Annotated in this window: 52 protein-coding genes, 1 tRNA gene and 1 pseudogene (1 of these 54 cut by a window edge); 22 read left to right on the top strand and 32 right to left on the bottom strand. The window is 38.2% G+C overall.

Features of this window, described 5'->3' with window-relative positions; genetic code table 11:
* Positions 1–823 carry the 5' portion of an RnfABCDGE type electron transport complex subunit D gene (locus tag EZY12_20140; protein ID QSX70750.1) on the bottom strand. The gene continues 17 nt to the left of window position 1, outside the view, so 823 of the gene's 840 nt are visible here — the first part of the coding sequence; its start codon is at positions 821–823; its stop codon lies off the left edge, out of view.
* Positions 824–1,094: 271 nt separating this feature from the next.
* On the opposite strand from EZY12_20140, the gene EZY12_20145 reads away from it, so the two are divergent.
* A complete protein-coding gene (locus tag EZY12_20145) occupies positions 1,095–1,754 on the top strand; it encodes a polysaccharide deacetylase family protein (protein ID QSX67037.1) in 660 nt (219 codons plus the stop codon).
* Here the strand turns inward: EZY12_20145 and EZY12_20150 are convergent.
* Positions 1,710–2,528: an MltA domain-containing protein gene (locus EZY12_20150; protein ID QSX67038.1), complete on the bottom strand. Its 819-nt coding sequence runs from the start codon at positions 2,526–2,528 to the stop codon at positions 1,710–1,712. The genes EZY12_20145 and EZY12_20150 overlap by 45 nt on opposite strands.
* A complete protein-coding gene (gene pxcA / locus EZY12_20155; GenBank protein ID QSX67039.1) occupies positions 2,521–3,834 on the bottom strand; it encodes a proton extrusion protein PcxA in 1,314 nt (437 codons plus the stop codon). The genes EZY12_20150 and pxcA overlap by 8 nt, the downstream gene beginning before the upstream one ends.
* A gap of 58 nt (positions 3,835–3,892) precedes the next feature.
* Here pxcA and EZY12_20160 point away from each other — a divergent pair, with 58 nt between their 5' ends.
* Positions 3,893–6,061 carry a recombinase family protein gene (locus EZY12_20160; protein ID QSX67040.1) on the top strand — a complete coding sequence of 723 codons (2,169 nt, stop codon included), beginning with the start codon at positions 3,893–3,895 and terminating at the stop codon, positions 6,059–6,061.
* A 71-nt stretch (positions 6,062–6,132) separates the two neighbouring features.
* Here the strand turns inward: EZY12_20160 and EZY12_20165 are convergent, their stop codons facing one another.
* The 3 genes from EZY12_20165 to psbQ all read right to left on the bottom strand — a co-directional run bounded on the left by EZY12_20165 (position 6,133) and on the right by psbQ (position 8,634).
* A complete protein-coding gene (locus EZY12_20165; protein ID QSX67041.1) occupies positions 6,133–6,531 on the bottom strand; it encodes a hypothetical protein in 399 nt (132 codons plus the stop codon).
* 314 nt (positions 6,532–6,845) lie between these two features.
* Complete coding sequence (locus tag EZY12_20170) at positions 6,846–8,015, bottom strand: FAD-binding oxidoreductase (protein ID QSX67042.1); 1,170 nt, start codon at positions 8,013–8,015, stop codon at positions 6,846–6,848.
* A 166-nt stretch (positions 8,016–8,181) separates the two neighbouring features.
* Positions 8,182–8,634, bottom strand: coding sequence for a photosystem II protein PsbQ (psbQ, locus tag EZY12_20175; GenBank protein ID QSX67043.1), 453 nt, complete (start codon positions 8,632–8,634; stop codon positions 8,182–8,184).
* 138 nt (positions 8,635–8,772) lie between these two features.
* Between psbQ and EZY12_20180 the strand changes: the two genes are divergently transcribed.
* On the top strand, positions 8,773–9,201 hold the full coding sequence (locus EZY12_20180; GenBank protein QSX67044.1) for a hypothetical protein: 429 nt from the start codon (positions 8,773–8,775) through the stop codon (positions 9,199–9,201).
* Between the two features lie 47 nt (positions 9,202–9,248).
* On the opposite strand, the gene EZY12_20185 is transcribed toward EZY12_20180, so the two are convergent.
* Complete coding sequence (locus EZY12_20185; GenBank protein QSX67045.1) at positions 9,249–9,659, bottom strand: DUF393 domain-containing protein; 411 nt, start codon at positions 9,657–9,659, stop codon at positions 9,249–9,251.
* 157 nt (positions 9,660–9,816) lie between these two features.
* On the opposite strand from EZY12_20185, the gene EZY12_20190 reads away from it, so the two are divergent.
* Positions 9,817–10,533, top strand: a complete 717-nt coding sequence (locus EZY12_20190) for a pirin family protein (GenBank protein QSX67046.1) — start codon at positions 9,817–9,819, stop codon at positions 10,531–10,533.
* Positions 10,534–10,682: 149 nt separating this feature from the next.
* Here the strand turns inward: EZY12_20190 and ureC are convergent, their stop codons facing one another.
* The 6 genes from ureC to EZY12_20220 form a co-directional block, all read right to left on the bottom strand.
* Positions 10,683–12,389 carry an urease subunit alpha gene (gene ureC, locus EZY12_20195; GenBank protein QSX67047.1) on the bottom strand — a complete coding sequence of 569 codons (1,707 nt, stop codon included), beginning with the start codon at positions 12,387–12,389 and terminating at the stop codon, positions 10,683–10,685.
* Positions 12,390–12,790: 401 nt separating this feature from the next.
* Complete coding sequence (locus EZY12_20200; GenBank protein QSX67048.1) at positions 12,791–13,096, bottom strand: urease subunit beta; 306 nt, start codon at positions 13,094–13,096, stop codon at positions 12,791–12,793.
* 14 nt (positions 13,097–13,110) lie between these two features.
* On the bottom strand, positions 13,111–13,344 hold the full coding sequence (locus EZY12_20205; GenBank protein QSX67049.1) for a hypothetical protein: 234 nt from the start codon (positions 13,342–13,344) through the stop codon (positions 13,111–13,113).
* Positions 13,341–14,543 carry an AAA family ATPase gene (locus tag EZY12_20210; protein QSX67050.1) on the bottom strand — a complete coding sequence of 401 codons (1,203 nt, stop codon included), beginning with the start codon at positions 14,541–14,543 and terminating at the stop codon, positions 13,341–13,343. The genes EZY12_20205 and EZY12_20210 overlap by 4 nt, the downstream gene beginning before the upstream one ends.
* A gap of 44 nt (positions 14,544–14,587) precedes the next feature.
* Complete coding sequence (ureA, locus tag EZY12_20215; GenBank protein QSX67051.1) at positions 14,588–14,890, bottom strand: urease subunit gamma; 303 nt, start codon at positions 14,888–14,890, stop codon at positions 14,588–14,590.
* A gap of 31 nt (positions 14,891–14,921) precedes the next feature.
* Positions 14,922–15,761 (bottom strand): urease accessory protein UreD, encoded by an 840-nt coding sequence (locus EZY12_20220; protein ID QSX67052.1) that lies wholly within the window; start codon positions 15,759–15,761, stop codon positions 14,922–14,924.
* 63 nt (positions 15,762–15,824) lie between these two features.
* On the opposite strand from EZY12_20220, the gene EZY12_20225 reads away from it, so the two are divergent.
* On the top strand, positions 15,825–16,565 hold the full coding sequence (locus EZY12_20225; protein ID QSX67053.1) for a sulfite exporter TauE/SafE family protein: 741 nt from the start codon (positions 15,825–15,827) through the stop codon (positions 16,563–16,565).
* Positions 16,566–17,023: 458 nt separating this feature from the next.
* Here EZY12_20225 and crtD read toward each other — a convergent pair whose 3' ends face one another.
* From crtD to EZY12_20240, 3 genes are all read right to left on the bottom strand, one after another.
* Positions 17,024–18,538, bottom strand: coding sequence for a C-3',4' desaturase CrtD (crtD, locus tag EZY12_20230; GenBank protein ID QSX67054.1), 1,515 nt, complete (start codon positions 18,536–18,538; stop codon positions 17,024–17,026).
* A 278-nt stretch (positions 18,539–18,816) separates the two neighbouring features.
* Positions 18,817–19,461: a hypothetical protein gene (locus EZY12_20235; GenBank protein ID QSX67055.1), complete on the bottom strand. Its 645-nt coding sequence runs from the start codon at positions 19,459–19,461 to the stop codon at positions 18,817–18,819.
* 319 nt (positions 19,462–19,780) lie between these two features.
* Positions 19,781–20,266, bottom strand: coding sequence for an allophycocyanin (locus EZY12_20240; protein ID QSX67056.1), 486 nt, complete (start codon positions 20,264–20,266; stop codon positions 19,781–19,783).
* A gap of 161 nt (positions 20,267–20,427) precedes the next feature.
* Here EZY12_20240 and rlmD point away from each other — a divergent pair, with 161 nt between their 5' ends.
* Positions 20,428–21,801 (top strand): 23S rRNA (uracil(1939)-C(5))-methyltransferase RlmD, encoded by a 1,374-nt coding sequence (rlmD, locus tag EZY12_20245; GenBank protein ID QSX67057.1) that lies wholly within the window; start codon positions 20,428–20,430, stop codon positions 21,799–21,801.
* Between the two features lie 205 nt (positions 21,802–22,006).
* Here rlmD and EZY12_20250 read toward each other — a convergent pair whose 3' ends face one another.
* On the bottom strand, positions 22,007–23,182 hold the full coding sequence (locus tag EZY12_20250) for an ISH3 family transposase (protein QSX67058.1): 1,176 nt from the start codon (positions 23,180–23,182) through the stop codon (positions 22,007–22,009).
* Between the two features lie 101 nt (positions 23,183–23,283).
* Between EZY12_20250 and EZY12_20255 the strand changes: the two genes are divergently transcribed.
* Both EZY12_20255 and EZY12_20260 read left to right on the top strand, forming a co-directional pair.
* Entirely contained in the window at positions 23,284–23,454 is a 171-nt protein-coding gene (locus EZY12_20255; GenBank protein ID QSX67059.1) for a hypothetical protein, read from the top strand.
* 300 nt (positions 23,455–23,754) lie between these two features.
* Entirely contained in the window at positions 23,755–24,204 is a 450-nt protein-coding gene (locus EZY12_20260; protein QSX67060.1) for an anti-sigma regulatory factor, read from the top strand.
* Between the two features lie 36 nt (positions 24,205–24,240).
* Here EZY12_20260 and EZY12_20265 read toward each other — a convergent pair whose 3' ends face one another.
* Positions 24,241–24,501, bottom strand: a complete 261-nt coding sequence (locus EZY12_20265; protein ID QSX67061.1) for a hypothetical protein — start codon at positions 24,499–24,501, stop codon at positions 24,241–24,243.
* A gap of 66 nt (positions 24,502–24,567) precedes the next feature.
* Between EZY12_20265 and EZY12_20270 the strand changes: the two genes are divergently transcribed.
* Positions 24,568–24,912, top strand: coding sequence for a hypothetical protein (locus tag EZY12_20270; protein QSX67062.1), 345 nt, complete (start codon positions 24,568–24,570; stop codon positions 24,910–24,912).
* An 85-nt stretch (positions 24,913–24,997) separates the two neighbouring features.
* Positions 24,998–26,389 (top strand): asparagine--tRNA ligase, encoded by a 1,392-nt coding sequence (gene asnS, locus EZY12_20275; GenBank protein ID QSX67063.1) that lies wholly within the window; start codon positions 24,998–25,000, stop codon positions 26,387–26,389.
* Between the two features lie 50 nt (positions 26,390–26,439).
* Here the strand turns inward: asnS and EZY12_20280 are convergent, their stop codons facing one another.
* Positions 26,440–26,850: a DUF4351 domain-containing protein gene (locus tag EZY12_20280; GenBank protein ID QSX67064.1), complete on the bottom strand. Its 411-nt coding sequence runs from the start codon at positions 26,848–26,850 to the stop codon at positions 26,440–26,442.
* A 67-nt stretch (positions 26,851–26,917) separates the two neighbouring features.
* Here EZY12_20280 and EZY12_20285 point away from each other — a divergent pair, with 67 nt between their 5' ends.
* Entirely contained in the window at positions 26,918–27,193 is a 276-nt protein-coding gene (locus EZY12_20285) for a hypothetical protein (GenBank protein QSX67065.1), read from the top strand.
* Positions 27,193–27,636, top strand: coding sequence for a putative toxin-antitoxin system toxin component, PIN family (locus tag EZY12_20290; protein QSX67066.1), 444 nt, complete (start codon positions 27,193–27,195; stop codon positions 27,634–27,636). Before EZY12_20285 ends, EZY12_20290 begins: the two co-directional genes overlap by 1 nt.
* A 179-nt stretch (positions 27,637–27,815) precedes the next feature.
* Here the strand turns inward: EZY12_20290 and EZY12_20295 are convergent, their stop codons facing one another.
* Together EZY12_20295 and EZY12_20300 are read right to left on the bottom strand one after the other, a co-directional pair.
* Positions 27,816–28,082, bottom strand: coding sequence for a hypothetical protein (locus EZY12_20295; GenBank protein QSX67067.1), 267 nt, complete (start codon positions 28,080–28,082; stop codon positions 27,816–27,818).
* A gap of 154 nt (positions 28,083–28,236) precedes the next feature.
* Complete coding sequence (locus EZY12_20300; GenBank protein QSX67068.1) at positions 28,237–30,930, bottom strand: AAA family ATPase; 2,694 nt, start codon at positions 30,928–30,930, stop codon at positions 28,237–28,239.
* A gap of 538 nt (positions 30,931–31,468) precedes the next feature.
* Here EZY12_20300 and EZY12_20305 point away from each other — a divergent pair.
* Positions 31,469–31,666 carry a hypothetical protein gene (locus EZY12_20305; GenBank protein ID QSX70751.1) on the top strand — a complete coding sequence of 66 codons (198 nt, stop codon included), beginning with the start codon at positions 31,469–31,471 and terminating at the stop codon, positions 31,664–31,666.
* Positions 31,667–31,778: 112 nt separating this feature from the next.
* Here the strand turns inward: EZY12_20305 and groL are convergent, their stop codons facing one another.
* Together groL and groES are read right to left on the bottom strand one after the other, a co-directional pair.
* Entirely contained in the window at positions 31,779–33,413 is a 1,635-nt protein-coding gene (groL, locus tag EZY12_20310; protein ID QSX67069.1) for a chaperonin GroEL, read from the bottom strand.
* Between the two features lie 103 nt (positions 33,414–33,516).
* Positions 33,517–33,828: a co-chaperone GroES gene (gene groES / locus EZY12_20315; GenBank protein QSX67070.1), complete on the bottom strand. Its 312-nt coding sequence runs from the start codon at positions 33,826–33,828 to the stop codon at positions 33,517–33,519.
* Between the two features lie 1,471 nt (positions 33,829–35,299).
* On the opposite strand from groES, the gene EZY12_20320 reads away from it, so the two are divergent.
* Complete coding sequence (locus EZY12_20320) at positions 35,300–35,977, top strand: response regulator transcription factor (GenBank protein ID QSX67071.1); 678 nt, start codon at positions 35,300–35,302, stop codon at positions 35,975–35,977.
* 708 nt (positions 35,978–36,685) lie between these two features.
* Here the strand turns inward: EZY12_20320 and EZY12_20325 are convergent.
* A complete protein-coding gene (locus EZY12_20325) occupies positions 36,686–38,782 on the bottom strand; it encodes a chromosome segregation ATPase (protein QSX67072.1) in 2,097 nt (698 codons plus the stop codon).
* 254 nt (positions 38,783–39,036) lie between these two features.
* On the bottom strand, positions 39,037–39,942 hold the full coding sequence (gene hslO / locus EZY12_20330; protein QSX67073.1) for an Hsp33 family molecular chaperone HslO: 906 nt from the start codon (positions 39,940–39,942) through the stop codon (positions 39,037–39,039).
* A 255-nt stretch (positions 39,943–40,197) separates the two neighbouring features.
* Here hslO and EZY12_20335 point away from each other — a divergent pair, with 255 nt between their 5' ends.
* The gene (locus EZY12_20335; GenBank protein QSX67074.1) at positions 40,198–40,581 is read left to right on the top strand and encodes a hypothetical protein; all 384 of its coding nucleotides are present in this window, start codon (positions 40,198–40,200) and stop codon (positions 40,579–40,581) included.
* Between the two features lie 115 nt (positions 40,582–40,696).
* Here the strand turns inward: EZY12_20335 and EZY12_20340 are convergent, their stop codons facing one another.
* Together EZY12_20340 and EZY12_20345 are read right to left on the bottom strand one after the other, a co-directional pair.
* The gene (locus EZY12_20340; GenBank protein ID QSX67075.1) at positions 40,697–41,554 is read right to left on the bottom strand and encodes a CPBP family intramembrane metalloprotease; all 858 of its coding nucleotides are present in this window, start codon (positions 41,552–41,554) and stop codon (positions 40,697–40,699) included.
* A 195-nt stretch (positions 41,555–41,749) separates the two neighbouring features.
* A complete protein-coding gene (locus EZY12_20345) occupies positions 41,750–42,172 on the bottom strand; it encodes an AbrB family transcriptional regulator (GenBank protein QSX67076.1) in 423 nt (140 codons plus the stop codon).
* A gap of 1,525 nt (positions 42,173–43,697) precedes the next feature.
* Here EZY12_20345 and EZY12_20350 point away from each other — a divergent pair.
* The gene (locus EZY12_20350; protein QSX67077.1) at positions 43,698–44,693 is read left to right on the top strand and encodes a succinate dehydrogenase/fumarate reductase iron-sulfur subunit; all 996 of its coding nucleotides are present in this window, start codon (positions 43,698–43,700) and stop codon (positions 44,691–44,693) included.
* A gap of 535 nt (positions 44,694–45,228) precedes the next feature.
* Here the strand turns inward: EZY12_20350 and EZY12_20355 are convergent.
* Together EZY12_20355 and ccsB are read right to left on the bottom strand one after the other, a co-directional pair.
* Positions 45,229–45,753, bottom strand: a complete 525-nt coding sequence (locus tag EZY12_20355; protein QSX67078.1) for a TolB family protein — start codon at positions 45,751–45,753, stop codon at positions 45,229–45,231.
* Positions 45,754–45,817: 64 nt separating this feature from the next.
* Positions 45,818–46,864, bottom strand: coding sequence for a c-type cytochrome biogenesis protein CcsB (gene ccsB / locus EZY12_20360; protein ID QSX67079.1), 1,047 nt, complete (start codon positions 46,862–46,864; stop codon positions 45,818–45,820).
* 1,128 nt (positions 46,865–47,992) lie between these two features.
* Between ccsB and EZY12_20365 the strand changes: the two genes are divergently transcribed.
* From EZY12_20365 to EZY12_20380, 4 genes and pseudogenes are all read left to right on the top strand, one after another.
* Positions 47,993–48,340, top strand: a complete 348-nt coding sequence (locus EZY12_20365) for a UPF0175 family protein (protein QSX67080.1) — start codon at positions 47,993–47,995, stop codon at positions 48,338–48,340.
* Positions 48,341–48,348: 8 nt separating this feature from the next.
* The gene (locus EZY12_20370; GenBank protein ID QSX67081.1) at positions 48,349–48,744 is read left to right on the top strand and encodes a type II toxin-antitoxin system VapC family toxin; all 396 of its coding nucleotides are present in this window, start codon (positions 48,349–48,351) and stop codon (positions 48,742–48,744) included.
* A 101-nt stretch (positions 48,745–48,845) separates the two neighbouring features.
* Positions 48,846–49,262 (top strand): annotated as a pseudogene (locus EZY12_20375) (XisH family protein).
* On the top strand, positions 49,250–49,588 hold the full coding sequence (locus tag EZY12_20380; GenBank protein ID QSX67082.1) for a XisI protein: 339 nt from the start codon (positions 49,250–49,252) through the stop codon (positions 49,586–49,588). The pseudogene EZY12_20375 and the gene EZY12_20380 overlap by 13 nt, the downstream one beginning before the upstream one ends.
* A gap of 758 nt (positions 49,589–50,346) precedes the next feature.
* Here EZY12_20380 and EZY12_20385 read toward each other — a convergent pair.
* Positions 50,347–50,961 (bottom strand): chorismate lyase, encoded by a 615-nt coding sequence (locus EZY12_20385; GenBank protein ID QSX67083.1) that lies wholly within the window; start codon positions 50,959–50,961, stop codon positions 50,347–50,349.
* 204 nt (positions 50,962–51,165) lie between these two features.
* Positions 51,166–51,248, bottom strand: a tRNA-Leu gene (locus EZY12_20390).
* 285 nt (positions 51,249–51,533) lie between these two features.
* On the opposite strand from EZY12_20390, the gene accC reads away from it, so the two are divergent.
* Complete coding sequence (gene accC, locus EZY12_20395) at positions 51,534–52,880, top strand: acetyl-CoA carboxylase biotin carboxylase subunit (protein ID QSX67084.1); 1,347 nt, start codon at positions 51,534–51,536, stop codon at positions 52,878–52,880.
* A gap of 63 nt (positions 52,881–52,943) precedes the next feature.
* Here accC and EZY12_20400 read toward each other — a convergent pair whose 3' ends face one another.
* Positions 52,944–53,237, bottom strand: coding sequence for a YggT family protein (locus tag EZY12_20400; GenBank protein QSX67085.1), 294 nt, complete (start codon positions 53,235–53,237; stop codon positions 52,944–52,946).
* 234 nt (positions 53,238–53,471) lie between these two features.
* Between EZY12_20400 and EZY12_20405 the strand changes: the two genes are divergently transcribed.
* Positions 53,472–53,591 carry a photosystem II reaction center X protein gene (locus EZY12_20405; GenBank protein ID QSX67086.1) on the top strand — a complete coding sequence of 40 codons (120 nt, stop codon included), beginning with the start codon at positions 53,472–53,474 and terminating at the stop codon, positions 53,589–53,591.
* Positions 53,592–53,753 lie beyond the last annotated feature (162 nt).

The following is a 53,753-nucleotide window of genomic DNA, read 5'->3' on the forward strand; positions in this document are numbered from 1 at the left end:
ATTGATTATTTTCTGCTGGTAATTCTGTCTTATTCTCCCAAGAAAATCTTGGCGTAATCCAGAATTTATCTAATAAAATAGTTAATGGTGCTAGGGCAAATAAAGCCCAAAAAACAGCAGTGGGTATAAAGAAAAAATTCCGCAAAATAAACGTTAATAAGGCAATAGATATTGCCCAAATAATTCTACTCATGGGGGAATTGGGAATTGAACGAGGATCTGTCACCATAAATAGAGAAAATAACAGTAAAGATCCACTCATTAAATGATGGAAATAAACATCCCAAGTCCAACCTAACCAAAGATTTCTAATAGCAGCTAAGAGAGAATAAGCACCTAAAAAAGCGGCGGTAGTATCCCAACGGCCAACCCGTTGTAAAATCATGCCTCCAGTCCCCACAAATAACAACGCATACCACCATTCTTCCCCCCATTGTCCTGGGGAAACCCAAGCATCATTAGTGAGGGTAAGAACGGCAACAATGCCAAAATTAGCAGGATTAAAAAAATGCTTTTCACCAACTTTAAAGACAAATTTACTCGCTATGGCTGCAAATCCAGCTAAGGCCATGGTTGGCCAATGATCAACCCGTAGTAATAAACTAAGTCCTAGAGAGGTAATGAGGGGACTACGAATATTAATTAGTTGTAAGCTGTCTGGGGATTTAGTGATCAATGAGCAGATGATTTGAGTTATAATGCAGGAGGCGATCGCCACAGCAATAAATTCTGGATGTAATGTCCAGTCTCGCGTCCCAATTCCCAAAATTAGAAATAAACTCAGAAAGAGAATTTGATAATCTCGAATATCTTTGCACAATATCATTTTCAGTCCAGGAATTACCCGCAGATTTCCTCCTAATTTAAACCTATGGGATCCAAAATTAGGTTGTTGTTACAGTTTTTGTTACAAACTTATTTTTAAACTCGATATAGCGTTTCTTTTGTTGAGTGAGATACAAGAACCCCACCCCCAACCCCCTCCCCGCAAGCGATGAGGGGGCTATGATTTACCTCATTCAAGTGCATACCGCTATAAATAATGTAGAGACGTTCCATGGAACGTCTCTACATGAGATTCTAGGAGATTTTTAATGGAATTTGCTCCCCTATTTCCCCTTGTTTACCGGATTCTCCAGCCCACTTTTCCCCATTGTCTATGGGGTGGAAACTCAAGCTGTAAGACTATTGCTCTCACTTTTGATGATGGACCTCATCCCCAATACACACCCCAGGTATTATCCGTTTTAAACAGGTACAAAATTACCGCTAGTTTTTTCTGGTTAGGAAATTGTGTAAATCGGTTTCCAGACATTGCGAAAACAGTCAGCGAACAAGGACACTGGATCGGATTACATGGTTATGAGCATGATTCTTTTCCCTTCCTTTCCCCAACTCAGTTAAAACAGAGTTTAGAAAAAACCCAAGTTGCTATTTACAATGCTTGTAATTTACAACCTGAACAAGTGCGAGATGTGCGTCCTCCTAATGGTTTTTTTACACCTCAAACATTACAATTATTTCAACAGTGGAATTATCGTCCAGTTATGTGGAGTGTAGTTCCTGAAGATTGGGTTCTTCCTGGTGTAAATGTGGTGATAAATCGAGTTATGAAGCAAGTTAAAAACGGTTCATTAATTGTGTTACATGATGGCTATTTTGGGGGCAAAGATGTGGCAGAAACTATTAATATTTTGATTCCTAAATTATTAGAACAAGGTTATAAATTTGTGACTATTGATAGTTTGTGGTAATAAAGATAAAGCAAAACTAAAACTACATGTTAATTTGAGTTTGGCTGAACCTTGAATTTGAATCATATAAGGTTCAAGACGATCTCTAAACCAAAATAACTCCAATCCTTTTAATTGACCCTTGCTACTTTGTAAACCATCTGCACCTTCTAATTCTAATCTGGTAGGATGAGGTTTAGCCCAAGATGCTAAATCAGCAGGATAGCGATAAGCAGGATAACGAAATTCTTTTGTTGGTTGACGACTAGCTAAATATAAAGGTTCATAGTAAGCGGTAAATAAAACCGTTCCTTTCTTATCTCTCCCCACAGATTGATAAAAAACAAATTCTTTTTCTATAGCTGCTTGTAGTGCTTGAGCCGATTTTGTGGAAATCAATAATTGCCGAAATCTTTGCAAACTATTATCAACTCTTTCTCTGGTAATTTCTGATTTTTGATAAGCTGTAACTGCCCTTTCTGTTTGCAAATATTGGAGACTGTAATCTATAGATTGTAATAGGGCTTTTTTATCAGCAACTTCATCATTATTATCATCATAAATTGCCTGATCTAAACAAGAAATATCTTCTTGACAACAGGTAACTGGTACTCTGGGAATAAGTATCGGTAATTTCTTTGGAGTTGGATTGACTAATGCTGGTAAATTCCATTTTCCTAACCGACATTCTGGGGAACTAAGTTCTTGATTGGGCAGTGGCTGTATGCCCACAATCAAACTTGCCATAAATATGGGTAAACTAATAGTAATGTTAGCAAATTTCTGGCTATTCATTCATGTTATGGTAGGTAGCAACGGCAGAAGGTGAAATCCGATTCAAATAGCGGAAAATCCAATATTTAAAGATCGTATCTAAAATGACGGGAAATGTGGCAATAAATAAGAAAATAAAATCATGATTTGCGGGTAATCCCCAATGTCGTGATATTCCTTCCAAGAGAACTTCCCAACCATGAGGAGAGTGAAAGCCGACAAAAACATCGGTAAATAAAATGATAATAAATGCTTTAGCACTATCACTTAAACCATAAACTACATGATCAAAGAACTCTTTTAATACAGCGATAGAAGATTTACTAAGGAGTAATAAAACAGTAAAGGCAATTACTGCAAAAATATCAGCAAATACATTTTTAATGGCATTATCACTTTCTTCGCGAAATTCTTCTTTTACTTTCTCAGCTTTCTCCTTCATTTTGGTTTCTAATTCTTCAGTTGCCAGCGGGGGAGCATTACTAATTAAGGATTCAAATTTAATTCTTTCTTCAAACCTTTGTAATGCTAATAGTCCTTCTTCTTCCATCTCTCCATTTAAGAAAACTTCTACTGTTTTCTCATTTCGGAAATGTTCTACCAATGGGCCAACAATTAAAATTTTTGATACTTGATGTGTAAGTAGAGGAACAATAATCAGGAGGAGGATAAGCCGAATTGAGATAATACTTCTTTGTTTGGCTTTACGGAAATTTTTAACTACATCTTGTTCAGAATCTGGATCTAATTCTACTTGTAAACGATTGATTGTGTTGAAAATTGAGCGGGGTAAAATACCTGTAGTATTGGCTTTTCCCTTTGATATATTTTGGTTAACTTTCTGCGATCTTTGTGGGGTAAATTGTTGAGATTTAATTAAATCTGTGGGTGGTTCAACAGTTGGAGAATTGGGATTTTCATAATTTGTACTTATATCATTATTAGTATATTTGCAGGTAACTTGATCAATGAATTCTAGTTTCTCTAAAATTAATGCTGGGCTAGAATATTCTATACCGACTTTTATGGCAGCTTTTTGTTTAGATTCATTAGAAAACCACCGACTGGCTTTAAATTCTGTCAGCCGCATTTGTACAATTTTTAATAACTTTTGCAAATCTCCTTGAAAATAATCCATCACACTGGCGCTGTGCATGGTAAATTCGGAGTCTATTTTGTTACCATTGAAGTGTTTATCTTCAATTTCTTTAATTTTTATAGCGGCTTGATAGGCTGTATCTAAAGAACGTTCTGGTGTCAGTAGATACCATTTGTAAGCAGCCAGTAAAAAAGGGTATATTTTTTGGCTAAACACGGTATTTCTCATCGAGATGATTATTTAGGATTATCCACTAAATTCTTAAACTTAAGTTAACGCAAAAACCATGCTTTCTGATTCTCTTTGGATTTTTGGTACTAGTCGTAGTGGTAAAACTACTCGCTTGATAAACCAGTTTAGTGCTTGGTTACAAATTGATAATCAAGAATCTGATTTATTTTATAATAAAAATATTCACAATTCCTTACCTCAACCCATAGATAAAACTGCAAATTCACACCAAAAAGAACTAAGTATTTTATTATTAGCTGCTAATGATGATACCCGACGGGAATTAGCTGATAGAGTTACTACTTTAACATTAGGAAAATATCCTCTTCGCGTAAAAACAGCTTTGGGTTTTTTCCAAGATGAGGTAATTTTATTTTGGCCGTTATTAATTGATTCGTTGTCAATCAAAGCACAATTTTCAGTCAGATTGCGTCCAGAAACAGAACAAGAATTGGCAACAAAACTCTGGAGTTCTCGGTTAGATGCGGAAGTTTTGCGACGTGTAGGTATAAATGAGTATCGGTTGGTGAGGCGTATCCTGGATTTATGGCAATTAGCAGCTTATAGCGGTGTACCCTGTGAAGATATTCCTCAAATTTTGCACAGTGGATTAGAAAATGATTCTATCAATTTAGAACCGGAATTTTTGGGTGATTTGCTACTAAGTTGGCGCAATTGGTGTTTGGAACGAGGATTATTGACTTATGCACTCATTACCGAACTGTATAACCAAAATTTACTGACTCATAATACCTATCAACAGCATTTGCAGCAACGCTATCAAGGTATCATAGCAGATGATGTGGATGATTATCCAGCGATCGCTGCTAACTTATTTGAATTTTTATTAAATGCTGGGGTAATAGGGGCGTTTAGCTATAATCCTCATGGGGCTATCCGTTGGGGTTTGGGGGCAGATCCTCAGTATTTATCCAGATTATCTGAGCGTTGCCAAGTAGAAAATTTAACCTCTATACCTGCAAATAGTTTGGGCTATTCTCTAACTGAGCAAATGGTAGAATTGGTCACACAGCCAATGACAATGTTAACTTTACCAAGTTGTGTAAAGCCTATTCAAACCAATTCCCGCGCCCAGCTATTACGTGAAACAGCCGAGATAATTATTGATGGAGTCAAATCTGGGGAAGTAGCAGCGGATGAAGTAGCAATTATTGCACCTGGTTTAGATGCGATCGCTCGTTATACCCTAGTAGAAATATTAACCAAACAAAATATTGAAGTTGCATCTCTCAACGAACAACGCCCTTTAATTAGTTCATCGGTAGTCAGAGCATTACTCACCTTAATGGCTCTAGTGTATCCCGGTTTGGGACGGTTGGTAGATAGGGATGCAGTAGCAGAAATGTTGGTTGTTTTGAGTCAATATCAAACTCAAGATGGGCAGGAAAAAGAATTCCATCACTCTAGAATAGATCCGGTGCGGGCTGGGTTAATAGCAGATTCTTGTTTCGTTCCCCACCCCGATACACCCGATTTATTACCAGTGAGAACCTTTGATCGCTGGGATAGAATTGGCTATATTGCCACTCAGGCTTATGAAGAAATATTACAATGGATGGCCGAACAGCGGGAGCAATATCAACAGCGTCTTCTCCTCACCCCCATTTTTCTCCTCTACAAAGCCATTCAAGACTTTATCTGTAATGATAAAAACCCCTCATATCAAGAATTAGCAGCATTACGAGAATTACTAGAAACTGCCCAACATTACTGGGAAATAGACACCCGTTTAAGACAAACGGATTCTCTCTTGCTTTCAATGCATACACCCGAAACTCTTAGCATTACTATTACTAACTTTATTCAACTGCTGCGACGGGGGACAATTACCGCCAACCCCTATCCAGTGCGTCCTATCGGTAGCAATAGAAAAGCTGTAACTTTAGCAACTATATTTCAGTACCGTGCAAGTAGAAACAATCACCGTTGGCATTTTTGGTTAGATATTGGTTCACCACTATGGGCTAAAGGTGGTGCTGCCACCTTATATGGTGCTACCTTATTTTTACGGGATAGGTTAGGACAACCTTGGACAGCAGAAGATGAACAATTAGCCGAAGAACAAAGATTACAAAGAATTATCGCCGATTTGCTGGCGCGTGTGTCTGATAAATTGTATTTGTGTCACAGTGAATTAGCCGTAAATGGACAGGAACAAATAGGACCTTTATTACCTTTAGTTCATTCCTGCGAAGTGGTTTAAGTAATTAAAAATTAAAACCCCTAGATTAAGTTCTAGAGGCTTTTTTTCAAAATCTATTTTTCATTGCTTTTTTAGCAAGCCCCATTACCATTAGAAGAGTTCATCCCATTAGAAGAGTTAAGATCCATAGGAGTTATACTAGTTCCTGATTGATTCAAACTGAATGAACCGGCAGGATCTGCATTAAATATGGCTGGACTAATTCCCGGCTTTGTTGTTGAAGAGTTATATAAAAGAAACTCTCCCGGATAAGTACCGCTCTCCCCCGGTTTTAAAGTTTGTTGTTGTAGGGGTAACTTCTCCCCAAAATTGTAAAAAGTTCTGGGTGCTTGTGTATTATTTTTCAGTGTAAATCCTCCAGCAATATTAGCAGCTTGTTCAGAACTTAATTCAGACAAACAATTTTCATCAAAGCTAAATAAAGAAGCATCTTTTTCTGTTTTGGAAGTTGGCAAATTTGTTTGCAACATAATCTTATATCTCCAAAATAAAATAACTGGAATTAACCTGCTATAAAAAGCTTATGTTTTAATTAAATTACTTTAATTAACCCTAAGTTAGATATATTAATTAACCCTAAGTTAGATGAATTAAATCAAGATCATGAGAGATATTAGATTTAGTGAAGTAGAACAATTTCTTTGCAAAATAGGTTCTATAAAAATACCAACAACAGCTTATTTTGCATCACCGTCCGCTGATGCAGATGACGTTATACCGAACCGATGCTACTTAGTTTTGTGTAGATCCCCGACTTCTTGAAGAAGTCGGGGATCTTGAAAATTCAAGAATGAGAATCTTCAGCTAAGATCATTTCTCGAATGGCTGTTGCTGTTGCAGGTGCGAGTAAGACACCATTGCGATAGTGTCCAGTAGCCAGCAAAACATTAGTAAAACCGGGTAGTTTATCAATTACTGGTGCTGGTCTGCCTTCGGGACGGGGACGCAATCCTGACCAAGTACGGAGAACTTTCGCTGCGGCTAAATCTGGGGTAAAGGCGATCGCTTGTTGTCTAACAGCATCCAATAATTCTGGACTAGGCGATACTTGATCTTCATCATCGGGAAATTCTACCGTTGCCCCCACCCAATAATCACCATTACCCATCGGTACAATATGCACATCATTACCAGTAATCACCGGTTGAAAATCAGGATTTCCTAAAGTTCGTCCTAAACTTAAATATAAAGCCTGTCCCAGCACTGGACGGATCTGCACCATTTGATCTAATTGGGCAGTTAAAGCCGTTGAACCCAAACCGGCTGACACGATAAACCAATCAGCGCTAACTTTACCCTCTGTAGTTTCAATAAAATTACATTTATGAGCCGCTCCCAATCCTTTTTTGATATGTAAGGGTGTTGGTGGTGGTGGTGGTGGGGTTTCTGTGCCAGTGACAGATACACCAAATTTGAACTTTACACCATTGCGTTGGGCGGCATCTACTAAAGATACAGTTAAAGCTGTGGCATTTAGTTGTAAGTCTTGGGGAGAATAGACAGCGCCAATAATTTGCGGATGACTAACTTGGGGACAAAATTTTTGTAATTGTTCTTGATCCCAAACTTGTAATTCCCAACCTTGAGATTGACGAATTTCCCGCAGTTGTTCCCATTCCGACAGTACCTCAACGCCGCTTTCCAAGGGGTGATCTAAATCTTCTGACAACAGCATCACAATTCCTTGACGATTACAAGGGATTTTTCGCCCTGTAATTGCTTCTAATTCAGGAATCAAAGTTCCATAGCGTTCAATGCTACTTTGTCGCATTCGCCAAGCACTACCCTTAATTTTACTGCTAATTACGCCCATTAATACACCGAGGGCGGCACTAGTAGAACCTTGTGCGGGTTGTTTTTCCTCGAAAACAGTGATATTTAAACCTTTAACTTGGCTGAGTTCATAGGCGATCGCCGCCCCAACTACACCACAGCCGATAATTACTACATTCATGGTTTTTACGCTTGAGTCAGGGGGTGAAGAATGAAGAGTCTTCCTCTCCACCCTATCACCCTATTACCTCAAGATTTTGTGATTCAAGACTCGAAGCCAAGAAGAAGCAGGGAAAGCCGGGGAAGAAATTTATTTGTTCCTTCTCCTGACTCGGTGACTCCTACTTTTAGCTACTTTTTTCAGGAACTAGTTCTAAGAAGTTGTCAATATCTACAAAAACTTCTTTGTACTTAGTTAAAGCTAGGCTAGTATTACCCGTAGAGGCAGCTTGATCTACTCTTACTAGATCCTGTAACAAATCTTTGCTGATTTGCCGGGCTTTAGCTTGATTTTGCCGTGCCAAGTTAGGAATGATATAAGTCATATTTAACCTAGCTTCTGTCATTGGTCCATGGATGAAATTGCCCACTTTAATCCATTCACCTTGAGAAATCAGGTTTTTCAATTCGGTCGAGCGATCGCGCACCATCTGAATTCCCGGAACATATTCCTGAATTTTTGCAACTTCCGCTGCTGTATAAGATGGTGGTACAGTAGCAACACTAGGACTACCACAACTAATTAAAAATGTTGCTAATAATACAAAAATCAGTGAAAAGATAGAACGTTGACGCACCATAAATGGAAATTAATTTTTTGTTTGTTTACAGATTCACAGTGTTATTTTAGATCGCTATGTAATTAACCGTTACAGTTAAATCAGGTTTTTCTGTCCTTATCTTCCCCACAGACCAACCGAATATAGGAGTATTGTTGAGTGAACGCAGCCGAACAAGCCACAAATTTGGAATTTGCCAGCAAAATTGCGACAGTAGTAAATCTATTTAAATACGAATTTCCTGATCTCAAATCTGATCTTAAACCTTGGCACAATGACCCAGAAACCAGAGAATTAGTAGACCCAGATTCCATAGATATTGGATTTCATTTTCCTGGTGTTAGCAAATCTTGGCGCAGTCGGAGTATTTTAATTCAAATCCGATTTTATCAAGATCCTGTAAATAATCATCGTCGCGCTATTGGTGTAGAAGCTGCTGGGTTTGATCATCGTGGTGAAGTTTGGCGACTTTCGACAGTGGAAATATGGAGTTTTGTTGGCGATTCTCTACCCTCTGCTGAAGTTGGAGAAAAGTTAAAACAGGTTTGTCGGCAAATTTTAGAGGTGTTTAATCGGCCAAGTGAGTAAAAATCATGATCTTTTCTGCTCATCTAACGCCCATTCCCACCTTTGCTTTAAGAGGGTGTTTGACAACTACCATCTACACAGTATGCTGATTGATAGGTTTGCAATCGCTTACCAAACAAGGTATAACGGTTATCCCGAATTTGTTCATAAAACCTATCTCCTGCCCATTTCATCCCCGGTAAAGCCCGATAAGCCTCGACAAATAAGCTTCCCATAGGTAATAATCGCCCAATTTCCTCAGCCGCATTACTACCCTGCCAACGTCTTTGGGTAGCATTACCATCAATTAACATCATCCCCTGTTGACAATCTGTAGTAGTAATTTCCCATTGGGATAATCTCTCCTCATCTTGCATAGGAACGTAACGAAAGAGCTTTCCTTGGTCTAAAGTCTCCAACAACTGCACTAAAGTCACACAAAGATTGCAGTTGCCATCATAGATAACATAGTAAGTCATAAAATTAGTCGCTATAGTATGTTTTTGGTAAGTATCTGACTTTTAAGTGCGTACTTGTGAATTTATCTGTATATACTGTACTATATAAAAAGTTAAAAAACTACTGCTGATTTAGCGATTTATAAATGCCATTCATTATTAATAGTGAGGTAAAATCATGACTCAAAATACAATTAATTATGTAATTCATGATAGAAATTCTCGGTTTCATAGTCAAATTGATTGGCTCAATAGTTATCATACATTTTCCTTCAGCAACTTCTATGATCCCACGCGGATGGGATTCCGTTCTTTGCGAGTAATTAATGATGATCTCATAGCTGCTGGTGCAGGATTTCCGACTCATGGACATAAAGATATGGAAATTCTCACTTATGTTTTATCAGGTGCAGTAGAACATAAAGATAGTTTAGGCACAGGTTCGGTAATTCTTCCCGGTGAAGCCCAGGTAATGAGTGCAGGAACTGGGATTATGCACAGTGAATTTAATCCTTCTCCAACTGAAGAATTACATTTACTGCAAATTTGGATTTTACCAAATCAGCAAGGACTAAAACCTAGATATGAACAAAAAGCTTTTCCCATAGCAGAAAAGCAAGGAAAATTACGTTTAATTGCCTCTGAAAATGGAAGAGATGGATCTGTAATTATTTATCAAGATGTCTCTTTATATGCGGGAATTTTAGCAACAGGTGATGTTGTAAATTATCATCTTCAAGATCATCGTTATGCTTGGTTACAAATAGCTAAAGGTAAAGTAAATTTCAATAATCACGAATTGCAAGCCGGAGATGGAGTAGAAATTACAGGAGAAGAAAAAATCACAATTAGCAGTAATTCAAGCTCAGAAATATTGCTGTTTGACTTAGGGTAAAATACCATAGGCGGGGTTTCCCCGCCCTCAGTTTGGGTTTCCTAATTTGGGTTTCCTAATTGGGGTCTCCCCACCCTCAATTGTATTTCTACCTGAAAATCTAGAAATTTATTAAACATTCTGACTTCTGCTGAATCATAATTAATTTTCTAAAACAGAAAGTATCTTTGTGCCATTGGTAAAACTGTTGCTGGTTCACAAGTTAATAATTCACCATTCGCACGGACTTCGTAGGTTTCAGGATCTACCTCAATATGAGGTAAAGCATCATTTAATTTCATGTCTAGTTTAGTAATTTGACGAGTTCCTGAAACTGGAACTGCTAACTTTCTTAAACTTAATTGTTGAGGAATTTCTCTTGCTAAAGCTGCTTGAGAAATAAAAGTTAATGATGTTGCATTTCTCGCACCCGCAAAACTGCCAAACATTGGTCGCATATATACAGGTTGCGGTGTGGGAATACTAGCACTAGCATCACCCATTTGTGACCAAGCAATCATGCCTCCTTTAATGACAATTTGCGGTTTGACACCAAAAAACGCAGGTGTCCACAAACACAAATCCGCTAATTTTCCTGCTTCTACTGATCCCACATATTCAGAAATACCATGAGTAATTGCCGGATTAATTGTATATTTAGCGATATATCTTTTTGCTCGTACATTATCCGCATTACCATCCCCAGCAAGGCTTCCCCGTTGTATTTTCATTTTGTGTGCTGTTTGCCAAGTCCGAATTATGACTTCACCTACCCGCCCCATTGCTTGTGAGTCAGATGCAATCATACTAAACGCGCCTAAGTCGTGAAGAATATCTTCCGCTGCGATAGTTTCTCTCCGAATCCGAGATTCAGCAAAAGATACATCTTCAGGAATACTGGAATCTAAGTGATGACATACCATCAACATATCCAAATGTTCATCTAGAGTGTTGACAGTGTAAGGACGGGTGGGGTTAGTAGAAGATGGTAAAACGTTACTTTGTCCGCAAACTTTGATAATGTCTGGTGCGTGTCCTCCTCCAGCCCCTTCCGTGTGGTAGGTGTGAATAGCACGATGTTTAAAAGCGGCAATAGTATCTTCAACAAATCCGGCTTCGTTGAGGGTGTCAGTGTGAATTGCGACTTGCACATCATATTCATCAGCAACGGTTAAACAAGTATCAATTGTGGCGGGAGTCGTTCCCCAATCTTCATGGAGTTTTAACCCCATTACTCCAGCTTCAATTTGTTCTATTAGTCCTTGGGGTTGACTTGTATTGCCTTTCCCTAAAAATCCTATGTTGACAGGGAACGCATCTGCGGCTTGCAACATTCGGTAAATATTCCAAGGTCCAGGAGTACAAGTTGTGGCATTTGTTCCTGTGGCTGGTCCTGTACCTCCACCAATCATCGTTGTGATCCCTGATGCGATCGCTACTTCAATCTGTTGAGGACAAATAAAATGGATGTGGGTATCAATTCCCCCCGCTGTCAGAATCATTCCTTCTCCTGCTAAAGCTTCAGTCCCCGGACCAATAATGATATCTATATTGTCTTGAATATAGGGATTTCCAGCTTTACCAATTTTGTAAATTTTGCCATCTTTAATGCCGATATCTGCTTTAACAATTCCCCACCAATCGAGGATTAAAGCATTAGTAATCACTAAATCTACAGCACCATCAGCGTTAGAAATTGGGGATTGTCCCATGCCATCTCTAATCACTTTACCACCACCAAATTTCACCTCATCTCCGTAGGTTGTGAAATCCTGTTCTACTTCAATAAATAATTCTGTGTCTGCTAATCTAATTTTATCACCTACTGTGGGTCCATAGGTTTCAGCATAAGCGCGACGATCCATTCTGTATGGCATACTTTATCCTTTTTTTAATTAAATAGAGTTATGGGCAAAATTTTAGCTTAAACAGTAGAAGCCTCTCACCTACCCGATAGGGAGGTGATGAGATGAATACGCGGAAGTGACGAATTGCCCAACGAGCAAAATTAAGCGCAGCTTAATCAGTATTGTTGGGCGATGTTAGCGAAGCGGCACGAAGTGCGGAATGAACACTTTCTTGATTTTTTTTCAAATATTTGATATAATCCTTGACAGTAGGTGTAACTCAATTAAATGCACCAAAAGCAGCCTATCAAAAAAGTTAAAAATTATCTCAAAAAGTCCCTAGGGCATAGGGCTTTAAAGCTCGGTTAATGTCTTCATAGAGGAGTCGCCGAGAAGCCTACACTCACCTGAAAGGGAGTGTGTGGAGTATGTCACAGACTTCCATTAATTTTGCCGTTGAATCCATATATCTGACGAGTACCAATGAGGGGAACTAGAGTAATTTCTTTTTCATCTCCTGGTTCAAATCTCACGGCTGTACCTGCGGGGATATCTAATCTCATTCCTCGCGCTTTTTCTCTGTCGAAAATTAAAGCAGTATTAACTTCAAAAAAGTGAAAATGCGATCCTATTTGAATGGGTCTATCTCCTGCATTTGCTACTATTAATTTAGTAATTGGACGACCTGCATTTAATTCAATTTCCCCTATTGGGGTGATGATTTCTCCGGGTATCATAATTTTTTCCTAATTTAAAGATTTTCTAAGAATTCTACAAAGGGTTGGAAAGCTTGCGGACATCTTTCGGCAATATCTTGATATCTAGCACTTCCTAATATTATACGAGCATCACTAGAACCTCGATATTTTTTACCATAGGTTTGAAAAATTTTCTGGGTCTGAATCCCAGACGGATTGATTCTGACTCGGTGACTCCTGACTCCTTCTTCAAGAGATGTACCCTCTACATAAATTTCAACTTTCATGGAAGTCTCTCTAATTCATCACTACGGTGTAATTGTTCTAATTCATCTGAGCCAAAATCATCAAGCATATCAATTAAAACTTGAGAATTTCCAGGTTTAATAAACTTTGCTTCCCCATTTTCTTTTCTAATTACTGCAATTTGAGAAATATCAAACTGCGTCAAAAAATAAGATGAATGAGTTGCCAATAAAATTTGTGTGCGTTCACAAGTTTTCTCAAATAAGGCAGCTAAAACAGGTAGTGTCCGTGGATGTACACCTTGATCTGGTTCATCAATACAAATTAACGATGGTGGATTTGGCAGTACACATAAACAAATCCAACAAATTAAACGCAAAATTCCATCTGATAAATCCGCAAGACTTAACTCTTGATCAATACCTGATTCTTGCCAAAAAGCTATAACTTCTCCTGGTCCACCACGAGCTTTTACGGTTAAACCTTTAAAACCAGGAATTACAGAACGAAGATGTTGTTGTAGTTCATCAAATGCTGTTCTATGTTCAGTCATTAAATAGAAAAGAACTGAACTCAAATTACCTGCATCTTCATGTAAAATTGGTTCTTGTTCAATGGGAACTGATTGACGAATCTTCTGATTTCCTATGTTAAAAGAACTATAAAACCTCCAATCACGAATATATTCACGTAAGTTATATAAAGCTTCTAATGATGGATTTGTTATCGTATTCAGCGTTAGTTGATTAGAACGCTTTAAAGCAATCTCTTGTTTTAATTCATCTTGTGTTAAAGCTGTAAATCCTTTTTCTCCAGGTTCTCTAATAACACCTTTATTACCCTGAATATCCATATATATGTATGGATTACTATATTTATCATTAAAAGGTTTAGATGATTCTACTCTTTCATAGGAAACTTGGGTTCTACCAACCGGTCCCATAAGTTCCCCTAAATATCTAATACCAATTGGACGACCTGTATCAATTTCTATATCCCATTCAAACTTAGCTGGTCCTGGAATATGAAAAATCTGCTGCCCAATAGCACCAGTAATTATTTCAGGAGGGATATCGTAATAAAGACTATCTCGCAAAAATTTGAGAAATTCAAATAAACTTGATTTTCCTGCCCCATTAGCACCAACAATAATTTCTAATGGTTGTAATGGAGCTTCCAAGTTTCTAAAAGGACGATAACCTCGAATATTGACTGATGTTAATCGGTATGGTGCTACCATGTTGTTACCTCAATTTTTTTCTCATATATTTAAGTGATTTTTGACTAACAAATTGGATTATGTACAGTTACTAACTTTGTGCCATCAGGAAAAGTGGCTTCTACTTGGACATCATGAATCATTTCTGGAATTCCTTCCATGACATCATCACGAGTTAATAAAGTTGTTCCATAACTCATTAAATCTGCCACGGTTTGACCATCTCTTGCCCCTTCCAAAATCGCAGCAGAAATAAAAGCAATCGCTTCTGGATAATTTAATTTTAATCCTCTATTTTTTCGTCTTTCCGCTACTAAAGCAGCAGTAAAAATTAATAACTTATCTCGTTCTTGCGGTGTTAGATGCATTTTTTTCTCCCCTGTGTCTGAAGTAGTTTGTTTAAATTTGCCATACTCTCGGAATACAATTACCACCATTTAGACAAGATACTCGGAACATTTGCCAAATATTTGTAAACCAACTTCTGACTTCAGATGTAGAATTACCACGATATCGGCACAAAAATCCATGTTGTAAGCGAGTTACCCCAGCATTAGAGTTTTGAATGATTAAAGAACGCGCTTGGTTAATGATTTCCTGTGATATTGGCAAACCAACACTAATAAAACTACCCACAACGGGGTTTCCCGCTAAACCATGAGGACTATGAAATACTTCTTCGCTACCGGGGACAATTTGCCTATCAATCCATAGGGGAATACCATTTTGCCAGATTTCCGTGTGCGATCGCATCTCTCCCTGTAAAAACTTTTCTCCCCTGGCACTTCTTCCAAATCTCGTAATTTCCCAGCCCAAATAACTTGCATCTGTAGCTAATTCTACCCGCAAATCTTGGCGATAAATTGCCCCATTAAATAAAATCGTTTCTTGGGGTAAATATTCTAAACAAGCATGAGCATCAATTTGAATATCTACGATTTGTCTTGCTAATAGCCCGTTACTACGATATATTTTACTTGCGGCTGCGGTGGTAATTAATGCCTTTGTCTGGGGTTGGAGGTGAATTTGGGAAGATAAGCGATCGCCCCCCACAATGCCGCCAGCAGTGTGTAAAATCACACTATGACAAACTTCTTGTCCTTCTGGATAAAAAGGGCGTTGTACCTTAAAAGGGGCTTGATGGTGGTTGTAAATCAACTGAGTAGAATCTTGGCGTTTAGCATAAACTAAGTTAAGTTTGCCATGCCAACCTTGTACTGTGTAGGGGTTATCAATCATTTAGAGCGTAAAGTAAAAATTAATCACCTGATTTGTCCACTTAAACATATTATTCAATAATTTATGACAATATTTTGGTTGGCATTAGCTGGCATTATCGGCTGGTTTATCAGTTTACTAGCTGGTGGTGGGAGTTCATTAATTCTCATGCCCATTGTGGGAATGTTCATAGGGGCAGCAGCTATTGCTCCTGTAATTACTATCAGTGGCATATTTGGCAACAGTGAACGAGTATTTGTCTATTGGCAAAAAATTAATTGGGATGTTGTCAAATGGGAGTTACCCGGAGCAGTTTTTGGCGGAATTTTAGGAGCATTTACACTCACAAAAATTAAATTAGATTGGTTAAATATTTTAGTTGCCATATTTCTCATTTTTTCGGCTATAAGTTACTTCTTCAAAAATGAGGAGAAATCTTTTACCGTCCAAACTTGGTACTTTCTCCCAGCAGGTTTTGCTTATGCTTTTTTATCTGGTTTGATAGGCAGCATGGGGCCTGTATTAGCTCCACTTTATATTAACTATGGCTTACAAAAAGAGGAATTACTAGCAACTCAGGCAACAAATCGAGTGATTGTTCATCTCGTCAAAGTGGTTGTCTATGGTTTTTTTGGAGCTTTCAAATTACCATACATTGGTTATGGAATTGTCCTTGGTTTGGCTGCATTACCTGGCAATTACTTGGGACATTTAGTTCTGCAAAAAATCAGTGAAAAACAATTCCGTCAATTGGTGATCTCCTTTGTCATGTTCAGTGGAATGCTGATTTTATGGCAGCAAAGAGAATTATTACCTTTTTGGTAAAAATAATGTTTTCTACATTTTTCCCATTTGAATTGTCTTCTATTTATTTCTAAATATACTTGCTGCTCTTCAAATGGCAAATCTTTAACTAAGTAGGTGAACAGAATAAAACCAATCTGTGTAAAGAAAAGTAAAATCGCCCAAACCCTCTTCAATCTTGCCTTTTGCCTCTTGCCTCTTGCCTTGCCATAACGACAATTTTTAATGCTAACCTACTTATATATAGCGGTTATCGTGGGGATGCAATACAATCGCGGGCAGGGAAACCCCACCCCCTACTAAAAAATATTCTTGATTATCTTCAATCAATTTTTCAATTTTCAGTCTAATTAGTGTTTGCATTTATTTACAGCACTTCCTTTGTGTTATGAGGTACAAGAACCCCACCCCCAACCCCCTCCCCGCAAGCGATGAGGGGGCTAAGATGTACCTCATAAGAGCGAAAACCGCTGTAACTATTAACTTTGAGCTTGAATTTGTCTAACTACTGTCAAAGCTGAATAACTCACTCCCGCAGTTCCTTCTCCAGGATGAGTTGAATCCCCCACTAACCACAAATTATTAATAGGTGTCCGATTCGCAAAACCAAAGGGGCCAAAGGTAGGAATTCTTTGCCCAATACCACCAACAATACCCCCTTCCCGTCCTGTAAAATGCTCAAAGGTACGAGGTGTGGCAGCTTCTACATAAATGATAGTTTCTGGTTTCAAGTAGAAATATTCAGAAAGTTTGGATATTGCTTCTTGAGTAAATTTTTGTTTTAACCCTTGATAATCTTGAGTATGCCACCAGGGAGTAAAATCAACAAAGGAAGAAGCAATAATTGTGGCTTTTCCTATTGGTGCGCGGCCGTCTCCTTCATGACTTACAGAGACAAACAGAGAATTGTTTTCACCAATAGGTTTATTAACATCATATAAAAATTGTAAATGCGGTGGACAATTAGGAGGAATTGCACTTTTTTCTACACCCAAATAAACTACAAATGCACCGGAAGCTGGGGGGAGTTTTTCTACTCTTTGTTTATATCCAGCAGGAGCATTTTCTCCTAATAATTGAACTAAATTTTGAACGGTGACATTTGCAATTATATGTTCTGCTGTTTGGGTCCAAGTTTCTCCGGTTTTCTGATTTTTAATAACTACAGCGTTGGCTTGGCCATTTTCAACTTTGATTTTTTCGACGGTGTGACGCATTAATAATTTGCCACCATCTCTTTCTAAGGATTCTACCAAGCGATCGCTCAATACTTGCATACTCCCTTGCAGATGATATAATCCCTGGGGTGATTGGGACACACTCAAGGCTGTAGCTGCATAAAGTAAAGCGGTTTCTTCGGCGCTGACTTGAGAATATAACTTCAGTTGTAAATCTAAAAATGTCCGCAGTCTTTTGTCCTTTCCTAACCCACATAATCGTAAAGCATCCCCTACAGTAAATAATGTGAAAGGTGCAGTAATCAAGGTACTCGGACGCACTGCTTGGATTAATTGTCCTAAATCCCATAAATTCCGGGGTGGTAAAACAGGATCACGTCCTTGAAATTCCCAACTAGCATTAAATAAAGTTGTTAATAATTGCCAAAAAGATTCACTACCAGGAAACTGTTTCTGGCGTTCTGCTTGCCATTTCTGAGGATCACGCCAGACATTAATCGGTGTTGACTCTCCCGGAAGATATACCGCACAAGCTGGGTCACAAGGCGTGGCTGCGGGTAATTCTATATTTAATTCTGAGAAAATGCGGTGATGAATTCCCCCAGGTTCTAAACCTGCAACTTGGGTTGCACCAACATCAAAGATAAATCCTTGACGTTTAAAGGTGGAAGCACAACCACCAGGAACTATTGCTTGGTCAAGAATTAGGACGTTATAACCTCTGTGTGCCAATAACGCCCCGGTTGTAAGTCCACCTATACCCGCACCGATAACGATAACGCGGGATTGATTTTTTGTATGAGTAAGATTTGACATAGTTCAACTTCGCTGACTATAAATTGAGAATTAACTTTATAATTCTTCATATTACTAATCATTAGTTTACATAAATTATTTGTTTAGTGCCAGAGTTAACAACTATCAGAAATAGCAAATGTCTTTTATTTGTGACACCAAAAAACAGGGAAGAGGTTGAAAGTCTATTAGTATATGGCTTTTTTCTGGAAATTTTCAACTCATGACATTGCGTATAAATGTATTTTGTCTTACATTCATCTAAAAATTATTGAGGTGAGTATTTGCAGTATTATCTATTAATAACTAACTTCCAAATTACGTAAAATCAAATCAGCCCTGGGTGTAAACCCATCAGCATATTCAGCCGGAAATTGGGTAATTACATAAAATGCTTTACCCTTTTGTTCTCCAATGTAGATACTACCAACAATGTTTTTGCCTTGGCTAAAAACAATCTTTTCTTTTACCCAAGGATAGAATGTATTCTTTGTCCGACTCACTACGCGCCATTTATTGCCAGAAATTAACCCATTTTTGCTATTGACAAATTTGCTAACTTGTGAATATTTCTGAAAATTATTCAAAAAAGCAAAGTGAACATAAGCATTTTCATTTTTTTTATTACCAAAGTTAGCAATAAATTCAACTCCTTGTCCTTCCTCAGAACTACTAGATGTTACTAAAAAATCGTCTGAGGGAAAGTAGGTACTAAAACTAGGGTTTTGGTACAGCTTGAGTGTAATTGTGCTTTTTTCCCCTTCTATATATAAGGTGGCTTTTTTTGTTGCTGGTTTAGTTGACTGGGTTTTTTGACTAGCCAATAATATTGTTTGATTACTGGCTAGAGGATGATTTTTACCAAGTTGCCCAGAGGCTAAATTAGGAGTAGCTAATGTTAATATTACTAGGCTTGTTGGTATTATACAGTTAAGATGATTCATTGCTAATATTTTGATTTTTTACTAAATAAAGACCTAAACTTGAGTTCAGTTATGTAATATTCGGTAAGCGTATTGCAATACGCCTCTACTTGTCAGTATAAGACATAAAAACCTATCGGGGGACTCTTGAAAAGTTACGCCTGTCAGAGATGATTCCGTCATTCGTGGCCAACGGGATCAGGTCCGGAACTATACATCTAAGGCAATGCCTGAAAGTAGGGGCGTATTGCAATACGCCCCTACTGCGGGGAGTGCCAATACCAACTGTGAGGAAGTAAAGAGTTTCTATCCTGTTTTCTACTATAGTACAGGCGGTTGATTAAGACATCGCTTGAATGATGTAATCAAAGTAAGGTGCAGTTTCGGCCGCGTCTTCTGTATTCAATAAATCCAAGGACGCTTGTTTGAGAGAAGTGATAGCTTCTACCATTCCAGGAACAGGAACACCTAGAGAGTTGTACATTTCCCGCACACCAACCAAACCAATTTTTTCAATGGGATCTTTGTCACCAGCAAGTACGCCATAGGTAATTAGGCGTAAATACCAGCCAAAGTCCCGAATACACAAAGCCCGCTGTTTTTCACCGTAAGCATTACCACCGGGGGCGATAAAGTCAGGGCGTTTTTGCCAAAGTTTTTTGGTGGCTTCTTGAACGATTTTTTTCTCGTTTTCTGAAAGGGTAGCAGCGATTCTTGTCCGCTTTACACCTGTTTCCAAAAATGCTTTGATGTTTTTGAGTTCGCCACTGCTGGGGTAACGCAGTTCTTCGTCAGCTTGGAGAATAACTTGGCTAATTACAGTCATGATTATCTAAATGACCTGAAATATTTATATTTGCTAGTTTACCGACTTAGAGGAACATTAGTGAAGTGTATGGGAAGATAGGGATAAATGAATTTACAATTCGACATTAAGGAACACTGCCCAGAAGGTGAGAAAGTTCCCTATTCCCTAACAACTGACTAATGACTAATACAATGTGGCGACAAGATGAAATTATCGAACTGGAAATTACTGATTTAAGCGACACTGGTGACGGTGTTGGACGCTTTGAGCAGCGGGTGGTTTTTGTTCCTGATACGATACCCGGCGATCGCTTACTTGTCAAATTATTCAATGTTAAGCCAAAATACGCTTATGGTCAGGTGCAGGAATTATTGCAAGCCTCGCCTCAACGGGTGCGACCAAGCTGTATTGTCGCTGATAAATGCGGTGGTTGTCAATGGCAACATATTAATTATAAGTACCAGTTAACAGCCAAACAAAATCAAGTAACTCAAGCTTTAGAAAGAATTGGCGGTTTTGTTAATCCACAAGTAGATCCAGTCTTAGTCGCTGCTGAATCCTTTGGCTATCGCAACAAAGTTACTTATCCGATTGGTATGTCTGCAACATATCAGGTACAAGCTGGTTATTACCATAAAGGTACTCATAAATTAATCAACTTGAATCAATGCCCCGTGCAAGACCAGCGGTTAAATCCTTTATTAGCTGAAATCAAATTAGATATCCAAAAGCAGGGTTGGACAATTTATGACGAAACTCGGCACAAAGGATTAATTCGCCATTTGGGTTTACGCATTGGCCGCCGCACAGGGGAAATTCTGCTAACTTTGGTCGTCAAAGATTGGAATTTACCAGGAATTGAAACCCAAGCACAACAATGGTTACAGCGTTATCCTCAGTTAGTAGGAGTCTCTCTTAACCGCAATAGCGATCGCACAAATGCTATATTTGGATCAGAAACCCGTTGTCTAGCTGGAATTCCTTACCTGAGAGAAAAATTCGCCGGACTGGATTTTCAAATTGGACCAGATACCTTCTTCCAAGTGTATACAGAAACAGCCGAGGCACTTTTAGAGGTAATTCAATCAGAACTAAATTTACAAGGTCATGAAGTCCTAGTAGATGCCTATTGTGGTATAGGAACTTTAAGTCTGCCCTTAGCCAAACAAGCAAAGCACGTCACCGGCTTAGAATTGCAATCAACAGCAGTAGAACAAGCAATTGTCAATGCCCGAGAAAATGGAATTAATAATGTGACATTTCAAGTAGGTGCAGTGGAAAAAATTCTCCAGAATTTGGAAATTATACCAGATGTGGTCTTGCTTGATCCGCCCCGAAAAGGATGTGAAGCTAACGTTATCAAAACATTAAGAAATCTGAAACCATCTCGAATTGTTTACGTCAGTTGTAAAGTAGCCACTCTTGCCCGTGACCTAAAGTTACTTTGCGAAGATGGACTATATAGACTGACAAGGGTGCAACCTGCCGACTTTTTTCCTCAAACTGCCCATGTAGAAGCAGCCGCTTTTTTGGTGTTATCAGAACCAGGATAAAATTAGTTACTTCTTTACCAAAATTTAAATCAAAAATTTGTAGTCTAGTGAATACTCATAATCAGTAAACCAAAAAGTTTTTTCCTGAAGGGAGATCGCCAAATACTGTGTAGTATAAAATACTTTTTTATTCCCGATACTCTAATCAGCAGACATAGTATAGATAATAATTACTTATGATTAGCTGGTTAATAATTTCTTGACGCTAACCGGATGGAATATAAATGCTTTCAACGACTTGATATTTCTTCTGTAGGGCTTGAGATAAAAAGGCTAACATCTGTTTGAGTGTAAAAAGTGTGCGATAAATTAATCTACTACCTTTCCTTTTACGACTGATTTTGAGCCATAGTAGATTCACCCAGATGTTAATTAGAAGAAAGGATATTCCAATGAATAGTAATCTCAAGACTGGATTTTTGTTATTCGTCTTAATTCGACAAATATTTTTCAGACGATAACTGGTTTCAATGCCAAATCTTTTTCGATAATCTTGATAGATATAATTTAAATTTGTTTTGACCTTATAAGCAACATAAACAAAGTATTGAACCCCATGCTTTTTATGCTTTCCCTTTCTATATTTACAGACGATCCATAAATCAAATGTGACAAAATCATCTTTGTCTCTTGTAATAGTATAGGTAGTTTTATAACTTTTTTTACCCTTGAGGAATTGTTTGATTCCTCCTTTTTTTCCAGTCTTGATAGCAGGCATAAGAAAGGGAATATCTAATGCCTGTAACCATCTAATTACAGGAGTATTAAAAAATCCCCTATCCAAATAGAGTTTTTTTACATTTATTTTTAGGGATTCAAGTTCTGCTAATAAATAAGTAATTAAAGCCACACTAGTATCTAATTGGCGAACACCTCTTATTGCTAGAGTTACACGCTTATTATTACTAATAACATATAAAGTGGCATAGGCATAAAATGAATTAGTACCAGATTTAGCTTCACTTCGATATATGTAGGGTAATTCTGACGATGTTGGTTGACCATAATAACAAATTAAATTTAAATCAATCGCTATTTTCAAACACCCTTTTTTTAATCCTAAAGGAATTCGACTTTTTAATGCTTGATTTATTTGCGCTTCTAATTCCTCAAAATTGTTAATTTTATTGAGATGATATCTAATATCATTAGCTGTCGGAATATTTTTTAACAATTTAGCTGTGTTTTCAATACTGTCTCCAGTGCTGGCTGCTTTAACCAGAATCTCGAATAAAGTTTGTTGGTCACAGGCTCCTTGCGTTTCAATCGAAAAATTTTCTACTAAACACTGAATAACCTCATCAAGAGTTTCTGAGTCGGTTAAAACGAGTTCTTCTGTAGACTCGCCCCGCGTGGCTTTTGTTAGAGATGAAACAGTCAATTTTTTCAGCCAATATGCTACACACTACTTTCATCATTTCATATTTTGATCCAGTGCAAATTATGATAACTATTTCTTATATATTTGGTATTCTATAGTACATGAGTATCTGTCGTATTTTGTTAGTGATGCCTGCTGCGTCTGTAGCAATAGCGTCAGCACTCCGTAAAAATCACTCTTTGGGAAAAACTTTTTGGTTTACTGATAATGCTAGAATGAAATCACATAAAAATAGAAACTCATTTTGTTTTAAAGAAATCGAAGCTGCATAGACTCTTAAAAAAGGTAAATAGAATTGTGTTGATTACAAACCAGCAGTTAACGAGAATATCTTTCTCTTCCCGTTCAAAGATAGCAGTTTTTATTCATCTGCTATCTTTGAACAGATTAACTTTAACAAATTGTAAATAAGCCATAATGAATTATCCTGCTAAGTGTCTATGTTTTAGCATTTTTATAAATTTAGTTTTACAGACGGAAGTTTGAAAGCGGCATGACTACCTAAATTTTGATCAGAATGCCTGAAAAAGCAAACTGATGTCTAGCTAAATAAAAGCTACGGGGTTTCTCTTGTGATTACCATTTCTCTTCGTCCAGTTGGGCGTTATTGGGGGACAATTAGTTTTGCCTCCACTCTTTATCTTTGTCCAATCCTAGATTTACTCTTGACTGATATTCCCGCAAAATTACAATCAGAACTGCGACTAGGACTTCAAGAAGCCCTAGTAAATGCCGCTAAACATGGGAATAATCTTGATCCCGGCAAATCGGTCGTAGTTCGTTTCTCTTTAGTAGATAATCAGTATTGGTGGATTATCTCAGATCAAGGTAGCGGCTTCACTCCCTCCCTCGAAGGTGATAGTGATCCCAATGACTATTTACCACCAGACGAAGCAGAAAGTGGACGGGGTATGTCTTTACTACATCAGATTTTTGATCAAGTAAAATGGAATCGCAAAGGCACAGAACTCACGCTTTGTAAGCAATTACAAAGCCGTCGGTTATTATCTTTGCGACGGTGATAGGGAACAGGAGTTTTTGAATTCTTAATTCTTAATTCATTTGTGTCCGTGAGTTGGGCAAGGAGGGGCGGAAATTGACTTATCTAACCAGCCTACAGCTTGTTGTAGCCTTGCCTGTGCTTCTTGGGGTTCATTTTTAACCAAAAATACCATTGCAGCGGCTGCCTGTTCACTAGCGCGGGCATTGCGGTTAGACTTGAGACGATGCCAATCATCAGGAGAGATACTCAACCTTTCCATGAGAGCTTGTGCTAGTTCTAGAGTGCTAACTTCATTTAGTTGGCTAGTTTGAGACATAAGACTAAGTGCCGAGTTAAGAGTAAAAGTTATGATTTAATCATCATAGCTAATGACTAATCACCAATGACTAATTTAGAGGAAGATCCCCAGTCAGATTTTGCACGGGAACTAGAGGAAGTAGAGACTTCACTGCGATTCTTGAAAGATAGATATACCCAAGTGCAGAAAGATGAACTACAAAAGGCACAATGGCAACAAGAATTAAAGAATTTAAAGCAAAATAGAAAGCAGACTCCAGAAATTAAAGCTGAGTTAAACCGTATTCAAAAACAGTTGGAAACCTTAGAAATAAACCTAGAAAGCCAGTTGTTTTCTTGGAGTACCCTGAAAAGACCTTTTTGGCAAGCTATCCGTTTTGGTGGTTTAGGCGTTATTATAGGTTGGTTATTAAAATCTTGGGTGGGGTGATTTTAAAAATCCCTAATTAAAAGATACCCAACTTCTCAAAGAAGTCGGGTATCTGAAATTCTTTAAAAAACACAAATTGTATAAAATGCTAAATCGCCGTATTGCTGAAATATTAAGAAGTGGAAAACCGGAAGAAACTTTGGTAGTCCAAGGTTGGGTAAGAACAAAACGCGAATTAAAAGGATTTGCGTTTTTGGAAGTTAATGATGGTTCATCTTTAGGTAATCTGCAAGTTGTTATTAATCAAGATTTACCAGATTATCAAGAAATATTAAAACAAATCAATACAGGTGCTTCTGTTGAAGTATCAGGAGTCCTAGTAGCTTCCCAAGGAAAAGGACAAAGCATAGAATTAAAAGCTGATGAAGTGAAAGTATACGGAGACGCTGATCCTGATACCTATCCTCTGCAAAAGAAACGTCATTCCTTTGAGTTTCTGCGAACCATAGCTCATTTGCGTCCTCGAACTAACTCCTTTGGTGCGGTATTCCGGGTGAGAAATGCTTGCGCGACTGCTATCCACCAATTTTTTCAACAACGGAGCTTTTTATGGGTACATACTCCCATTATTACTGCTAGTGATTGCGAAGGGGCTGGAGAATTATTTAGCGTTACTAATTTCAATTTAAAGAATGTTCCGAAAACAGAAAATCAAGAAATTGATTATAGCCAAGACTTCTTTAGTAAACCTGCATATTTAACAGTAAGTGGCCAATTAGAAGCCGAAATTATGGCTATGGCTTTTACTAATGTTTACACATTTGGTCCCACATTCCGCGCTGAAAATTCTAATACTTCCCGTCACTTAGCCGAATTTTGGATGGTTGAACCAGAAATGGCTTTTTGTGATTTAGAAGGTGATATGGATTTGGCTGAGGAGTTTCTTAAATACATTTTTAAATATGTGATGGAAACTTGTCCTGAAGACATGGAATTTTTCAATTCACGCATTGATAATACTGTTTTAGAAACTGCGAATAATATTATTAACAATCAGTTTGAAAGATTGACTTATACAGAAGCAGTCAACCTTTTAGAAAAAGCTGATGTTAAGTTTGATTATCCTGTCAGTTGGGGTGCAGATTTACAATCAGAACATGAACGTTATTTAGCGGAACAACTGTTTAAAAAGCCTGTGATTGTCACAGATTATCCCGCGCAAATTAAAGCCTTTTATATGCGGTTGAGTGACGATGAAAAAACTGTTCGTGCTATGGATATTCTCGCACCAAAAATAGGCGAAATTATTGGTGGTTCACAACGGGAAGAAAGACTTGATGTTTTAGAAAAACGGGTATTAGCACAAGGTATGAACCCGGAAGATTTATGGTGGTATTTAGATTTGCGTCGTTATGGTACCGTTCCCCATGCTGGTTTCGGTTTGGGGTTTGAAAGATTGGTGCAATTCATGACGGGTATGGGGAATATTAGGGATGTGATTCCGTTCCCGCGCACACCAGAAAATGCGGAGTTTTAATGAACTTTAGAGACGTTGGAAATAGCGTCTCTTTTAAAAATCTTATTTTTCTAATTACCAATTTTTCCGTTTAACCAAGTTACCAAATCAGCAACTTCAGAAAAATCAAATAACGCTTCTCCCAAATCTTCTAATTGTTCAACAGATAGTACCTGCACTTTCTGAATTAATAATTGATCAACATTTCCAAAACGGCGATTTAGAAGACGCAAAATTAAACTTTCTTCACCTAATTTTCTACCTTGCTGCAAAATATCTTGATAAATTACAGATTCTTTCATAATATCCTCCCGGAGAAATTGACGAACCAAATCTTTTTCAAACCGTAAACCTGCGAGAACTTCTACACAACCAGCAATATTTTGTTGCTGTTCCCTATCTGGAATTGTAGCGACTTTTTGAGCTACTTGGGATAATAAACTTTGTGCTGAGTCGGTGCGGGTTAAAGTTGCTAAGATCATATTAATTCTGTGTTAACTACCAATGTGATATAATAGGACTGAATCAACCTTTCCTATAAAAAATCTTATGCCATCACCTAAGATTATAGAACTTGAACAAATATTACAAACTTACTCCATTGAAGATAAACAATGGTTATTACAACAGTTAATTCAACAACTGGGATTAAATCATCAAGAAAAACCACCAGTAAATTATAAACAACAAGCAAAAGGTATTATTGCAGAAACTATCAGTGAAGTTTTAGCTTTATCCAATGACTGTGAAGAGCAAGTTTGGCAAAAATTTTATGCAGCTAGTGGAAGAATATCGGAAAAATTAAATGAATCGGATTTCTTATAATGTCTTTTCAAAAATTTGATTCACCAATACCTTTAGTAATTGTAGATACATCTGTTTTCATCTCGGCTTTACTGAGTAAAAACCCGAATAGTGCGCCTTGTAAAATTATTATATTCTGGCGAGGAGGTAGATTTAACCTAGTAATTTCTCCACAAATATTAGAGGAATTAGTTGAAAAATTATTAGCAAAAAATATTGATAAAACTGATATCAAAGATATTTTGACAGCCATTTTTTACACAGCAATTAAAATTCAAGGTACTTATCAGGCGACAATCTTGGATAATATTGATCCTAACGATAATATGTTTTTAGCCGCAGCTTATGAAATTAGTGCTGATTATTTAGTTTCTCTTGATAAAAAACATATTCTGCCATTAAAACATTATCACGGAACACAAATTTTATCACCAGATTTATTTATCAGGATATTAGATAAATAAAATCAGTATATTGTGTGAAATTTTATCAAGAGCATTTTGAATAATATTAGTATCTAATAAATAACCCATTTAACCCCCGCGTTTTACAGATTCATCGAAAATTCTCATTTGCTCTGGAGTTAAATCATTGAGCATTCCTGAAACGAGATGTAAAGATAAAATTCTTTTAATCCGTTTCGTTAGTTCTTGTTCAGATATACTTGAACTGTCTGTAAAAAATTACTAATGTTCATATCTTTTTGCTGACCAGAACAAATATCTTGAATAACAGCAGGAGAAATATTAACTTCTTCGGCTAATTGAGCAGTGGATATATGATCATTATCCATAATAGAGATTAACAATTCAGATAGTAAAAATTCCTGATATCCTGCTGCAAATTTAGCTTTAAAATCGGGGCTTTGCATCATTCTATCAAGAGTTGATAGTTGTTCAATTTTCTTCATAATATGCTCCTTCTTGGTTACGTTTAATATAATCATTCATATAGTTGATAGCTTTTTCTTTCTGGTTTTCTGGTAATTTTTGTTGTTTTTTCTTAAAAGCATTGGTAACAATAATTTCAGGATATCCCAACCGACGTTAGTATTCAGAATATTTCTATACTGCACCTTGACGAATCATCTCAAAACCATACACATATATATCGGCAACTTTATAGCGTTTCTCTTTTTCGCGCCATTCAATAATACCAATCTCACTTAAAAAAGAAACAAATTCTTCAAAACCTGCTATATCAGGCGCTAAATCTTGCCATACTTCTCGTAACTGTTCTTTAGATAAGAAAGCCAATTTACCCTTGAGAGAATCAAAAAATTTAGTTAAATCAGGGTATTCCTCTTTAATTTCTTCGCAGCGGTTTTCTGATGCTTTTTTCAATCCAAATTCTAGCGATTTACCTTGAAGTAGGCGGTCTGTACGGAATTTGCTTGATGATTGTCCTTTATAGGTTAGTTCTTGTTCTTTTGCTCCTTTGAGGAATATACTTAAACTACGAGGAAAAGTAGTACCACTTGGGTCTGTTAATCGTTCATAAACCCATCGAGATACGTTTTTAGCACTCTTTCCACCTCGACGACGGTTTCCCCAAAGTAATTCTAATGCTTTATCAATCACATCTTCACTAGCTTGATCAATACTTTCAACAGCAATAGGAGAGGATCGATCAACTAAATCCTTGAAATCTTTGGATTGTATTACTTGACGAAGTGCTAACCGTAAAAAGTCAATTTTATTCCACTGTAAAATAATATCGCGTCCAGTAAAATGACTTTTATTATCAAAACTTAAAAGATTCCATATATCCTCTCTCAAGAAAATTTTAAATCTAATTTCTGTTAATCTGTTAGCATCACAAGATTGAACTAATTGAAATAAGCCAGTGAGTGCTTGTTGTCTTATTCCTTCTCTTTCAGGAAAATCTTCATCTAAATCATCGTAAAGAAACCATAGTTTTTGAGAATTATTTCCGACTTCTTCATTAAGAAGAATGTTAATAGCATCTTTGACTATAAGACATAGTTCAGAGTTAGTAGATAATTCTAATAAGGCTTGAGTGCATTCAGACTGCCATTTTTCTTTAGGTAAATTATTGATGATTTTATTCAGTTCAGCAAACTTTGTACCTTTCCTACCTTTAGGAAACTTAAATAAATGTTCCTGATGACATCTAAGCAGTAAATAAGCTCTCCATAAAGCTTCCCATGTGCCACTATTTTCCTGCAAATTTTTATGAATATATTCAAAATCCCCACGAGATGGGCGACTTTCCTGAAATCTACCATGTGCTGACAAAAATACAGTATTATCTAACCGTCCATGAGCTAGTTTTTGAGCAACAATTTTGTGTTTTAAAAAAAGCCAATATAACGCAGTTTTACCTGTTCCTTTTCGTCCTCTAATTAAACAAGTTGTGTCATCTAAGAATCTTTCAAAATCAGTTGTACGCTGAAATAATAGGCTCAAATCTTGTCTTTGATCAGCAGCATTTACTTCAGGAAATTGCAGACTTTCAATAATTTTCCATCGCTGATCTATAGTATTTAAAACATTGCTACGGTTAATTTCATCAGTTGTTTCATCAATTAAGTTAGCAATTTTAGTGTAGTAATCTTGCATTCCTGGTGCAGGATAGCTGTCAGCTAAAGCAATTGGCAAAAGATAAGGAACTACTAAAAGTTCTTCTATTGAAGTTTGAGAATTATCTAAATCCGACTCATCTTCATCTGTTTCATAGTTTTCATTGGTTGTCGTTTTTATCCTATTTAGCAATGATTCCCAAATAGATTTTACTTTAGATAAACCGATTTTAGTAACATCAGGGACGGGAGAAAAAACAAAATTAATTGATAATTTATTAAGGTTTTGAAGTGATTGTAAAAGTAGTTCTATTCCCTGTTTATTCTGTTCATTAGGAAAAAGAAACATAATTGCTTCATCAGCAGCTTGGATTAATGATAAAGCTCCCCATTGATTAATTCCCGTTCTCGAATCAATTAAAAGAATATCTGGTTTTAATTGTTCGTAAATTTCCCGCTTAAAAACAGTCCAAAGATTTTGATCTCCATCAATAACAGTATTAGCATGGAGATCATCAACCTTAGAAATATAATCAAGACTAAGACAACCAGCAGGAACAACAAATAATCTTCCTTTAGCGTTTTGTATTCTCACTTCACCAAATATTTCAGTAATGAAAATACTCGGTTTTATTTCTTCTGGTAAATAGGAACGTTCATAAAAATAGTCAACAATTCCATATTTTGGTTGTGGTTGCAGGTTAAAAGCCGTACTTAAACCAGGTGCTTCTAAATCTAAATCTACAGCCACAACTTTACGTCCCCGCATTGCTAAAATCCAAGCAACATGAGTTAATGCCGTAGTGCGTCCTACTCCTCCTTTAAAAGAATAAAATGTCACTGTTCTGGGTAGACTAAGTTCGCGCTGAGGTGCTGTTGGTTGGTTTTGTGGGTTTGCTGCTTGGATAGCTAAATCTTGCCAAGTATGTATTGATGCTGGATCAAAAGTCTGTGGTGGTGAAATATTAAGTGATTCAGCTTCTTGAAGTGTATATAGGGAGAGAAAACCAGGAGATAAATGAGGAACTTGTGATTTAAGTAAGTTAGAAATTTGTTCTTTACGTTGAGGAATAGATAAACTTATAAAGCGATCGCTAACAATAGTCAAATTCAATAAACCAGATGTAGAAATATTTACATCAACCCATTCCTGTGACTTCTGTACATACTGGTTTGTAATTTCCTGTTTTAGTAAAACCTGCCAATTTTCCTGCATTTGATCACCTCTTTAAAGTTGAGTAGCTTGCTTCAGTAACCAACTTTTAATACTTGTATATGCGTATAACCAGCGTTTGTAATTTAATTCATCAGGTTCGATACTAGAATAACGCATATCTATGAAATGTTGACCCATTGGATTTTCCACTTGATCAAGCCATTTTTTTCCTTCTGAAAAATTATCAATTTTAGATTTAAGTTGATTATGTTGTTTAAGAAGTTCTGTGTAACTATGTGTCCTCAAGTTCTGACTTGCAACCCCAGGTAGAGTATTAAAAATAATGGGAAATTTATGGATACTTTCAAATGGTAGCCAATTCCAAATTCGTACAGATACTTTTCAGGATATAGAAAAAAACTGGTGGTGTCGGGTTTGCCCAAATAATCTTAGTGAAGTAGGAATAGATAACCCTGAAAGTGCTTATTTAATGACAGAGTTAGGTCTAAGACTCTATTCAAGTTTACGGTTTGCTCCTCCATTTCATTATGCTTTAGTTGGTGTAGAAGTTGATGAATTTAGAACCCATAGTGAACTAATAGAAGATTTACCTAATTTATCTATTCCAGGATTAGTTTTATCTACAGCACTTGCACAGGAAGTGGAAACATTACCAGGTTTCCAACCGTTTAGTTCTAGTTATGTTTGGCAACCCTACAAGGGGGAAATTTATAATCCATTAATGACATCTCCAGACTTAAAACGTAAACTAGATGAACTTTTGACTGTGAATTGAATTAAAGCTCAATATTCTCTCCGTGCCTGGAGCGCCTCTGCGTGAGACAAAAAAACAGCCGCCCCCTTACGGAAGCGGCCATTATTTAAACTAGGAAAACTACTAAAAGATTTTAGTAATCGTAATCTCCACCCATACCAGCGCCAGCAGCAGGAGCGCCATCCTTAGGCTCTGGCTTGTCAACAATGATACATTCTGTTGTCAACACCATACCAGCGATAGAAGCAGCGTTTTGCAAAGCAGAACGAGTTACTTTAGCAGGGTCAACAATACCAGCAGCTAACATATCAACAAATTCGTTGGTAGAAGCATTGAAACCAATGTTGAAATCCTTCTCTTTCACTCTTTCAGCAATAACCGCGCCGTTTTGACCAGCGTTTTCGGCAATTCTCTTCAGAGGAGCAGGTAAAGCCCGAACGACGATTAAAGCACCAGTCAACTCTTCATCTTTGAGGTTGCTGTGCGCCCAAGCTTCCAACACGGGAGCAAGGTGAGCCAAGGTTGTACCACCACCGGGAACAATACCTTCTTCTACAGCAGCCTTGGTAGCATTGATAGCATCTTCCAAGCGGAGTTTCTTGTCTTTCATTTCGGTTTCGGTTGCTGCACCAACTTTAACTACAGCTACACCACCGGACAATTTAGCCAAACGCTCTTGCAGTTTTTCTTTGTCGTAAGAAGATTCGGTTTCTTCCATTTGACGACGGATTTGTTCGCAACGACCCTTCACACCAGCTTCATTACCTTCAGCAACAATTGTGGTGCTGTCTTTGGTAATGGTGATGCGGCGAGCTTTACCTAAGCTTTCTAGCTTGGTGGTGTCTAGTTTCAAACCAGCATCTTCAGTGATTACTTGACCACCGGTGAGAACTGCGATATCGTCTAGCATGGCTTTGCGGCGATCGCCAAAACCAGGAGCTTTCACAGCGGCCACGTTAAGAACACCGCGTAAACGGTTAACAACCAAAGTTGCCAAAGCTTCTTTTTCGATGTCTTCAGCAATAATTACCAAAGGACGACCGGAACGAGCTACTTGTTCGAGGACAGGAACTAAGTCTTGGACTAAAGCAATTTTCTTGTCAGTTAACAAGATGTAAGGCTCATCAAAAACGGTTTCCATCCGTTCTGCATCGGTAGCGAAGTAAGGGGAAATATAACCCTTATCAAAACGCATCCCTTCGGTGATTTCCAATTCGGTGGTCATAGATTTCCCTTCTTCTAGGGAAATTACGCCTTCTTTGCCCACCTTGTCCATAGCTTGAGCAATCATAGCTCCGACTTCTTCGTCGTTACCAGCAGAAATTGCTGCAACTTGAGCGATCGCCTTAGAATCTTCTACAGGACGAGCGTGTTCAGCAATTTTTTCGACTAAAAACGCAGATGCTTTATCAATACCGCGCTTCAATAAAATTGCATTAGCACCAGCCGCAACGTTCCGCAAGCCTTCTTTAACGATAGCGTGAGCCAAAACCGTAGCTGTGGTTGTACCATCACCAGCAGCGTCATTGGTTTTAGAAGCAGCTTGACGAATTAGAGCTACACCAGTATTTTCGATGTGGTCTTCTAATTCAATTTCTTTAGCGATGGTGACACCATCATTCACGATTTGTGGTGCGCCAAATTTCTTTTCTAAAACTACGTTACGACCTTTAGGTCCAAGGGTAACAGCTACAGCTTCAGCGAGAATATCAATACCACGCTCTAGAGCGCGACGGGCGTTTTCGTTGTAAATAATGCGCTTTGCCATAATAAGTCTAAATCCCGGTAGTAAATTAATTAATTTTTTCTGACAATTGGTGAATGGTGAACAGGTAATTAGGAAAACTCTTTACCCATCACCCATGCCCAATTTAGCTAACGATTGCTAAAATGTCTTTTTCAGAAAGCAGTACATATTCTTCTGTCGCCAGCTTGATATCAGTGCCAGCGTACTTGGAGTACAACACTTTATCGCCAACATTAATGTCCATTGTTTGACGAGTACCGTCGTCATTCCGCTTGCCAGGTCCAACAGCGGCGATTTCGCCAACTTGGGGTTTTTCCTGAGCATTATCGGGTAAAAATAAACCGCCTGCGGTCTTTTCTTGGGGTGCGCTCACTTTAATGAAAACGCGATCGCCTAGGGGTTTAACGGTGGAAACGCTTAAAGATACGGCTGCCATACAAAATTTTTTCTAAATTAGAAATTAGCACTCTCGACTCATGAGTGCTAATTTAGCTTTATCTGGGACATAATGGCAATCATGGCTTGTGTACGGGTTTCCGAACTAAGGCTAGGGTGGCGATACTTAAGTGCAAATATCCAATTATTTTAGTTGTCAGGGTTTGTTGCGTAAGTAATGAATATTTTGATATGGACAACTTTATTTGCAAACTTGGGAAATTGTTATAGAACTGTAATCAGGGATCTACTCAGTCAGTAACCCAGCCCTAAAGGGACTGAGCTTGCAAGAGAAATCAAACAAGCTGTACTGACCAGACCACCCTGGCATAGTCTAAGGGTAGCCGTTATTTGAGTCACGACACCCCGGAATGCGAAGCTAGTTCCCTGCTCTGTCGCTTGTGATTAAACAGTTCTAAGGTCACTGGAACAGTGTTGCAAGTCTAACAAGCTCTTATAACGCAGTCGAAGCTAACATTACCCCAGAAATGGGAGGCTATGAGTGAGCAAAACATTATGCGTACAGGGTTGAGAAATTTGAATCGGTAATTGTCCCGTTGAAAGTACATCACAACAGTACCCCGAATTTCCCAACTCCAAGGCGGTAATGAAAAAGATTCAATGCGGTTAAAACCGCCCGTGTCGCTTCCCTCTCAGGTCTAAAGACACTATAATGATCCACGAACAGTCATCTCATCCCTAAAACTACTAGGGAACGGGCAAGAAGGAATAGGTAAAAGGCAATAGGCAATAGGTAATCACTAATTACCAATTACTAATCACCAATTACCAATTCAAAAAAAAAACAGATAAATACTCAATTCTGTTACAAATCAGCTAGTCTAGAACTTAGGAATGCTGTTAACAAGGTCTGGGGGAGCGATAACCCCATCTGTTATAACACAGTCATTCCATAGACATTTTCGCAAATCAAGCCAAAAACTTGCGTGTTTGTTGTTCTAGAACGATAATAGTAGTTTACCTAGATGGGGTCTGGTATCGCCAATTAAACCCAGAAGTCATTAAAGTAGGTCATCCAAGACTAGTAGGTTGGCAAGTAGTATGGTGAAAAAATCTGTATTTTTAACCCATGCTTGGCCAAAACATTCCCCGGTTGATTTTGAACCTCTGATAGAGGCTTCACATCCGAAGGATAAGTAAAGCAGCAGTATGCCAATGGAAGCGCGGGTGAGTTTTGAGCTAGGGTCATCTTGAAAAAAATACCGACTTGTGAATCACAAGGACGATAATTTAATCAAGGCTTTTGAGCCTGCACCTTTCAAATGGATCTATAATAACGCATTATAAAGACTACTGCTATACGTATCCTTACTAGACTTTTTCCATTTACTTGCAAGTCTGTTGAAAGTGACTATCACTTTTAAGACTTCGGTGGGTTAAAGTAAGTTAAGTGGGAAAAAAGACAACATCCGAAGTCATCCACCATACGGGATAACTATATCAATACCTTAATGGATCGAAGCGCAAGAAGTGCCACTGTTATGAAAGAACCCAGCATGAAAGACCACAAACGACTTCTACTGATTGATGATGACCCTAACCTCATCTTGCTGGTGAAGGATTACTTAGAGTTCCGGGGCTACGAAGTCATCACATCTGCAAATGGCTCAGAAGCTCTGAATCTTCTAGAAACCGAAGTTCCAGATATGATCATCTGTGACGTGATGATGCCAGAAATGGACGGATACACTTTTGTCGAGCAAGTACGACAAACTGAACGCACTAGTTGGATTCCTGTTCTTTTTCTCTCAGCTAAAGGTCAAAGTGCAGACCGAGTGAAGGGTTTAAACAAAGGCGCTGACGTATATATGATCAAGCCTTTTGAACCTGAAGAACTCGTAGCACAAGTAGAATCTTCACTGAAGCAAACTGTGCGTTGGAAAGAACATCAAACGAAAGGCGGTGATAACGGTTCTCGCATCCAAGTTCCTTTCGATGTCCAGTTAACCCCCACAGAACTGAAAGTAGTCCAGTTTGTAGCCAGAGGTTTAGCAAACCGCGAAATCGCTGAAGAACTAAATGTCAGTCAGCGAACTGTTGAAAGCCATGTGTCCAATATGTTGGGCAAAACCAATCTCCACAACCGGACTGAATTAGCACGTTGGGCGATTGAAAATCAAATGGCCTAGATAGAAGTCAGTAACCCAGCCCTAAAGGGACTGAGCTTGCAAGAGAAATCAAGCAAGCTGTACTGACCAGATCACCCTGAGCATAGTCGTTTGCCTAGCATACAGAAAGTTAGGGTAGCCGTTATTTGAGTCACGACCCCCACCGAATGCGTAGCTAGTTCCCTGCCCTGTCGCTTGTAATTAAACAGTTTTCAGGTAACAGGAACAGTGTTACCGGACTAACAAGCTCTTATAACTGGTCGAGGCTAACATTACCCCAGAAATGGGAGTTGGTTTTTCAGGTTTCCAATCAAAAAACCTGACTAAAACTTAAGATTCAATGCGGTTAAAACCGCACTCTTCGGGATATTGCCACGTGTCGCTTCCTTCTCAGCCTTAAAAGGACTGAGTTTCCTGCATACCGCCAGGTTTTATGAAGATTAACAGCTTTTTTATCCGCTTAATTAAATTGAAAAACGTTGAGTAAAGATAGCATAATTTCTCGAATCTGTTCAGTCCCCACCTTGATAAGACCTCGCGGTAAGTGAGAAACGAGCGCCTCTTTAGACCTGACAGCGTTGCGGCACGTAGCAAAATTCCGAAGAGTGCGATTTTAATCGCCGTGGTCTTTGTGTGATGATGGGGCTGTGAGTATGAATAACTTAGATGGTCTGGTATATTTGAGTGAACTAATCAATATAGTTATACAGTAATTCGCTAGAACCTAAATTAATTAGGGTTTACTGAAGGCTGAGATTGTTGAACTGCTGGTGTTTGTTCAGGTGTAGATTCTACTGATGGACTAGGTGGTGATTTGGGAATCATAAATTGCCGCCAAGTTCTGATTTGTTCCTGAGAATCAGTGTAAGCACTACTACCACGAGGGATTAACTTAGCCGTATCAATGGCTTTAGCTACATCCACCTCACTTTGGGAACGTGCCATTTCTAACAGTTGTTGACTCCATTGGTCAATGGCAATATTGACATCTAAGCGTAAACTATTACGACTAGAGACCCGATTTGCCAACTGGATAGCTTCACTTAAAGCCTGTGGTGTACCATTAACTGCGACTTGCTTGGCTTTTTGCCAACTGTCTTTAGCGCGAATTTGCTCTTGCCAACGGTCTATTGATGATTGGGCTTCACCAGATAAAGCGCGTCCTGAAGAGGCGATTTTTTTGGCTTCACTAATAGCAGTGGTCAAATCACCAGTGTCAGCTAATGCTTTAGCTTGATCTAAATACGGTTGATCTTGAATCCGCTCAATTTTAGCTGTCCAGAGCCTAATCTTTTTCCTGGCTTCTGGATATAATGCCCTACCAGAACGAACTTGATTAAGTTCAGCGATCGCTGTTTGTAATGAGCTAACATCCTCATTAATTGCTATTTGTTCAGCTCGATCTAAATATGGTCTATCTTCAATCGTCTCCACTTGACCACGCCAACGGCCTATTTCTTGACGAGCTTCTGTAGAACGGGGATTATTACCAGGAATTAATTCTACTTCAGAAATAGCTGCTGTCAAATCATTAACTGTGCCTTGACTGGCTAAGTTCCGGGCTTTTTCTAATCGAGCCACATCTTCAATTTCCAATTGCCAACGAGCAATTAATTTTTGTGCTTCATTATAAACATCCCTAGAAGCATCTATTTGTTGAGCTTGGGAAATCGCGGTTTCTAACCCAGCGACAGTACCCAAAAAGGCGCTTCTTTGCGCTTCACCCAAAACCATGAAATCATCAACTTCCCCTTGTAATTCCGGAATAGGGGGAATTTGTCGGGCAATTTCCAAAGCTCTATCAGCATTGCGCTCTTTCATTTGAGCTTGTGCTAATTTGAGCATTTTTCGGGCAAATCCTGAGATTAACTCTTGAGCTTTTTGATATAGATAACTTTCAGGTTTAATCGCTTCAGCTAATTTAATAGCTTTGAGTAAACTATCTACATTGCGATTTTTTGCTAAATCTTCTGCTTTATAAAGTTTATCCCCATCTTCCCGCGCCGTAACAATAATATTATTTAATTGATCATATTTAGTGCTAGCCCAGTATTTATTATTTACCCGCAGCAATCTAGCTGTGAGCATAAAAGCCGATTGCCAATGTCGTTGACGCAGTTCTTGTTCAGCTTCTTGGTAAATGCCTTCAGCCTTTGACCAAATCGTCTGCCATTTTTGAATTTGCTCTTCTACCAGTTCACTAACTTTGAGATCAGTAGGAATTTTTCGAGATGTAGCGATCGCTTCCTCCAGATTCCCCGCTTGGAAACTCTCATCAGCCAACTTGAGAATATCCTGTGACCATTCCTCCAAAAGACGATTAATTTCCCCCCGCAAAGGGTGATTTTCTGGTAGTTGTTTAACTAGAGTAATTGCTTGCAGCAAATCATTAATTGTTTGCTTAGAAGCCGCTAAGGAAGCGCAGTGTAACCTCACCGACGCACTAGCCAAAGGCCAGAAAATTTGTGGGCAGTTAGGAGCAGAAGGTAGCTTAAACAGCATGGATATAGCCAGAAACCCCATACTACCAGGAATCAAAGTCAGGATTATTGCCCACGGAACCCAGTTTTTAGTCCAGCGGGGCAATTTCTCAATGAAAACATTGAGATTAAATGTAGGGGCAATCCCCTGTGGTTGTCCTTCTAAATCATTATTTATAGCCAAATCTGCGCTATCTTGCTTATTTATTTTCTTCACGGACTGAGAATGAGAACCAATAGCAGCAGTATCAGCAGTTTGATTATTTTCTATATAGTTAGGCCCAAGCCCAATTGGTTCTCCTGCTTGGTCTTTAGACCAATTATCTGGAATATCCCGCTCTGTCATTGCTCACACCACACTAATTGAATAGCAATATGAAAGTAGGTAGATCAATATAGATAATTTTACAGCAGATTGCAGATCAATAAAGTACAGAATCTGAATTCAAAGCCAGACACCAAGCCAGCTTTATTTCTGATTCGGTGACTTCTGCTGTATGTTTGCTATCCTAACTTTCCCATCTAAAAAAACCTATCATTGGCATTCATCACTCCTATCAATAACATTACTGTTGTTTGGTTTGAGTGTGACTAGTTACATTAACCAGAAATTGCAGATTCTTTTTGCAAATCGGCAATTAACTGGGTTAAATCCTCACTACTTGCTTGATAAATATTACCGCAAAACTCACAAGTTGCTTCTGCACCATCATCTTTTATAATCATGTCTTGCAGTTCAGCTTCTCCCAATATTTTCAGCGCCCCTAGCACCCGATCAAAAGAGCAGCCACAATGAAAGCGTAACATCTGACTTTCAGGAAATATGTTCAATCCCATATCTCCTAACAAATCATTAAAAATTTCTGTCAGTGTTTTACCTGCTTGGAGTAATGGAGTAAACCCGGATAAAGCCGAAACCCGTGATTCTAATGTAGCCACTAGCTCTTCATCCCTAGCCGCCTTGGGTAACACTTGTATCAGTATGCCACCGGCTGCTGTTACGCCCTGTTCTCCCACAAATACACCCAAAACTAAAGCTGAAGGAGTCTGTTCAGAACTTGCTAAGTAGTGAGCAACATCGTCACCTATTTCCCCAGAAACGAGTTCCACTGTACTAGAGTAAGGGTAGCCATGGCCAATATCGCGGACTACATAAAGAAAACCTTCACCCACTGCTCCCCCAACATCTAGTTTACCCTGATCATTGGGTGGCAATTCCACAGATGGATTACCGACATAGCCCCTAACCGTACCATCTAAGCCAGCATCTGCTAATATACCACCTAAAAGACCATCTCCCTTAACGCGAACATTCACCCTAGAGCCTACCCGTTTCATACTGGAAGCCATCAATAAACCAGCAGCCATACTTCTTCCCAATGCTGCTGTGGCCACATAGGATAGTTTATGGCGTTGTCGAGCTTCTTCCGTTAACCGAGTTGTAATCACACCTACAGCTTTAATTCCACCATCAGCCGCTGTTGCCCGAATTAATTGATCTGCCATGAAAAACCTTACAATTCTTTACAAGATGACTTTTACATTTTAGGTTGTTTCGTGTCAGGAGTCACCGAATCACCGAGTCACCGAGTCACCGAGTCAGGAGGAGGAAGGAGGAAGGAGGAGGAAGGAGTTAAAGATAGAAAACGCTAACTTAATCACCAATGACCAATGACCAATGACCAATGACCAATGACCAATTACCAATGACCAATCACCAATTACCAATCACCAATTACCAATTACTAATAACCAATTACCATGCTAGGCAAATTTCAACAAAGCCAAATCCGCATCGAAATTGCAGCATCAGCCGATGCTATTCATGACAGTATTCTTCATCCTGCACAGCTAAAAAAATGGCTATTGGGTCAAAGTTTCCCTCCAGAAATGCCCACAGAATTACCACCAGGATTTGAGTTCACAACTTGGACCGGGCCCGTGTCCATTCATCATCGAGTAGAAGTTGTCAAACCTAATTGTCTGCGCTTACTACTCAGTGGAGGTATTGATGGCTTTCACGAATGGTACTGGGGCGAAGGTTGGGTACAATCTCGCTTAGAAGGAATATCCATGTTACCCCTAAATTTAGGTCAAACCCTAACTCTGGTAAGCTTACGCCAGTTTTTAACTACCATTAAGTAACTTTCCTCTTCTTTGCATTTCTGCGCCTTTTATGGTGAGCGAAGCGATGCACTGAGCTTGTTGATAGCGCAGTGTGGCGTTAGCTATAGTGTCGAACTATGGCGTGAGATAAAGATTATTTAATCAGTAAAAGCACTCCTCCAGTTGCCAAAATGCAAACAATGCCAGTTAACCCCGCGAGGGGTTTTTTATTTATACCTGTTATCCATGCAGATACTTTATCTGTGTAAGTAATTAATCCTGCTGTATCTATAGTAGCGATCGCCCATACCCAACCAGCATGAAGTCCCCAAGCTATCCCTAAATTATTCCCATCAGCTAATCTGGCTAATACTAATACCATGCCCATTAACCATAGTCCAGGAAGTTGAGGAAGAGTTTCTTTTCGTTCCCATACCAAATGTAAGACAGCAAAAATCGAGCTAGAAATAATTGCAGCTAACCAAATTGAATAATTTTGTTCTAACTTAGTCAATAAAAATCCCCGAAATACCAGTTCTTCTATTCCCCCCACGAATAAAGCTACTAAGGAAATTGTTAATAAACTAGATGGTATTAATTTGATATGAGATGCTTCTAAATAGCACCAACCGGCGCATATTTGCCCGAAAAATACCATAGCTAGACTAAAAATACCCAAGCCAAAACCCAGGAATAAAGAACCGAAAATAGAAACTTTCCCTACTAATCCATAATCAGGGAAAGAACCCAATCTTAACCATTGGAATCCCCAGAGAATTAGCGGGACTAATAAATAGAGAGATACCAATAAAGGAATTTTTTGCTCTGGTTGTAAAGATTTATGTATTTGCCACTTCAAGGTAATGGCTAAAATTGCGACTATTGGCAACCAACAACCTACCCAAACAACAAAAAAAGCCATCACTAAAACTACTGGTGTATCTTTAAGAAACTCCAGTAAAGTATTGGCCGATGACTCTAAAAATGACAGTGGAATAGACATAAAAAACATGACTAACTTCCCGCAACAATAGATTTCTTGATTAATAATCAAGACTCTACTAGAATTTGTGACTCATGGAAGAGGCCAAATAGTTTTTTATGTCTTATACCACTAAATTATTTAACTACGGCTACTAATTAGCGGTAACTTTAGGGATAAATTCATCAGTATTTACCTGAAACTTATCCCTGATAAGTGAAAAATTTATGCTTCTGCGTCTGATTCATCAGCATCATCAGACTGGATTAATTGTTTATCACTTTCACCAAGTTGAATTAGGTGAATATGTTTGTAACCTAGTCTAATTTCAAATTCATCACCACGCTTTAAGTTCATGGCTTTGGTGTAAGTTGCACCAATCACAATTTGACCATTTTGATGAACACTGACCCGGTATGTCGGTTCGCGGCCGCGTCCATCTTTTGGTGCTTCTGGGCTGAGGGGAATGCCTCTAGCTGACAATAAAGCATCATAAAAGTCTGTTAAATTAACCCGAACTTGGCTATTTTTAGTAACGGTGTAGTAACCACACTGCTTTGCTCTTTCCCGACGTGGTAAAGTCGAAAGTTCTTTTACTTTCGCAAGCAGTGTTTTTCCTGTTAATGGGGCAGTTGCAGTTTCAGTCATTATGCTCTAATTTTCCTTAATCTCTTCAAACTGATAGGGTAGCGTGGCGTTAGCCATTTAAAAATTTTCTCTCTTGTTTAGTCTTCAGCTTCTTAGCGAAGAACTAGACTCCAGATAGTGACAGAGGTGAGGGTGATGGGTGAATTCCCGCTGATATGGCAGCAACAAAAGACTCCATTATAGTTATCCCAAATGGGTTCTATAAGTCATAGTTGCCACAGACATTAATTTCAGTAATTTTACGGCGATTTTAACCATCATTGGCCATCAGAAATTAAATTATTTTCTCTTTGGGCTACTGAGTGCGGTGTAACTTCAAGCCACCTTTACAAATCAGGTTAGTTCTACTCCAAAAAAGTCGTAGAGCCAATAAATTACAGGTTTTTCACATTCAGTGCTGCTCTCTCTTGCCTTTCAATTATAGGGCTAAAGACAGCATTATGATTTGTATGTGGTCTGACGGACATACACCCTTTTATTCTGCCTATAGAGACATGAATTTTCTAGTCTCTACATTACGAAGAAACAAAAGAAGTATTAGCTGTGCTTATACGGCTATCGTTCCTAATTTTGTTAGTTCGTAATTATTCTATTAAATAGTAGCATGAAATAATAATAGCAAAATATTTTTTGAATTTAAAATTTATATTTGAGCTAAATTTTGATCTAACTCCCTGGAATTGAGGAGGTAAAAAGCAGTAGAGATTTTCCTAGAGCTTCTTACTGTCATAAGGATAATGTCATAACTTTTATAAAAGTTAATCTTATTCAGACTAGCTTTGTTTGAGTGAGTGAGTTAAATCAAGGGAGTTTCTACGGCTTCGTCACGCAAGCTATCAATGACTAGCTACAAAAAGCCGGGTAAAAAATCCCCGTTGTTAATCACCATCAGATTTAAAGCTCTAATCAAATTATCTACGTCTGTCTGGGGGAAGAATAAATTTACCACATCTATTGGGTATTGGATAGCGATGAGGAAAGATATTCACTTGCTTTAACACTTCTATATATTTAAAGATGTAGAATTTTTATAACTAGTACCGCAAGGCGAAAGTCAAAAGTCAAAAGTCAAAAGTCAAAAATAATATGGCATAAGCTTTTTGGCGATTGAGAATGGTTGTTTTATTTACGCCGTGCTGTACTAGTACAGCAGGACGGAATGTAGAATTTAGAATGAATACAGCATAAGCTTTTCACAGATTTGGAATGGTTCATTAACTTACGCCGGACTGTACTAGTCCGTCGCGGTGTAAATGAAGCAACCATTTAAAATAGAGGAAAAGCCTATTTCATCAGACTTTTGACTTCCAGACTGCGTTACTAGGGCTTGACAAAATAAGTATTAAGTATTAAAGGGTTAAGAGTAAAAGCACAAAAGCTGCGGCCAACTCAAGCCTTAAAGAAAACCTATCTTTATACTTTACGCTACGCTGTACTATCAGACTTCATTTTTCCCTAGCTTCATGATTTTTGAAGTGGGTAAGGCAATAGAGAAGATTTAAACCCAAGATTTGGATTGATAATCATGGAAGTTATTTTTAAGATTACTCGACAACAAGAAAATTCTCACCCTGTTTTCAAATCTTATCTTTTGGAGGTAGAACCAGGTAATACTATCCTGGATTGTCTCAATCAGATTAAGTGGGAACAAGATGGAACTTTAGCATTTCGCAAAAATTGCCGCAATACAATTTGTGGTAGCTGTGCTGTGAGGATTAATGGGCGTTCTGCTTTGGCTTGTAAGGAAAATGTCGGGAGTGAACTGGCCAGATTAGAAAAAATCTCATTATCTGCAAATCAGTCTCCAACTACTCCAGAAATTACAGTTGCACCTTTGGGGAATATGCCTGTAATTAAAGATTTGGTTGTGGATATGAATGGTTTTTGGAATAATTTGGAGAAGGTTGCTCCTTATGTAAGTACAGCCAGTAGACAAGTTCCCGAAAGAGAGTTTTTACAAACGCCACAAGAGCGATCGCTCCTTGATCAGACTGGCAATTGTATTATGTGTGGGGCTTGTTATTCTGAATGTAATGCCATAGAAGTTAATCCTGACTTTGTTGGTCCCCATGCCTTAGCTAAAGCATATCGGATGGTGGCAGATTCCCGCGATAGCAATACAGAACAACGATTAGAAAACTATAGCGAAGGAACTCAAGGGGTTTGGGGTTGTACTCGTTGTCTTTATTGTGATTCTGTTTGTCCCATGGAAGTTGCCCCATTAGAGCAAATTACCAAAATTAAACAGGACATTCTAGAGCGCAAGCAAGCTAGTGATAGTCGGGCAATTCGTCACCGCAAAGTTTTAGTAGATTTAGTAAAACAAGGTGGTTGGATTGATGAACGTCAATTTGGGATTCAGGTAGTTGGTAATTATTTCCGCGATCTTCAAGGATTACTCAGTCTTGCACCTTTGGGTTTACGAATGCTAGTCAGAGGTAAATTTCCTCTTTCCTTTGAACCATCTCAAGGGACTCAGGAAGTGCGATCGCTCATTGAATCTGTACAAAACATTGATTAAGAGAACTCCATAAAAAAGATGAACTGCTTGCAGCAGCGCTTCGCTATCCAATCTTGTGGGATGGGCATCTGGTTCCCTCCTAATATTATTAGCAGGCTTTTTATGCCTGCACCACAAGAAATTTTGGGGTATTTTTTTATTTGGAAGTCTCTAATTGATTGTGAATTTGTGAATTATGGGCGTAATGGGCATAATGGGCGCAGGCCCTGCGCCCCTACTTAATTCCTTTTTCCTCTTTCCTTTGAACCATCTCAAGGGACTCAGGAAGTGCGATCGCTCATTGAATCTGTACAAAACATTGATTAAGAGAACTCCATAAAAAAGATGAACTGCTTGCAGCAGCACTTCGCTATCCAATCTTGTGGGATGGGCATCTGGTTCCCTCCTAATATTATTAGCAGGCTTTTTATGCCTGCACCACAAGAAATTTTGGGGTATTTTTTTATTTGGAAGTCTCTAATTGATTTTGAATTTGTGAATTATGGGCGTAATGGGCATAATGGGCGCAGGCCCTGCGCCCCTACTGACTCCTCGATTAACTGGGATCTTGACGAATATTCAATTTTCTACCAAAACGGTCATAAACCAAAATATCCCATTGTCCATTATTACTATACTCAAAGGCAATTCTATTACCATCAGCGCTAATTGTGGGATTGCGGACTTCTCCTTGTATATCACCAGCTAAATTCCGTGATTGGCGCACATCTCTATCATAAAAAACAATCTGTGTTCGCCCTTGACGACTAGCAGCAAAAACAATAAATTTACCATCGGCAGAAGCCGCAGGATGAGAAGCAATTGTATCAAAGGAATTTAAATCAGGCAAATATACTAAATCACGAGTCACTGTATCAAACATATATACATCTTGACTGCCCCGGCGATCGCTCGTAAAGACAATATATCTTCCAGAAATTTGCGGATTTAATTCCGACGAAAAACTATTAAGACTCCTTCCCCCCGAATCAAATGGGTAACTGAGTAAACGCGGGTAGCCAAAACACCCAGTTAATAAAGTTGAGCATAAAATTAAAATAATTGATAATTTACAATTCATTTAGATGAAGATTCTAATTTTTAATTCCCCCCCTCTGAAAAGAAAAGGGGGAAAAGTGATGTACTTACAAAAACCAGCCGTAAGAATGTAAACCCTTACCCAAAAGATTCACACCTAAATAACAAATCCAAACCATCACAAAACCAATCGCGGCTAAAATTGCCGGTTTTCGTCCTTGCCAACCACGAGTTATTCTCGAATGTAAATACGCAGCGAATACTAACCAAGTAATTAACGCCCAAGTTTCCTTAGGGTCCCAACTCCAGTAAGTACCCCATGCTTCATTAGCCCAAACTCCACCAGCAATAATCCCAATTGTCAGGAGGGGAAATCCCAAGCCAATAATGCGATAACTAATATTATCGAGGGTTTCAGCTAAGTTAAGACGTTGAGGAGAAAGGGTTTCAGTGACTGCTACAGATTGGGTTTCAGTCACAGTGACTAAATCTAAAACCGCAGTTACATTCCCGTTATTATTACTTTCCAACCGAGAAAAGCTATTAGTTTCTACAGCAGGTAAAGATGTAACTAACTCACCTGCTTTAAGTAATTTGTAACCATTACTCCGATAACCACCATTACCAAAAGAACTTCCTTGTAATTGGATATTTTGGCCGCGAGTCACAATTAAAAAAGCGATCGCTAACAATGCACCTACCATTAAAGCCGAATAACTCAACATCATTACACTGACGTGCATCATCAGCCAATTTGACTTTAAAGCAGGAACTAAAGGCTCTGACACCTGCATATTTGATGGTAAAGTCAGAGTCGCAAAAGCCGCAATTCCCATGGCTACAGGTGCAGTGACAACTCCCACCAAGCGACTACGACTACTATTTTCAGCAATTAAATGTACAGCAGTAATTCCCCAAGCGAGGAAAAATAAAGACTCATAAAGATTACTCAGAGGAAAATAGCCAGCTTCTATCCATCTTGCCCCTAATAAAGTCGCCATACACAAATTAGCGATCGCCATTCCGGCTGTTCCCAAAGCCGCAGTCACCGATAAACTCGGAAAAGCTGCCCCCACCCAATACACCAACATCGTACAGAATAAGACAGCAAAAGAGGCATTATCTAGCCAGTTCTGGAGTACAACCAGATTCATAAACACTTCTCTCCAGTGGACGCTTGAACATATCAATTTCGATTACCTTGATCCTAGCTGGTTTTGGTAATTGGAGATTGGGTATTAGTTATCCTTCATAATTCATAGCACCCAAATATTTAGTTAAAAACCGAGATGTGTAGGGGTTTAGCTCATGCTTTACCCCTACTATGGAATCACACGATTAAGAGGTTTTGAATATAAATTAGTCCGTGAGTTGCCCAAACTTGTCCATATTTACATATAATTTATTATAAAAACAGTATCAAATTAATATCACAAAAATTACCTAAAGTTATGAAACAAAGGTTATTTAGTCAAGGGTGGATAGGGTTGACAGGAACTGTCACTTTAGCTTCTCGCGCAAGCCTACTACGACCGGGGACTTGCCAATTCAAATTTAGGAGATAAATTTCAAGCCATCTCTGACTTTCAACAAGCAGCAAAAATATATCAACAACAGAGTAAAAATGAAGATTATCAGGATGCTTTGAATAGAATTAGAGAGTTACAACAATAGTATTTTTGTCAGAATCAGGATACCCAGGATTAAAGGATGTACAGGATGTTATTTTTTTATTATCCATGAAAAATAGAGATTTTAGAATAAGAACCAATCTGCTGTTCTTAATAGACTATTAGTGTAACTGTAATTTACAGTATTAAAATATTCACAAACAACATCCAAATTACCATCCTGAAAATCCTCAAATCCTGGAAATCCTGATTCAGACAATCCTCACCAACAACATCCAAATTACCATCCTGAAAATCCTCAAATCCTGGAAATCCTGATTCAGACAATCCTCACCAACAACATCCAAATTACCATCCTGAAAATCCTCAAATCCTGGAAATCCTGATTCAGACAATCCTCACCAACAACATCCAAATTACCATCCTGAAAATCCTCAAATCCTGGAAATCCTGATTCAGACAATCCTCACCAACAACATCCAAATTACCATCCTGAAAATCCTCAAATCCTGGAAATCCTGATTCAGACAATCCTCACCAACAACATCCAAATTACCATCCTGAAAATCCTCAAATCCTGGAAATCCTGATTCTGACAAAAAATATCATGTATAATTAAATAAATCCTGATTTTGGAAAAAAGATAAAAATATGCAAATTACTATCGAAATTCCTGAAGATATTGGCTACCAACTACAACAAAACTGGCAAGACGTACCACAAAAACTCTTAGAAGCTTTAGCAGTAGAAGCTTATAAAAATAGAATCATGACTTCTGTGCAAATTCAACAATTACTAAAATTTGCCTCACTTCAAGAAACTGAACATTTTTTAAAACAATCTCAAATTTCTCTAGATTATCCTCAAGAAAATTTAGTACAAGATAAACAAACAAAAACTTTAGCTGATGCTTTTAACGAACTTCAGCAAATCTGTATTGAAGAAGATTATTCTTTAGAAATTCCCTCTCGTCAAGACCGTCCCAACTTCTTTTTTTAATATCCGCAATGACTTTTTTATGTGATACGAACATCATTAGCGAATTAGTGCGACCTCAGCCGAATCCTGGTGTTTTAATATGGGTAAAAAATTTATCTTCCATAAATATTAGTGTAATTACTCTGGAAGAAATACATTATGGATTAACATCAAAACCTAACCTAAAAATTCAAAATTGGTTTGATAATTTTATTAAAAATGATTGCCAAATTTTACCTATCACGGCTGAAATCGCTCAACTTTGCGGTAAAATACGGGGTCAACAAAGATTAAGCGGTAAAACAGTTACCCAAGCAGATATGATGATTGCTGCTACAGCCCAGATACATCAATTAACTTTAGTAACGCGCAATATTCGTGATTTTGATAGTTGTGGTATCCCTCTTTTTAACCCTTTTACTTAATCTTAATGACATTTATGATCATAAATCCTGAAAATCCTCAAATCCTGGATATCCTGATTCTGACAACAATTAGACCATAAAAATCCTAATTCAAACAAATTATGCCAGCAAAAGATATTTATCATAATCAAGTTAGAAATGCCCTAGAAAAAGAAAATTGGCAAATTACCAAAGATCCACTTGTGCTAAAATGGGGTACAAGGGATTTATATATTGATTTAGGTGCAGAAAAACTCATAGCCGCAGAGAAAACTGGACAAAAAATAGCAGTGGAAGTTAAAAGTTTTGTCAGTAACTCCCCAATTTCTGATTTAGAAAAGGCTTTAGGACAGTATATTTTATACCATGATATTCTTCAATAATTAGAACCCAACCGTCGTTTATATCTTGCTATTCGGCAAGAAACATATTCAGAATTGTTTCAAGAACCAGTTGGTAAGATATTATTAGAAAATCAACGTCTTTGTTTACTTGTCTTTGATTCTGAACAGGAGATAATTCTCAAATGGATACCTTAACTAATTATCGCCAAATCATTGAAAAAATATTAAAAGAATATGCCGTACTACCTTATGCCTATGGAGAATTAGAAAGAGAACTAATTATTGATAAATCTGAAAATAGTTACTTATTACTAACAATTGGTTGGGAAAACAAACAGAGAGTACATGGCTGTTTAATTCATATTGATATTATCAATAATCAAGTCTGGATTCAAAGAGATGGTACAGAAGATGGTATTACAAACGAACTTGTCAATGCTGGTATTCCCAAAAATCAAATAGTTTTAGCTTTTCATCCTGTTAATGTCAGAAAACATACAGAATATGCTATAGGAGTTTAGCGAAGATTATCATATTTACTGTCTGAATCAGGATTCAAACACAATAAACATTCTCAAAATCCCATATATAAAACAAAAAATAACATCCTGAAAATCCTCAAATCCTGGACATCCTGATTCAGACAATTAACATACAGGGATACACGAAGAGAATATTATTTTCATCCTGAAAATCCTCAAATCCTGGACATCCTGATTCAGACAATTAACATACAGGGATACACGAAGAGAATATTATTTTCATCCTGAAAATCCTCAAATCCTGGACATCCTGATTCAGACAATTAACATACAGGGATACACGAAGAGAATATTATTTTCATCCTGAAAATCCTCAAATCCTGGACATCCTGATTCAGACAATTAACATACAGGGATACACAAAGAGAATATTATTTTCATTCTGAAAATCCTCAAATCCTGGACATCCTGATTCAGACAATTAACATACACGGATACACGAAAAGAATGTTAATTTCATCCTAAAAATCCTCAAATCCTGGACATCCTGATTCAGACAAAAAATATCATGTATAATTAAATAAATCCTGATTTTGGAAAAAAGATAAAAATATGCAAATTACTACTTGTCTATAATCGTGCCTATCATAAGATTTACCCTTTATTCAAAAAGTCATTTTCTCCCCATTTGGGATTGATTATGACACAAATTTGACATTAAAAGTCTATTAATTTCCGCAACTGCTGTAGATGCAACCTTGATCCTAACTGGTTTTGGGGATTAGTCATGGGGAAGATTAACCTTCATAATTCATCGCACCCAAATATTTAGATAAAAAAGGCGAAAAAACCTCATAAATCAAAGTTAGCGGTTGTCCATGATGCCAAAACAAATAATGGCGACCCCAAAAAGGTCCTTTTTCTTGAAAACCCGACTCTAACGCCTCTGAGTGACCATAATAAATACCTTGGACATCTCTATACAACTCAGTCCGTAACCGTGCTAAACTTGCCCAAATTGGTAAAGACTTGTTTTGTAAATATTCATCTACATGACTTGCTTCCCACCAAGAAGCAGCATAATATAACCGCTGACCAGAAGCAGTTCGCACCCACACCTGTCGGCGCACTCTTGGACCTGGTAGCATCTGCATCATAGTTGGTGCATTATCGGTATTCATGCCAATTGCTGACATATCAATTACATCCACCTCCGTTGGTTCACCCGTCAATAGTTGGACGTGTCGAGTCGGAGAACCATCACCCAAAAGCAATAATTGCCAAGTTGGTGCTAACTGAGTGTGAGGTAAACCGCGTTTAATAGCTTCCTCCCCACCTTGCCAAATGGGAGTTAGACAATGCCAAGTGCTGGGTAGGATTAAGTCACTTGTGAGATTAAAAGTAGTAGTCAATGTTCTTTACAAAAATTTATATATATTTCTATCAATAGCACAAAAACCAGCATCATCATGGGACGCTGGCAAATCATTGGTTATTGGGAAAATTCTTGCCATCTTTTCTTCTCTGTTGCCTGTTCCCTGTTCCCTAAAAAATGTAAACCCGCTGCTATAATCATTTTTTTTGACATAGCAGCGGGTAAATTACATCTAACAAAATGCGGATGGCGAGACTCGAACTCGCAAGGGCTATGCCCACACGCACCTCAAGCGTGCGCGTATACCAATTCCGCCACATCCGCACGGTTTGGTTTCAATACAGATTATATCATAGCATAAAAGAATTGATCAAAAACAATATTTTCCAAATATTTCCCAAATATTTTTTGAATAGGTATGAGACTGACAGAAATATAGTTACAGCACAGGTGATATTAAAAGGTCTAGCAAAGATGCCAGATAATCTAATAGTCTGCTAAGAATTATGTTTGGGGATCTCCTGTCACGATTTACAGTAATGCAACAGCTTTATGTCAACAGGATGGGAGAAAATATCAATCTACTGGTACTGATATCGCAACTAGAAAATGAAATTTGACAAAATATTAATTGCCAATCGAGGAGAAATAGCCCTTCGCATTCTCCGAGCCTGTGAAGAAATGGGAATTGCTACAGTAGCCGTTCACTCCACTGTTGACAGAAACGCTCTCCACGTCCAACTTGCCGATGAAGCCGTTTGCATTGGTGAACCTGCCAGCAGTAAAAGTTATTTGAATATTCCCAATATTATTGCTGCTGCATTGACGACTCATACCAGTGCCATCCATCCTGGGTATGGTTTTTTATCAGAAAATGCCAGATTTGCAGAAATTTGTGCAGATCATCACATTGCTTTTATTGGTCCTAGTCCCGAATCTATCAGACTGATGGGGGATAAGTCCACCGCTAAAGAAACAATGCAAAAGGCTGGTGTACCCACAGTTCCCGGTAGTGAAGGGTTAGTAGAATCACCAGAAGAAGGATTAGTCGTCGCTCAAAAAATTGGTTATCCTGTAATGATTAAAGCTACCGCCGGTGGTGGTGGTAGAGGAATGCGGCTTGTGCGCTCGGCAGACGAATTTATTAGATTATTCCTTGCTGCCCAAGGGGAAGCAGGAGCAGCTTTTGGCAACGCAGGCGTTTATATAGAAAAATTTATTGAACGTCCCCGTCACATTGAATTTCAGATTTTAGCGGATAACTACGGTAACGTTATCCATTTAGGGGAAAGAGATTGTTCAATTCAGCGTCGTAACCAAAAACTCCTAGAAGAAGCTCCTAGTCCTGCTCTTGATCCAGACTTACGGCAAAAAATGGGGAAAGCTGCTGTCAAAGCCGCCCAGTTTATCAACTACACCGGTGCAGGAACTATTGAGTTTCTTCTGGATAAATTCGGTAAATTCTATTTCATGGAAATGAACACCCGGATACAAGTTGAACATCCAGTTACAGAGATGATTACTGGTATAGACTTAGTAGTTGAACAAATTCGCATTGCTCAAGGTGAAAGACTAAAACTGACACAAAAGGAAGTGGTTCTCAGAGGACATTCCATTGAATGTCGGATTAACGCCGAAGATCCAGATCATGATTTTCGCCCAGCCCCTGGCAGAATTAGCGGTTATCTTCCACCAGGAGGACCAGGCGTGCGGATTGATTCCCACGTATACACAGATTACCAAATCCCCCCTTATTACGACTCCCTCATTGGTAAATTAATTGTTTGGGGTCCAGACAGAGCTACCGCTATTACCCGGATGAAACGGGCATTGCGAGAATGTGCCATTACTGGAGTTCCTACAACCATTCCCTTTCATCAAAAAATTATGGAAAACTCACAATTTTTAGCGGGTAATATTTACACCAGCTTTGTCCAGGACATGAAGACGCAGTAATTGGTTATTAGTCATTAGTCATTAGTCATTAGGTTAGCGTTTTTTCCTCCTGACTTCTGACTCTTAATTAGTCCGAGATAACATGGTTAATAACCCTTGCTGACCTAGTAAAATTTCTCGGATAAAACTGAAAATCGCTACCAAAATAATTGGAGTGATATCTACACCACCAATAGGTTGGACTAACTTCCGCAACGGGATTAAAAATGGTTCTGTCGGCCAGGCTATTAGACTAAAAGGCAGACGATTAAGATTGATTTGGGGATACCACGTCAGAATGATGCGGAAAATAAATAAAAATGTCATCACTCCTAAAACCGGACCAAGAATCCAAGCCGTCAAGTTAACACCAGTCATGTTTTTTAGCTACTATGTGTGAGAAAATCCAAAACTTTTAAGCTTTGTCACGGATTCTTTCTTTAATTTTAACGAAATGGTGTCATTTTCTTGTGAGAATAGAAAAACAAAGTTATTGACTTGGGATCATCAATCAAGTAGATCCCCAGTTAAATAGATAATCCTGCGCTACTTTTCAAGAAAGTAATCCAAGATTAAAATGGGAATAAACTGTGTAAAAAAAGGTTGAGAACTATGACACCCTCTTTAGCAAATTTTCTTTGGAGTCTGGTTTGGGGAACTGCGATTGTCGTTATCCCTGCTACTATTGGTCTAATTTTCATTAGCCAAAAAGATAAAATCCAACGGTTTTAATTTTTGGGGACTGGGGGCTAGGGGTTAGGGACTGGGGAAGAATTTTCTTCTCCTTTCTCCCGCACTTCTGGACTCCACCATTCTTTTTCTGCAATATTATGACTGGTTTAAAATAGTGATAGTAAGAGTAACTCGTTAATATAGATTTGATATTAGGAAAAC

The organism is Dolichospermum sp. DET69, assembly GCA_017355425.1.
Classification (GTDB): Bacteria; Cyanobacteriota; Cyanobacteriia; order Cyanobacteriales; family Nostocaceae; genus Dolichospermum.

Coding starts and splice junctions, on each gene's coding strand:
- EZY12_20145 (QSX67037.1), top strand. CDS start 1,095: ATGGAATTTGCTCCCCTATTTCCCCTTGTTTACCGGATTCTCCAGCCC.
- EZY12_20150 (QSX67038.1), bottom strand. CDS start 2,528: ATGAATAGCCAGAAATTTGCTAACATTACTATTAGTTTACCCATATTT.
- pxcA (QSX67039.1), bottom strand. CDS start 3,834: ATGAGAAATACCGTGTTTAGCCAAAAAATATACCCTTTTTTACTGGCT.
- EZY12_20160 (QSX67040.1), top strand. CDS start 3,893: ATGCTTTCTGATTCTCTTTGGATTTTTGGTACTAGTCGTAGTGGTAAA.
- EZY12_20165 (QSX67041.1), bottom strand. CDS start 6,531: ATGTTGCAAACAAATTTGCCAACTTCCAAAACAGAAAAAGATGCTTCT.
- EZY12_20170 (QSX67042.1), bottom strand. CDS start 8,015: ATGAATGTAGTAATTATCGGCTGTGGTGTAGTTGGGGCGGCGATCGCC.
- psbQ (QSX67043.1), bottom strand. CDS start 8,634: ATGGTGCGTCAACGTTCTATCTTTTCACTGATTTTTGTATTATTAGCA.
- EZY12_20185 (QSX67045.1), bottom strand. CDS start 9,659: ATGACTTACTATGTTATCTATGATGGCAACTGCAATCTTTGTGTGACT.
- EZY12_20190 (QSX67046.1), top strand. CDS start 9,817: ATGACTCAAAATACAATTAATTATGTAATTCATGATAGAAATTCTCGG.
- ureC (QSX67047.1), bottom strand. CDS start 12,389: ATGCCATACAGAATGGATCGTCGCGCTTATGCTGAAACCTATGGACCC.
- EZY12_20200 (QSX67048.1), bottom strand. CDS start 13,096: ATGATACCCGGAGAAATCATCACCCCAATAGGGGAAATTGAATTAAAT.
- EZY12_20205 (QSX67049.1), bottom strand. CDS start 13,344: ATGAAAGTTGAAATTTATGTAGAGGGTACATCTCTTGAAGAAGGAGTC.
- EZY12_20210 (QSX67050.1), bottom strand. CDS start 14,543: ATGGTAGCACCATACCGATTAACATCAGTCAATATTCGAGGTTATCGT.
- ureA (QSX67051.1), bottom strand. CDS start 14,890: ATGCATCTAACACCGCAAGAACGAGATAAGTTATTAATTTTTACTGCT.
- EZY12_20220 (QSX67052.1), bottom strand. CDS start 15,761: ATGATTGATAACCCCTACACAGTACAAGGTTGGCATGGCAAACTTAAC.
- EZY12_20225 (QSX67053.1), top strand. CDS start 15,825: ATGACAATATTTTGGTTGGCATTAGCTGGCATTATCGGCTGGTTTATC.
- crtD (QSX67054.1), bottom strand. CDS start 18,538: ATGTCAAATCTTACTCATACAAAAAATCAATCCCGCGTTATCGTTATC.
- EZY12_20235 (QSX67055.1), bottom strand. CDS start 19,461: ATGAATCATCTTAACTGTATAATACCAACAAGCCTAGTAATATTAACA.
- EZY12_20240 (QSX67056.1), bottom strand. CDS start 20,266: ATGACTGTAATTAGCCAAGTTATTCTCCAAGCTGACGAAGAACTGCGT.
- rlmD (QSX67057.1), top strand. CDS start 20,428: ATGACTAATACAATGTGGCGACAAGATGAAATTATCGAACTGGAAATT.
- EZY12_20255 (QSX67059.1), top strand. CDS start 23,284: ATGAGTATCTGTCGTATTTTGTTAGTGATGCCTGCTGCGTCTGTAGCA.
- EZY12_20265 (QSX67061.1), bottom strand. CDS start 24,501: ATGTCTCAAACTAGCCAACTAAATGAAGTTAGCACTCTAGAACTAGCA.
- EZY12_20270 (QSX67062.1), top strand. CDS start 24,568: ATGACTAATTTAGAGGAAGATCCCCAGTCAGATTTTGCACGGGAACTA.
- asnS (QSX67063.1), top strand. CDS start 24,998: ATGCTAAATCGCCGTATTGCTGAAATATTAAGAAGTGGAAAACCGGAA.
- EZY12_20280 (QSX67064.1), bottom strand. CDS start 26,850: ATGATCTTAGCAACTTTAACCCGCACCGACTCAGCACAAAGTTTATTA.
- EZY12_20285 (QSX67065.1), top strand. CDS start 26,918: ATGCCATCACCTAAGATTATAGAACTTGAACAAATATTACAAACTTAC.
- EZY12_20290 (QSX67066.1), top strand. CDS start 27,193: ATGTCTTTTCAAAAATTTGATTCACCAATACCTTTAGTAATTGTAGAT.
- EZY12_20295 (QSX67067.1), bottom strand. CDS start 28,082: ATGAAGAAAATTGAACAACTATCAACTCTTGATAGAATGATGCAAAGC.
- EZY12_20300 (QSX67068.1), bottom strand. CDS start 30,930: ATGCAGGAAAATTGGCAGGTTTTACTAAAACAGGAAATTACAAACCAG.
- groL (QSX67069.1), bottom strand. CDS start 33,413: ATGGCAAAGCGCATTATTTACAACGAAAACGCCCGTCGCGCTCTAGAG.
- groES (QSX67070.1), bottom strand. CDS start 33,828: ATGGCAGCCGTATCTTTAAGCGTTTCCACCGTTAAACCCCTAGGCGAT.
- EZY12_20320 (QSX67071.1), top strand. CDS start 35,300: ATGGATCGAAGCGCAAGAAGTGCCACTGTTATGAAAGAACCCAGCATG.
- EZY12_20325 (QSX67072.1), bottom strand. CDS start 38,782: ATGACAGAGCGGGATATTCCAGATAATTGGTCTAAAGACCAAGCAGGA.
- hslO (QSX67073.1), bottom strand. CDS start 39,942: ATGGCAGATCAATTAATTCGGGCAACAGCGGCTGATGGTGGAATTAAA.
- EZY12_20335 (QSX67074.1), top strand. CDS start 40,198: ATGCTAGGCAAATTTCAACAAAGCCAAATCCGCATCGAAATTGCAGCA.
- EZY12_20340 (QSX67075.1), bottom strand. CDS start 41,554: ATGTTTTTTATGTCTATTCCACTGTCATTTTTAGAGTCATCGGCCAAT.
- EZY12_20345 (QSX67076.1), bottom strand. CDS start 42,172: ATGACTGAAACTGCAACTGCCCCATTAACAGGAAAAACACTGCTTGCG.
- EZY12_20350 (QSX67077.1), top strand. CDS start 43,698: ATGGAAGTTATTTTTAAGATTACTCGACAACAAGAAAATTCTCACCCT.
- EZY12_20355 (QSX67078.1), bottom strand. CDS start 45,753: ATGAATTGTAAATTATCAATTATTTTAATTTTATGCTCAACTTTATTA.
- ccsB (QSX67079.1), bottom strand. CDS start 46,864: ATGAATCTGGTTGTACTCCAGAACTGGCTAGATAATGCCTCTTTTGCT.
- EZY12_20365 (QSX67080.1), top strand. CDS start 47,993: ATGCAAATTACTATCGAAATTCCTGAAGATATTGGCTACCAACTACAA.
- EZY12_20370 (QSX67081.1), top strand. CDS start 48,349: ATGACTTTTTTATGTGATACGAACATCATTAGCGAATTAGTGCGACCT.
- EZY12_20380 (QSX67082.1), top strand. CDS start 49,250: ATGGATACCTTAACTAATTATCGCCAAATCATTGAAAAAATATTAAAA.
- accC (QSX67084.1), top strand. CDS start 51,534: ATGAAATTTGACAAAATATTAATTGCCAATCGAGGAGAAATAGCCCTT.
- EZY12_20400 (QSX67085.1), bottom strand. CDS start 53,237: ATGACTGGTGTTAACTTGACGGCTTGGATTCTTGGTCCGGTTTTAGGA.
- EZY12_20405 (QSX67086.1), top strand. CDS start 53,472: ATGACACCCTCTTTAGCAAATTTTCTTTGGAGTCTGGTTTGGGGAACT.